Source organism: Pseudonocardia sp. DxW, assembly GCF_058448985.1.
Genome location: NZ_JBZFLK010000004.1, coordinates 1 through 57,671, shown reverse-complemented (window position 1 = coordinate 57,671; position 57,671 = coordinate 1). Strand labels below are relative to the sequence as shown.

Below are 57,671 nucleotides of genomic sequence, written 5' to 3'. Positions count from 1 at the left end.
CTACGAGACGCGGTTCGCCGTCGTCCGGTACGGCAACGTGCTGGGCTCGCGCGGCTCGGTCGTCCCGCTGTTCAAGCGGCTCGCCGCCGAGGGCGCCTCGCTGCCGATCACCGACAAGCGGATGACCCGGTTCTGGATCACGCTGCCGGACGCCGTGAAGTTCGTCATCGACTCCTTCGACCGGATGCAGGGCGGCGAGCTCTACGTGCCGCGGATCCCGTCGATGCGGATGACCGACCTGGCCGAGGCCATCGCGCCCGGCGCGGCGACCCACGAGATCGGGATCCGGCCCGGCGAGAAGCTGCACGAGGAGATGATCGCCGCCGACGACTCGCGGCGGACGCTGCGGCTCGACGACCGCTACGTCGTCGAGCCCTACATCGCCGGCTGGGGCTACACCTCCCCGGCCGACGGCGAGCCGGTGCCGGACGGGCAGGCGTACCGCAGCGACACCAACGACCTGTGGCTGTCCCCGCAGCAGCTGCGCGAGATGGTCGAGGCGCTCGACTAGATGCTTCCCTACGGACGCCAGTCGATCTCGGCCGAGGACGTCGAGGCGGTCACCGCCGTCCTCGGCACCGACTGGCTGACCACCGGTCCCGCGGTCACCCGGTTCGAGGACGACCTGTCCGCGCACGTCGGCGGCAACCCGGCGGTCGCGGTCACCTCCGGCACCGCGGCACTGCACGTCGCCTACGCCGCGGCCGGTGTCGGGCCGGGCCAGGACGTCGTCGTGGCGCCGCTGACGTTCGTCGCGACGGCGAGCGCCGCAGCGCTGCTCGGCGCGAACGTGGTGTTCGCCGACGTCAGCCCGGACACCGGCAATCTCGACCCGGACGCCGCGAAGGCCGCGCTCACCCCGAACACCACCGTCGTGTCCGGTGTGGACTACGCCGGGCACCCGATCGACGCGGAGCCGCTGCGCGAGATCGCGCACGGCGCCGGGGCGCTGCTGCTGGAGGACGCCGCGCACTCGATCGGCGGCACCTGGCACGGCCGGCCGGTCGGTGACCTCGCCGACCTGACGACGCTGAGCTTCTTCCCGACCAAGAACCTCACCACCGCCGAGGGCGGCGCCGTCGTGTCGCCGCGGGACGATCTCGTCGCGGCGGCCCGCTCGTTCCGCAACCACGGCCTGGTGCGGGACAGGGCCGCCCAGCGGTTCCCGGACGAGGGGCCGTGGCACCAGGAGGTGCACGCGTTCGGGCTGAACTACCGGCTGCCCGACCTGCTCGCCGCGCTCGGCTCGTCGCAGCTGACCCGGCTGGCCGCGTTCACCGCCCGGCGCGCCGAGATCCACGCCCGGTACGACGCGGCCCTGGCCGACGTCGCCGAGGTGCGCACCCCGTCCCGGCGCGACGGCGCCGACCCGGCCTGGCACCTCTACCCGCTGCGGGTGCTCGACGGTCGCCGCCGCGAGCTGTTCGACCACCTGCGCGGCAACGGCATCGGCGTGCAGGTCAACTACGTCCCGGCGTACTGGCACCCGGTCTTCGCCGATCTCGGCTATCGCCGCGGCCTCTGCCCGAACGCCGAGGAGTACTACGCGCAGCAGATCTCGCTGCCGCTGTTCCCGGACCTGGCCGACGCCGACGTCGACCGGGTCGCCCAGCTGGTGCGGGAGTTCTTCGGGCACCGGGAATGAGCACGGTGAACGCGAGCAGGGAGGTCCTGGGCCGCGGTTCGCTCTACACCCTCGGGACGGTCGCGCCGATCCTGGCGAACGTCCTGGTCACCCCGGTCGTGACCCGGGTGCTCGGCCGCGGCGAGTACGGCGTCGTCGCGATCGGGCTGATCCTGGTGCAGGTCGGCGCGATGGTCGTCGGGTTCGGGCTGGCCGCGTCGATCACCCGGCACGGGATCCTGGAACGCTCCGGGGTCGCCGGGGCCCGCGCGCTGGTGCTGCAGGGCACCGCGCTGTCCACCGTGCTCGTCGTCGCCGCGATGCTGACCGGGCCGCTGTGGGGGCCCGCGGTGCTGTCCGTGCCGTGGCAGCCCGGGCTGACCTGGGCGGCGCTGGCCGCCGCCGGGTTCGTCGCCGTGCTGAACGCCCAGTCGCTGCTGCGCGTGCAGGACCGGCCGGTGCCGTTCGTGGTGATGTCGGCCGTCGCCACGCTGGGCGGGCCGCTCACCGGGCTCGCACTGGTCAGCTGGCACGCCAGCGACGCCGACGACTACCTGTTCGGCCTGCTGCTCGGCTACCTCGCCGCCGGGCTCGCCGGGATCGCGCTGGCCGTGCACGGCGGCCGCCCGCGCAGCGAGCGCGGCGACCTGGTCAAGGCGCTGCGCGTCGGGCTGCCCGCGGTGCCGCACCTGGTCGCGCTGCTGCTCGTGCAGAACGCGCTGGTGCTGATCGTGACCCGGTACTTCGGCCCGGAGGACGGCGGCCGGATGCAGATCGCGCTGCTGCTCGGCGCGGCCCCGGCGCTGATCGTGTCCGCGCTGAACAACGCCTGGGCGCCGGTCGTCTACCGGACCGCGCCCGAGGAGCGCGGCGCCGCCCTGGAACGGACCGCCCGGGACGTCGCCGCGGTGACCGTCGCGCTGTCCGCCGGCGTCGCTCTGCTCGCGCCGTTCCTGCTGCGCTTCCTCGCGCCCGCCGAGTTCGATCCGGTCGAGCTGGTCCCGGTCGCCGGGGTGACCGCGGTCGGCGCCGTCGTCAGCGTCGCGTACCTGGCGAACGTGCATCTGGTGTTCGCGTCCGGACGCAGCGGCGGGCTGGCCTTCGCCAGCCCGCTCAGCCTGGTCGCCGGGCTGGTCGTGGCCGTGCTGCTGGCCGGCACCGGCTCGCTGACCGCGGTCGCGGTCGGGTTCCCGGTGACGTACCTGGCGCTGGCCGTGGGGACGTCGCTGCTGCGCCGCCGGGTGTCGGAGACCCGCTGGCGGGAGGCGGTGCTGCTCGGGCCGATCGTCGCCGGGTTCGTGCTCTGCGGCGGGGCGGCGCTGCTCCCGGCGCAGGGGGCCGGCTGGCTGGCCGTCCGGTTCGGGCTGGCGGTGCTGCTCGGGATCGCGCTGCTGTGGCTGGTCCGGCGGATCTGGCGGCGCTGACCGGCGGCGGTCCGCGGGACCGCGCGTCGGGGCGCGGACGGGCACCCGGTGGGCGCGGGTGCCGGCGCGGTGGCCCCGGCTCGGCTCAGGAGCGCGGGACGGCCTCCGCCGGGTCCTCGGTCGTCACCGGCGTGGGGAGTCCCTTCGGCAGCGGCCGCGGCAGCGCCGCGAGCGGGTTGCGCAGCCACAGCATCGGGCTGAAGCTGCCCGCCGACATCGCCTGCGTGCTCTGCTCGGAGCGCTTCGTCAGGCCCAGCACCATCGCGGCCTTGGCCAGCGGCGACGCCGCGTAGTACTGGATCCCGGGGCCGATGTTCGGGGTGCGGCCCCAGCCCAGCGCGGCGCGCAGCGCGTCCGGCTCCAGCAGCGCGTCGGTACCCAGCTCGCGGCGGGCCAGCGCGGTCGCCGCGGCGTCCGCCTCGGCGGCCCCGGTGTCCGGCCGCTGCCCGTTCGCCGGGTCGGCGGTGTGGAACTCCGGCCAGGTGGCGCGCAGCTCGTCGACCGCGGACGCCGACTGCGCGCCGAACGTCAGCGGATCGCCCCAGACGGCGGCCGGGGTGCCGACGGCGGCGGCGTAGAGCACCGCGGTGGACAGCCGGTTCGACGACACCCGGCTCGCGTTGCCGATCAGGTGCATGATCCGCAGCAGGAACCGCGGGTCGTCCCGGCGGCCGGCGGTGACCAGGCGGTGCCCGGCGTCGGCCCACGCCGAGGTGATCTCCGGATCGGTGAGGTCCTCGTGGTGCATGCACACCGTGGACGGCCCGTCGACCTTCGCGACCTGGCGGGCCAGGTCGGCGTGCGCGCCGGTGACCCGGACCAGCCGGGTGCCGTGGAACGGGACGAACACCGGCCCCAGCCGGTCCGAGCGCGACCAGCCCTGGGCCTGCAGCAGCCGTTCCAGGTACAGCACCGGGGCGCCGACCGGGGTGGTCGTGCGGGTCTCGTCGGCGGGGGACCAGCCGCGGCAACCGTGCGACCAGACCAGCAGCCTGCGCTGCCGCGGGTCCGCACCCACGTGCGGGAAGTCGGCGAAGTGCGCGGCGACCGGGCTGGTCGCCGTCCAGCCGTGCTGCAGCAGCCCGGCGATGTGCCGGGGCCGGGACAGCCCCGCGTACGCGGCCAGCACCGCCGAGTGGCCGTAGTAGTGGTTCTGGATGTCCAAGGCCGTGCTCCGGATCGCTGCAGGTCGTCGTGTGGTCGGGGCCGGGCGATCCTAACGAGGGGCGGTTGCGGCGAGCGCGGCTGCCGGGGGCCGTGCCCCGCGACCGGGGCGGGCCCGGTCAGGCGACCGCGGTGTGCGGCGGGTCGAACTCGCCCGCCTCGACGCCGAGCCGGTAGGCGGTCCACTCGGCCGGGGTGAAGTGCAGCCGGTCGGGGCCGCCGGTGTGCAGCACGGCGCCGCCGTCGGCGGTGGGCTCGGCGGTGAGCGGGGTGGCGCCGGAGCCGGTGAGGAACGCGGTCCACTCGGCTCGGGTGACGGAGAGGACGGGGCCGGTGCGGTCCTTGGTGTCGCGGATCTCGACCCGGGGGCCGTGGAAGCGGACCTCGACGCAGACCCCCTGGTCATTGCTGAAACTGCTGACGAACCACTCGCCCGCCTGCCCAGCCATCTGCCTACAGCTCCTCGGCGTAGTCCTCCACCATGCGGACCGACTCCTCGGCGGACAGCGTCAACCGGAGTGCATCGGACCAGGCGAACACTACATCGCGGACCTGGTCGGGCTGCTCGAGAACCCGGCGCACGGTGATGGCCTCCTGCCACACGAGGGTGGGTAGCCGGGGGCTGGAGAAGTCGATCAGATGGAACGTCGACGCTCCGATCAGGCTGCACCCGGGGGACGTGAACGGCAGAACCCGGATCTGGATGGTCTTCGGATGGGCACGGAGCATCCCGGCCAGGTGTGCGAGCTGGGCGCGGAACACCTCGCGGCCGCCGACCTGCTGCAGGAGCGCGGCCTGGCCGAGAACCACCGTGAGCTGCAGCGGTTCCGCACCGGTGAGCCGTTCCTGCCGTCGACGCCGCACCTCCACCCGCTGATCGACATCCACCGGCCGCAGATGGATGGACGCCTCCATCAACGCCCTGGTGTAGTCGGGCGTCTGCAGCAGCCCGGGGATGATGCTCTCGTAACTGCGGATGCTCTGCGCTCCGTACTCCAGGCCGTGATACCTGTGCATCTCCTCGCCGTACAGCGCCGAATAAGCCGTCCACCACCCGCGCCCGCGGGACCGTTCCCGCAGCTCGAACAGCTCGGCCCGCTCGGCGTCGTCGTACTCCAGCAGGTCGAGCAGCAGGTCCAGCTTCTCCTCGGTCAGCGAGCGGCGCTCGTTCTCCACCGCCGACCAGTAGTTCCGGGTGAAGCCCAGCCGCGCGGTGATCGTCGCGACGTCGACCCCCAGCTCGATCCGGCGCTCCCGCAACCGCAACGACAGTTCCCAGCTCGCCACTGTCGGCGACGACGGAGCCACGCCTCTCACCTGCCTTCCCTCGGGTGTCCGCCAGCCTAGTCACCCCGGGCAACTGCTGTTACCGTAACTGAATTCGTGTCCGTGGATTCACCAGGGGGTGGGTCACATGCATGGGCGGTTCCTGCGGAGGCTGCGGCGCTCCACGACCGGGCGGCGCCCGTTCTGCCGGGGTGTCTGCCTCGGGTGCCGCTCCCGCCGCTGGGTCGATCCGCGCACCTTCCGCTGCCCCGGCTGCGCCGCGTGGACCCGGGGCGACGCCGACGCCGGGTGACACCGGATCGCAGAGGCCACCCGGGGCCGGCCGGCACCGCCCGTTACGGTCGGGCCGTGCCTGCGCCGACCGTCGACGTGATGCTCCCGTTCTTCGGGGACCCGTACCTGCTGCGCCGGTCGGTCCGCAGCGTGCAACGGCAGGACCGCGCCGACTGGCGGCTCACCGTCGTCGACGACGGCTATCCCGACGACTCGATCGCGCCCTGGTTCGCCGGGCTCGACGACGACCGGATCCGCTACCGGCGCAACCCGCAGCGGCTCGGCGCGCAGGGCAACAACCGGTACTGCATCGAGCACGTCGAGCTCGAGTACTTCGTGATGATGGGCGCCGACGACCTGATGCTGCCGCACTACCTGGACACCGTGCTCGCGCTGCACGACCGGTGGCCCGGCGCCGCCGTCGTTCAGCCGGGGGTGTCGGTGATGGACGACCGGGACCAGGCCGTCCGGCCGCTCGCCGACCGGGTGAAGTCGCTGCTGGCGCCGTCCGGGTCGGGGCCGCGGGAGGTCGCGGGCGAGGATCTCGCGGTCAGCCTGCTGCGCGGGAACTGGCTCTACAACCCGTCGCTGTGCTGGCGGACGGCGGCGGTCCGATCGGTCGCGATGCCGGAGTCCGCGGACGTGTTCGACCTGGCGCTGCCGCTGCAGGTGGTCGCCGAGGGCGGCTCGATGGTCGTCGACGACCACGTGTGCTTCCGCTACCGGCGGCACCGCACCAGCGACTCCGGCTCCGGCGCCGCCGCCGGGAACCGGTTCGCCGAGGAGCGGCGCTTCTTCGCGGCCGAGGCCGAGCGGATGACCGCGCGCGGCTGGCACCGGGCCGCGCGGGCCGCGCGGGTGCACGTGTCGTCCCGGCTGAACGCCGCCGTGCAGGTGCCGGGGGCGGTGCTGCGGCGCGATCCCGGGGCGCTGCGGGCGCTGGGATCGCACCTGCTCACCCGCTGAGACCCAGCAGCCGCTGCGCCCAGCGGGAGTAGGTCTGGTCGAACCGGCGGTCGGTGACGGCGTCGGCCTCGGCGACCCGGCGTTCGATGGCGGTCCGCACCTGGTCCGCGACATCCCGGTCCGCGTAGACCTGCTGGTAGTAGGCCGGTCGGGCCCGCAGAACGGCGACCAGCTCCCGATCACCGACCGCGGTCGGGAGGTCGGTGTTCCACGACGTGGTCTGCAGCTCCGGGGTCGGCCCGGTCGCGACGAGGACCGTCGGCTCGTCGGCGAGGAGCACATCGGTGGGGCTCGCGCCGTGCCCGATCCGCTCGTCGTTGAGGCCGATGTAGTCGGTCGCCCGCCAGCCGGAGAAGTACGGGATCGCGCCGGCGTCGGTCATGGCGACCGTCGGCCGGTCGGCCGGGACGTCGGCGTCCGCGAGCCCCAGACCGATGGCGATGTGGACCCGGCGGAGGTCCTCGCCGTAGTTCACCATCGTCGGTCCGTCCGGCTGCAGGAAGCCCGCCACGCTGGTCCAGCCGACGGCAACGGCGGCGCCCACCGCCGCCAGCCGCCGCCGTCCGACCGCGTCGATGGTCCGGGCGGCGGCCAGACAGAGCACCGGGAACCCGTGCCACGCGAACCGGGACAGGTAGTCCATCGCCGGAGCCGTGAGCGCCGGGATGGCGTAGAGCGCGACGCAGCTCGCGAGGGCCACCGCGACGACCGGGGCGGTCGACCGCCGGAAGAGCCCGGCGACGGCGAGCAGGAGCAACGGCAGCAGCAGCGCCAGGGTGGTGCGGATCCAGCGGCCGTCGGTCGCGGCCTCCACCCCGACCTTCACGTAGAAGGTGTTCGGCAGCGGATGCCCGAAGTACGACCAGCGCCATGCCGTGTAGGCGCCACCGATCGCGGCCGCCACGATCAGCGCGGTCCAGGTGCGGCGGTCCCACCGCCGCAGCCACGCCCACACGGCCAGCGGCGGTGCGACGGCGAGGATGCCGTCGGGGCGCAGCATCCCGGCGACCAGGAACAGTGCCGGGAGCTCCCATGATCGGACGGTGGCGTCCCGGTCCCGCAGCAGGCGGGCCGCGACGACGACCGCACGCAGGACCACCAGTGCGAACGGGGCCGTCTCCAGGCCACCGTCCACGTGTACCCAGGTCGGCAGGAAGAGCACGAACGCGCCGACCGCCAGGGTCGCGCCGGTGCGGGTGCGCGGTTCGGTCGCGAGGATCCAGACGATCGCCGCCGCGCACGTCGCGGCGGTCAGCTTCGAGACCACCGGCAGCGGGACGCCCAGCCACACCCAGGGGACGTGCCAGAGCATCCAGAGGAAGTTGGTGTAACCCTCGACCGGGTCGGCGCCGGGATTCCAGGTCGGCCCGAACCCGTTCGCGAGGTTCGCCGTGTACCGGTAGGTGATGTAGGCGTCGTCGACCGTCACCGACCAGCACGCCCAGACACCGACCGCGAGCGCGGCGAGTGCGGCGAGGAACAGTGCCGGCCGCGCCCGGACCGGGCGTGCGGGGGCGCTGCGCTCGGCGGGCGGGCGGGGGACGCGGAGCATGCGTGCAGTCTGCCCCGGTCGCGTTGCGGCGGTGTCAACCGGCGCCGGTCCGCGGAGCCGCCGGCCGGTCCGCCGGGCCCGTCGGACCGATCAGGGGGTCAGGGCACCGGCGGGACCCCGGCCCGGACCAGCACCGCGTACGGTCCGACGTCGCGCCGCTCCCAGGCCGGATCGTCGAACAGCTGCGGGGCGAACGTCGCGGGCGGCGCCCCGGCGTCCGGGTCGGGGAACCGGTCCTCCGACGTCGGCAGCTGCAGCCCGCCGTCGGGTGCCCGGTCGAACACGAACACCGACGGCACCCGGAACCTGCTCGCGTCGAGCGCGGCGAGCAGCTGCCGGGGCCCGGCGGCGGTCGCCCAGCGCCGCAGCTCGTCGGTGCGCGCCGGGAAGTCGGCGAGTGGGTTCGCGTACTGGGCGACCGAGGTCTGGAAGGCGAAGTACGGGGTGTAGGTGAGGAGCTTCTGGTTGGCGCTCGCCAGCACCACCTCCCGCGGCGCGCGGCCGGTCAGCCCGTCGACCGTGCTGCGCAGCTCACCGAGCCAGGCGTCGGCGTCGGCCGGGTCGCGGCTGCCGTCGGGTCGGGTGCCGTCGGGGCGGTGGTCCTGCCCGGTGCCCGCCCACGCGTAGGTCTCCGGGACGGACTGCACCTGGGCGACGACGGCGACCGCCGCCAGCACGGTGACCACCGCGACGGCGGGGCGGGTCCGGTGAGCGGCGCCGCGCAGCCGCCGCAGCCCGTCGGCCGCCGCCCACACCGCGCCGCAGGCGAGCGCCGCGGTGATGATCGGCTCGATCCGGAACGCCAGCAGCGTCGTCCCGGCGGCCAGCAGCAGCGTCGACAGCAGGTACCAGGCATAGCCGCAGGCCGCGGTCACGCCCAGCGCGCGGGCGACCGGGGACCGGCCGGCGCGGGCCACGATCCACACCGTCCCCACCAGGCACAGCGCGCCGAGCGCGGTCGGTTCGAGCATCGGCAGCGGCCAGCGCGATCCGGTCTCGGCGAGGAAGTGCTGGCCGGCGCTGTAGGTGGGTTCGCCCGCCGACGCGGCCAGGTAGGGCAGCCAGTGCACGAGCGTGAGCGGCAGCGCGGCGGCGAGCACGACGCCGACGGTCGCCGCGAGCGGCACCGCCCGGGCCGACCGGGTGAGCAGGGCGTCGGCGGCGAGGACGGTCAGCACGAACCCGGCGAACACCAGGATCTGGGTGTGCGTGACCGCGGCGATCCCGAGGACGACGCCCACCAGCAGAGCGGTGCGCAGCCACGCCGCACCCGGGCGCCGGTGGACCAGGCGCAGCCCGAGCACCGCCAGCGGCGGCACGAGCGCGGCGGTCAGCCAGGAGTACGGGGTGTACGCGGCGAGAGTCGCCAGCCCGGCGAGCGTGGTCGCGACCGCGGCCCCCAGCGCCCGGCGGCGGGTGGTGACCAGCGACCACAGCGCGTAGGTGAGCACTGCGGTGACGGCCAGCGTCGCGATCGAGAACGCCTTGTGGAACGACCACGCCTCCACGCCGAGCAGCGCCGCGGTGCGTCCGCCGATCCAGAACCAGGCGGCCGGGTAGTACGGCGGGAGATCGGCGTAGGCGAAGTCCGCGAGCCGGGCGGAGTCGGCGAAGCGGGTCAGGAACTGCACCCGGAACTGCTGGTCGCCGGACACCCCGAACAGGTAGTGCGGGGTGTTCGCCAGGAACAGCGCGAGCGGCCAGGCGGGCAGTGCGGCCAGCCCCACCCAGCTCAGCGGGACGGCGTACCGGGTGCTCAGCGCGGCGGCGGCGAGCAGCGCGGCGATCGCGGCGCCGCCGGACGCGGTGATCGCCAGTGCCACGTTCGAGCCGGCCGGGATCGGCAGGGCGTCGGCCAGCAGCACGATCCCGGCGGCCACGGCGACCGCGACCACCGGGCCGAGGAGCAGATCGGCGAGCGCGGCGAGCCGCCGGGGCGGGCCGGACGCGCTGCCGGGCGGGTTGCTGGACGCGCTGCCGGGCCGGTTGCCGGGCGCGCTGCCGGGCGGATCACCGCCCGGTCGCGCCGCCGAGCGGCGCCACGGTGCCGGTTCCGGACCGCCGTGCCGCCCGGGAGCACCCGCCCCGCCCCGCCCGTCGCCCGGCACCTCGGTCAGGCCGGCTTCTTCACCGCGACGACCAGGAACGCCTTCGAGATCGCCCACAGCGCGGGGAACCGGCGCAGCGCGCGCACCCCGGCCGAGTAGAGCGCGGAGCCGCCGCCCTCGGCGAGGCTGACGTCGCCGGGCACGGTGAACCGGGCGTCCAGCTCGGGACGCTGCGCCAGCAGCCTGCGCATCCGCAGGTAGCCGGGGGCGTAGCTGGCGTCGGTGTAGTCGCTGCCCCGGCCGGACAGCCGCAGGTAGCGGTTCGCCAGCGGCAGCGGCAGCCACGCCAGGAACGGCAGCGAGTAGTGCGCCTCGATCGGCCACCACCGGTTCGGCACCAGGATGTAGGCGACGCCGCCGGGCCGCAGGCAGGCCGAGATGCGCTCCAGCGCGTCCGGCTGGTCGTCGAGGTGCTCGAGGACGTTGTCGAGCACCGCCACGTCGAACGCGCCGGCGTCCGGGCCGTGCCCGAACTCGCCGATGCCCTGCACCCGGAAGGTGAAGTTGTCGGCGCCGCCCTCCTCCGCCAGCGTGTTCGCCCGGGCGGCGAGCGCGCCGTTCGGCTCGATGCCGACGACCTCGCGGCACAGGCCGGCCAGCTCCAGCGCCGTGTAGCCGTAGCCGCAGCCGATGTCGGCGACCCGGCACTGCGCGAACGGGCGGTCCAGGAACGGCTCCGTGGTGATGGCGATCTGCTTGGCGAAGCCGGTGGCGAGCCTGCGGCGTTCCACCATGCGCAGGGAACGCTCGTACTCGGGGAGGTCGGTCTGGGGGTTCGGATCCACGGCGGGGATGTTCTCCGTTCGGCCGGTCGGGGCACCCACGGTACGAGGGTCAGGGTTGCGGCTCCGCGACGCCCTGCGGGTCGCCGCAGGCGGTCAGCCGCCACAGCGTGTTCGCACCGTCGGTGGCGACGAACTCGAACCCGTCGACCGGCTCGATGTCGTGCAGCCCGGGGTACCAGCGCGCACCGCCGTGCCACGGCCAGAACGTGATCGGCCCGCTGATCAGCCAGCCGACCCGGGTCGCCGCCGCGGCCGCGCACACCTCCGGATCGGACGCGGCGTCCCGCAGCCGGGTGGCGACCACCGTCTGGTCGGGGGTCCAGCTGCCGATCAGGTGCGGGAACAGGACCTCGCGCCCGGTCAGCGGGTAGAGCAGCGAGTTCCCGGTGAACGGGTCGGCCGCCACCACCGCCCCCTCCGGCACGATCGTCCCGACCCGCTCCAGGAACTCGCGCTGGCCCGGTTCGAGCAGCGTGTCCCCGGGTTGCTGGTACGGGCCGGCCAGCACCGAGGCGTGCGTCGGGACGTACAGCCCGCCGGTGACGGCCAGCACCAGCGCGGTGACGCCGGCGGTGAGCAGGGCCGGGACCCCGCGGCGGGCCGGTGCCGGACGGGCGAACCGCTGCAGCAGCGACCGCAGCAGCCCGGCGAGCGTGACGACGCCGAGCACCGCCAGCACGACGCCGGTGACCGGCACCATCGCGGCCAGCCGGAACGAGTCGTTGTACCAGGCGCCGGTCAGGCCGGCGGTGAGCGCGTCCTCCCGGGACGCCGCGAGCACGTACAGCGCTCCCGCCGCCGCGTGCGCCGGGACCAGCCAGGACGTCGCGAACCGGCGGAGCGACACGACCGCGCCGACGAGCACCAGCGCCGCGAGCACCCACAGCGCGGGACGGACGTTCGTCGAGTGCAGCAGCACCTGCAGCACCGCCTCGGGCGTGCTGGTGAACGCCGGCCAGTCGAAGCTGCGCACCCCGGCGAGCAGCGGCGAGGCCACCATCAGCCAGACCACCAGCGCGACCCCGCCGCCGGTCACCGCCAGCCCGGCCAGCGGCTGCCAGAACCGGCGGGTGAACAGCCGCCGCCGGGTCAGCGCGAGCAGCGCCCACACCAGCGGGAACAGCACGAGCACGGCCAGGCTGAACACCGCGTTCGGGTGCGCGAAGCCGAGCGCCAGTACCCCCGCGGCACCGAGCGCGGCGGCGCCGCCGGGGCGCAGCACCGGATCCCGGGCCAGGCCCAGCAGCGCCGTCGCCACGGCCAGCACGGCCGGCAGCAGCGCGACCCCGAGCAGGTTCGGCCACAGCACGCCGAACGCCATCAGCGCCCACGGGAACGCGGTGAACCCGGTCGCGAGCACCGGGGCGGCGAAGGCGGCGCCCGCCGAGCGGCCGACGACGTGCCGGGTGAGCAGCAGCGCCGACAGCGGGAACACCACCGCGGCCACCGCCCACGCGGTCAGGTTCGCGGCGATCGGGACGCCCGAGCCGGAGCTCATCGCGACCAGCGCCACCAGGCCGTGCCAGGCGGCCGGGTAGAACGCCTCGGAGCTGGTCGGGCTGGTCAGCGTGCCCAGGGTCAGCGACGAGGCGTCCCCGGTCCCCAGGACGTGCGCGATCGCCGAGTAGTGGAAGACGGCGTCGTAGGTGGACGACAGCTGGTCCACCGGGCCGAACCCGAGCACCACGGTCAGCCAGGCGACGGCGGCCGCGACCGCGGTGCCGGCCAGGGCCGCGACGCCGGCGTGCCTGCCGTCCGGACCCTCGCGCTGCGCGGAGGTGCGCCAGACCTGCGGCATGGCGGTGGTCAGCGGCTCGGGGGTGCGGGCGAACCGGCCGCGCGGGGTCTGCAGGCGCACCAGCGCGGCCCGCGCGCGGCGGGCCGGTTCCCAGGTCCGCAGCGCCGGGCCCCAGCCGTGGTGCAGCGCGCTCCCGGCCGGGCGCCGGGCGAGGAACCCGTGGAAGACGACCACCAGCGCGGCCACCAGCAGTGCCGCACCGAGCGGGACCCACGGCCCCCACGGGATCCCGAGGAGCGTGCCGAGCACCGCCGACGTCGCGATCAGCGACACCGACACCAGCGGCGCCGCCCCCCACGCGGTGATCCCGCGCAGCCCGGACAGCCTGGTCACCAGCAGGCCCGGCACCAGCACCCAGAACACCACGGCGAGCGCGGCAGGCAGTGCGGACAGCCAGGTGGGCGTGGCCATCAGGGGGTCGCTGCTCCTCTCCCGGCGGCGGCCGCCGGCCGGCCCGGCGCTCCGGAGCGGTGCGTGACGGGCGCCGGAACCCTACCGGCGGACGCCCGGGGCCGCCGCGGGAGCACCCGTCCGGATGATCATGACCCGACGACCCGGCCGGCGTCGCAGGCGGTGATCCGCCAGAGCGCGTTGTCACCGTCCTCGGCCAGCAGCTCGAAGCCGTCGGCCTCGTGCAGGTCGTCCAGACCGGGCCAGTTCGACGCCAGCGGGTCCGGCTCCCAGAACGTCGGCGGCGCGGTGATCACGTACCCGACGCCGGTCTCGGCGACCGCGGCGCACACCGCCGGATCGGTGGACGCCTCCCGCAGCCGGTCGGCGATCAGCAGCTGGTCCTCCGACCACACCCCGGTCAGGTGCGGGAACAGCACCTGCCGGTCGGTCAGCGGCCACAGCATCGCGGTGCCGGCCCACGGGTTCTGCGCGACCACCGCGTCGGCCGGCAGCAGCTCGCCCGCGTAGCGGAGGAACTGAGCCTGTTCCGGGCCGACCAGCACCTGCTCCGGGGTCTGGTAGATGCCGGCGAGCTGGTCGATGTGCGAGCGCTGGTAGAGCCCGCCCGAGGTGACGACGACGGCGAGCACCCCGACCGCCACCAGCACCGCGGCCCGCGGTCGCGGCCACGCCTGCACCGACGGGGCGGCGCGGGTGAGGGCGTCCCGCGCGACGCAGGCCACCCGGCGGGCCAGCGAGCACAGCGCGACCAGGCCGAGCGCGGCCAGCGGCGCCGCGGTGACCGGGACCAGCGCGGCGATCCGGGGCGCGTCGTTGTACCAGACCCCGGTCCACACCGACGACCACGTGCTCGCCCCGATGATGTAGAGCGTGCACACCAGCACGTGCGAGGGCACCAGCCAGGCCGTGCGCGAGCGGCGCAGCGCGACGATCGACCCGGCCACCGTGAGCAGCGCGATCGACCAGGCCGGGTCGTTGCCGTCCGGGCTGTGCAGCAGTGCGTTCCGCACGGCGCCGAGGAAGCCGACCTGCGGCTCCCAGTAGTAGCCGCGGATGCCGTCCAGGATCGGCGAGACGAACATGAACCAGGCCAGCCCGGCACCCACCGCGGCGACCACCGGCACCGTCGCCAGCGTCCGCAGGTTCGCCCGCAGGCCCGACCGCAGGCTGCGCCGGACCGCGCCGGCCAGTCCCCACAGCACCGGCGGGACGGCCACCACGACCAGGCCGAACAGCGCGTTCGGGTGGGCGAAGCCGAGGGCCGGCACGGCCGCGGCGACCGGGAACCAGCGGGCGACCCGGCCCGGCGGGTAGGGGCCGCGGCGCGCCGGGCTGGCCGGGGCGGGGCCCAGCCCGGGGCGGGCCGCGATCGCCACCGTCGCCAGCGCCGCCGGGATCAGCGCGACACCCAGCAGGTTCGGCCAGAGCGCGCCGTAGGTGACCAGCGTCCAGGGGAACGCGATGAAGCCGAGCGAGAGCACCGGCGCGGCGAGCGCGGCGCCCGCGGAGCGGCCGACCAGGGTGCGGACCAGCAGCAGCACCGACAGCGGCCAGATCAGCAGCGTCGTCACCAGTGCGACCACGTTCGACGCGACGACGATCTCGCCCGGGCCGGGGGCCAGCGGCACCACCAGGGACACCACGTCGTGCCAGGCCGACGGGTAGAAGCCGGGGGAGTTCACCAGCCCGCCGACGGTCAGCGACGACGCGTCGGCGGTGTTCAGGATCCGGGCGACCGCGTTGTAGTGGAAGTTCGAGTCGAACGTCTGGGACAGCGCGTCCGGCCGGTCCATCCCGCGGATCGCGGCCCGGAAGCCCAGCACCCAGGCGATCAGCATGCCGCCGAACGCGGCCGGCCCGGTCCACCGCCGGTCCGGCCCGCCGGTGCGCAACGTCTCCCAGGCGCTCGCCGTCCGTTCCCGGACGCGGGCCGGTGTCGGCAGCAGCGGGCGCCGGGCCACCAGCCGCCGCGTCCCGACCACGACGAGCGCGAACAGCGCGGCCGTCGCGACCGGTACCATCCCGCTCCACGGGACGCCCAGCAGGCTCGCGGCCACCGCGGATCCGGCGATCAGCCCGACCGACAGCAGCGGCGCCGCACCCCACGCGGCGATCCCGCGCAGGCCGGCGGCCACGCCGACGGCCAGCCCGGGCAGGGTCACCCAGGCCGCGGCGAGCAGCACCAGGGGAACCGCGGACAACCAGCTCACAGCGGCCCGATTCCTCCCCGTCCTCCGATGGCCAAGGGGCCGATAATCAGCGGGAATGCCGGATACGTCCGCTTCTGCGGCCCGTCTGAGAGGGTACCGAAGCCGCTCGGTGCCCTCGATCACGGCTGCCCTACCCTCGTGGCTCGTGAGCTTCAGTCGCGACCTCGCAGGACACGACCTCGCCGGCTACGACCTGATCGTCGTCGGGTCCGGGTTCTTCGGCCTGACCGTGGCCGAGCGGGTGGCGCAGGGCCTCGGGAAACGGGTGCTGGTGCTGGAGCGCCGCAACCACATCGGCGGCAACGCCTACTCGGAGCCGGAGCCGGAGACCGGGATCGAGATCCACCGCTACGGGGCGCACCTGTTCCACACGTCCAACGAGCGGGTCTGGGAGTACGTGAACCGCTTCACGTCCTTCACGAACTACCAGCACCGGGTGTTCGCCCGGGTCGGCGAGCAGGTATACGCCTTCCCGATGAACCTGGCGCTGATCAACCAGTTCTTCGGGAAGGCGCACAGCCCGGACCAGGCCCGGGAGCTGATCGCCGAGCAGTCCGCCGAGGTGGAGACGGGCACCGCCGCGAACCTCGAGGAGAAGGCGATCTCGCTGGTCGGACGCCCGCTCTACGAGGCGTTCGTCAAGGGCTACACGGCCAAGCAGTGGCAGACCGACCCGCAGAACCTGGACGCGTCGATCATCACCCGGCTGCCGGTCCGCTACACCTACGACAACCGCTACTTCAACGACACCCACGAGGGCCTGCCGGTCGACGGCTACACCGCGTGGCTGGAGCGGATGGCCGACCACGCGAACATCGACGTCGTGCTGGAGACCGACTTCTTCGAGGTCCGCGACCGGCTCCCGGCGGACGTCCCGGTCGTCTACACCGGGCCGCTGGACCGCTACTTCGACAACGTCGAGGGCGAGCTCGGCTGGCGCACCCTGGACTTCGAGATGTCGGTCGAGCCGACCGGCGACTTCCAGGGCACCTCGGTGATCAACTACAACGACGCCGACGTCCCCTTCACCCGGATCCTCGAGTTCCGGCACATGCACCCGGAGCGGAACTACCCGAAGGACAGGACGGTGATCGTGCGCGAGTACTCGCGCGCCGCCGAGGCCGGGGACGAGCCGTACTACCCGGTGAACACCCCGGACAACCGGGCCAAGCTGGAGCGCTACCGGGAGCTCGCCCGCAAGGAGACCGCCAACCGCAACGTGCTGTTCGGCGGGCGGCTGGGCACCTACAAGTACCTCGACATGCACATGGCCATCGGGTCGGCGCTGACGATGTACGAGAACCGGCTCGTCCCGCACCTGACCGAGGGCAGGCCGCTCTCCGGGACCGACGCCGAGGACTGAGCCGTACCGGCCGGGTGCGCCGGACCGTCTCCCCGGTTCGGCTGCCCGGTGCCTCAGCTGCTCCGCGACCGCCGCCGGGCCGGACCGAGACCCAGTCCGACCGCCGCACCCGCGACGACGGTCCTGCCGCCCACCTCGCGGCGCACCGCGACCGTGCCGACGGCCACCGGCGGCAGCACGGTGAGGACGAACCGCACCACCGACGGCACGTCGAACCCGGCGTCGGCCAGCAGCTTCCCGGCCAGCGGCAGCAGGAACCAGATCGCGCCGGTCGCGGCGGCCACCGCGGCCCCCCGGGCCCACCGCTCGGCCGGGGTCGCCGAGAGCACCCGCCGGGTGCGGCGCAGTGCGAGGGTCTCGTCGCCCGGGGGTGCGGCGACACCCGTCGTCACCGGTGGCGGCTGCCGGAGCGGCTCAGCGGCACCGCGCCGGGCCCGGTCCTCGGTCCACAGCTCCCCGGCCCGTACCCCGGCCCCGGCCGCCGCGGCGGCCCACCACGGCAGCCCGCCCTCACCCCGCGCCCGGCGCCCAGCCCAGCTCCGCGGACACCGCGCGGGCCGCGGCGGCCGTCGTCCGGCCCAGCTCACCGAGCCGGTCACCGATCCGACCGCTCGGGCCGATCACGTTGATCGCCGCGACCACCCGGCCGCGGAAGTCCCGGACCGGGGCCGACACCCCGGACACCCCCGGCTCGAACTCCTCGCGCACCTCGGCCCAGCCACGTTCGGCGGCCTCCCGGATCGCCTGCCACAGCTGCGGCACCGTCCGGGCGGTCGCGTCCGGATGGCCGGGCACCAGATCGTCGACCGCGCCGAACCGCACGTACAGCTCGTCCGGGGTGGCGTCGGCGAGTAGCACCCGCCCGGCGGAGGTGCACGCCAGCGGCGCGCGGTGCCCCTCCCAGCCGGACGTGCGGTACGAGTGCCCGGACACGGTGCGCACGGTGAGCAGCGCGTCGTCGCGCAGCACGCACAGGTGCACGGTCTCCTCGGTCGCCACCGCGAGCCGGTGCAGCACCGGCTCCGCGACGCCGGTCAGCCGGCCGTCGGTGCCCCGGGCGACCAGGGAGAACAGCCGCCAGCCGAGCCGGTAGACCAGGCTGTCGGCGTCCCGCTCGACCAGCCCGGCGTCGGCGAGCGCGCGCAGCGTCCGCGACACCTGGCTCTTCTCCCGGCCGGTCAGCCGGGCGACCTGCGCGACGCCCAGGCCGCCGGTGCGGTGCGCCTGCGGCGAGGCCAGCGCCTCCAGCAGGTCGATGTCGCGGGCCAGCCCGTGCCCGCTGTGCGGCGCCTGCGTCACCCCTCCGACAGTAGCCGGGACGTGCGGGGTTGCCCGCAGCGCAACGACGGTTGCGATGTCCGGACCGACCTGGTCGGCCGACGCGATCCGGCCTAGCGTCGGCGCCGACCGGCCCGGGGTGCGAACCCCCCGATCGCGCCCCGGGCCGGCACCTGCCGCCGTCCCCGACCGGGAACCCATGAAGATCACCGACATCACCCTGGACCGCCTGCGGCTGCCGCTGGACCCGCCGCTGCACGCCGCGTGGGACCCGGTCCCGCGGCGCGTCTTCGACGCCACGATCGTGCGCGTGCACACCGACGCCGGTCTCGTCGGCATCGGCTCCGGCGACACGATGGACGGCTTCGACGCCTTCCGCGACCTGTTCGTCGGCACCGATCCGCTGGCGATCGCCCGGCACGTCCGCGCCATCGAGACCTGCACCTTCCACGGCGGCAACTACTGGCCGCTGGAGGTCGCGCTCTGGGACCTCGCCGGGCAGGCCGCCGGGCTCCCGGTCGCGACCCTGTTCGGCGGCACCCACGACCGGGTGCCCGCCTACGCGTCGTTCTGCGTGCCGCGGCCGGCCTCCGAGCGGGTCGAGGTCGCGCACCGGGTCGCCGAGGAGGGCTTCCGCGCGGCGAAGATCCGGATCGACCGGGACCGGATCGACGAGGGCGTCGCCACCGTCGCGGCGGTCCGGACCGCGCTCGGCGACGACTTCACGATCATGGTCGATCTCAACCAGTCCTGGCGGATGGCCGGCGACATCGCGCCCGCGACCGACCTGGCCGGCACCCGCAGGCTGGTCCGCCAGCTCGCCGATCTCGACGTCTTCTGGGTCGAGGAGCCGCTGCCCTACGCCGACGCCGACGGCTTCCGCACGCTGCGCGCCGAGAACCCCGGCCTGCGGATCGCGGCGGGGGAGATGGCGCACTCGGTGCCGGAGATCGTGGACTGGATCCACCGCGACGTCCTCGACGTCTACCAGATGGACGTCGTCCTCTCGGTCGGCATGAGCCGGGCCCGCACCCTCGCCGAGCTGGCGATGCTGCGGCACCGCGCCTTCACCCCGCACAGCTGGACCAACGGCATCGGGGTGCTGGCGAACCTGCACGTCGCGGCCGGCGTCGGCGGCGGGCCGTGGTTCGAGTTCCCGTACGACCCGCCGGACTGGACGCCCGCCCGCCGCGACTTCCCGCTGGTGTCCGGCCCGGTCGTCGGCGGCGACGGCACGATCGCCGTGCCGTCCGCGCCCGGCCTGGGCGTCGTGCTCGACGAGGACGCGGTGCAGCGGTGGCGGATCACATGAGCACCCGGTTCTCGATCGCGCCGTCCTGCGCGCTGGAGTTCGGTCCCGGCGCGGTCTCCCGGCTGTCCGCCCTGGTCGACGGGCTGGGCGCGGACTCGGCGTTCGTCGTCACCGACGCCGGCCTGCGCGGCACCGGCATCGTCGACCGGGTGCTCGGCGGGCTCGCCGCGGACGGCCTGCGCACCGGGGTGTTCGACGGCATCGGTCCGAACCCGTCCACCACGGTCGTCGACGCCGGCGCGGTCGCGCTGCGCGGGTTCGGGCCGTGCGTGGTGATCGGCCTCGGCGGCGGATCGGTGCTCGACGCGGCCAAGGGCATCGCGCTGCTCGCCACCCACCCCGACGCGGACGCCACCGACCCGCTCTGGGACTCGCCCGTCGACGGGCTGCCGCTGGTCGCCGTCCCGACGACCGCGGGCACCGGGGCCGAGACGAACGGGTTCGGCGTCGTCGAGGACACCTGCGCCCGGCGCAAGATCTACCTCGGCCACCCGTCGGTCCGGCCGCGGGTCGCGGTGCTCGATCCGGAGCTGACGCTCGGCCTGCCCGCCGCGATCACCGCCGCCACCGGGTTCGACGCGCTCGTGCACGGCGTCGAGTCGCTCGCCTCGCGCGGCGCGAACCCGGTCTCCGACGCGGCCGCGGCGCAGGCCGTCGCACTGGTCGGGCGGTGGCTGCCGGTCGCCGTCGACGACGGCACCGACCTCGACGCCCGCTCGCAGCTGCTGCTCGGCGCGCACCTGGCCGGGCAGGCACTGACCGTGTCCGGGCTGGGACTGGTGCACGGCATCGCGCACGCCGTCACCGCGCACCTCGGCACCCCGCACGGGATCGCCCTGGCCGCGGTGAACGAGCAGGTCATGCGCTACAGCGCCGACGCGGCCGCCGCACCGTACGAGCGGGTGCGCCGGGCGCTGGACGGCGCGACGCCCCCCGCCGGCCCGGCTCCCGCGATCGACACCGTCACCGCGCTGGCCGAGGGCATCGGCGTCCGCCGCACGCTGCGCGAGCTGGGCGCCGCCCGCGACCTGCTGCCGGTACTGGCCGCCGCCGCCGTCGCCGATCCGGTCACCGCCAACGCCCCCCGCCCCCCGAGCGAGGCCGACGTCCGGGACATCCTCGACGCCGCCTGGTGAGAGGTGCAGCGGTGCCCCCGCGCCCGCCGGGACAGCGCCGGTGTACCCCTCGCCGGACTAGGGTGCCGGGGTGCGGTGGTGCTGGGCGGTGCTGGTGGGGCTGGTGCTGGTTGCGGGCTGCTCGACGGGTGCGGGCGGGGCGCCGGTGAACCCGGCGCCGGCGAGCGCTGGGCCGGTGAACGCGGGCCCGGCGATCGCGTCCGTCGACACGACCGGGGCGCCGCTCCCGGCCGCGGTGACCGACACCGCCCGGGTGCTCGACGCCGCGCTGTCCTCCGGCGATCCCACCCCGGTCCGCGACCGGTACAGCCCGGCGCCGGGCGCGGCGTCCTGGACGGTCGTCGCCGACCGGCTCAGCGACCCGGCGAACCAGGCGAAGCTCGCGTCCGCGCTGCGCAACCCGCCCGAGCCGCGGCCGGAGATAGCCTACCTGTTCAGCGACGGCGACCACGGGTTCGGGCTGACCGCCGACGGCCGGCTGGCGTTCGTCGGCGTCGGGCAGCGCGCACCGGGCGCCGCGACCGGGACGCCGGCACCCAGCGGGCAGCCGTACTGGGCCGGGCGGTCCTACGGCCACGGGCGCTCGCTGGACGCCGACCCGTCCGGCACCGGCCTGCTGACCTTCCGCACCTACGAGACCTGCCCGTCGCAGCGGCCCGGGGTGCCCTGCGAGCCCGACGGCCCGCAGCAGGTCGGCCGGGTCGAGCTGCGGATCTACGACGTCGGCGGCGGGCCGTGGGTGGCCGAGGTCGTGACCAGCAACGACGAGCCGGAGTTCCCGGTCGGCGACCTGCTGCCGGTCGAGGAGCCCGCACCGGGCGTCGTGCTGCTCGGCAGCGGCGACCGGACGCTGGTGTTCTGCAAGGACGGCGTCACGCACGACGGTTGCGGCGCCTGAGTCAGCGGGGCAGCCAACCCGCCACGGCACCGACGAAACGGTCCAGGTCCGACGGGTCTGCCAGCCGGGCCAGCACGATCCGGTCGTCGACCTCGACATAGTGGTGCACCAGTACGTTCCGGAAACCGACGGCCCGGGCGACGGCATCGGCCAGCTCGGCCGGCAGGACCCCGTGGCTGCCGAGGAGCCGGATCGCGTCCGCGTTGGTGGACGGCGGCCCCCAGCCCTCGGCGGAGCACACGTGCTGTGCCACGTCCACGCATCCCTCGATGGCGGTCACGAAGAGGTACTTGATGCCCCGTATCCACAGCGGATCGGCCCGTCGCTCCGGGCCCGCACCGGACTCGCCCCGGAGCACGGACAGATCGTCGCTGATCGACCGCAGCAGGCGGGCGACCCGTGCCTCATCGACCATCCCGGCTCCTCATCGCGTCCAGGAACTCCCGGTGCGCACGGGTGATCCGGGGAAGCTCGTCGAGATAGATCTTGCGGGTGGTCGCCACCCATCGCACGCGGGCGGGCGGATCGTCGTCGAACAGCAGCTCGCCGTGCAGCGCGACCCGCCCGGCGAGCTCCAGCGGCGCGTCGTGCAGCACCAGCAGATCGACCCCGGCGGGCAGGTCCACCTCGAAGGACGCCGGCGGATCGGCGGGCCACCACGCCGCCAGGTCGAGATCGGAGCCGGGCCGGGGCGACCCGCCGGCGGCCCGGCTGCCGTGCACGAACGCGAACCGCGCGCCGGCCGACCGCAACACCGCGACGGCGGCGTCCCGGAGCTCCTGCTCGGTGCCGGACACCCGGCCAGTCTTCACCATGCCGGGGAGCGCCCGCAGCACGGCGGGCGGCGCCCGGCCGACCCGGCGAAACGGACGTACCACTCCGGTTGCACGGCGCGCCCGACCGCCTCCCGGCGCGCCCGCGACCCGCGGCTACGCTCGGGCGACCCGACCGGGCCGAGCGACGCGGCCGCCCGGGTACGGGAACGACCGGAACCAGCCGACCCCCGAGGCAGTTTCTGCGATGACCACCGCCCCCACGGATCGACGAGGCCACCAGGTGTCCGAGACCGCGCAGTCCCCGACGACCGGCGAGACGCTGCTGCAGCGGGTGATCATGCCCCGCCCGGCGGACCCGTTCGCGGTGCGCGCGCTGTACCTCGACGAGCGTCCCGGCACCACGCTGGCCCCGGTCGAGCCGCTGCGGGGCGAGCAGGACCGCCCGCTGTCGCTGACCGTCTCCACCGCGGGGGGGCGCCGGACCCGGGTGCACGACCGCACCGCCGCGACCGTCCCGCCGGGGACCGAGGTGTCCTTCGGCGCCTACTTCAACGCCTTCGCCGCCGGCTACTGGCGGGCCTGGTCCACGCTGACCGCGATCGAGCTGCGGCTCGACCTGGAGGGCACCGGCCGGGTCGACGTGTACCGCACCAAGGCCGACGGCTCGCAGATCTTCGTCGCCGGCGAGCTCGTGCAGGGCCGCCGGCAGGTGACCCTGGAGCTGGACCTGCGACCGTTCGAGGACGGCGGCTGGTACTGGTTCGACCTGTCCACCGACGAAGCCGCCGAGCAGGGCCTGCACCTGCACGGCGGCGGCTGGCACGCGCCGCACGACGCGCCCGGGCGGGCCGCCGTCGTCGTCGGGATGCCGACCTTCAACCGGCCGGCCGACTGCGTCGCCACGCTCACCGCGCTCGGCTCCGATCCGCAGGTGCTCGACACGGTGATCGCGGTGATCCTGCCCGACCAGGGCACCCGCAGGGTCCGCGACGAGGCCGGCTACGAGCAGGCCGCCGCGCTGCTCGGGGACCGGCTGCGGATCATCGACCAGCCCAACCTCGGCGGGTCCGGCGGCTACGCCCGGATCATGTACGAGGTGCTGCACGGCACCGGGCCGCACGCCGGCGGCATCGACTGCGAGCAGATCCTCTACATGGACGACGACATCCTGCTGGAGCCCGACTCGGTGCTCCGCGCGGTCGCGTTCTCCCGGTTCGCCCGCTCCCCGATGCTGGTCGGCGGGCAGATGCTGTCGCTGCAGGCGCGCTCCCAGCTGTCCACGATGGGCGAGGTCGTCGATCGCAACCAGTTCATGTGGCGGCCGGCGCCGGAGACCGAGTCGCACCACGACCTGGCCGCCCGCACGCTGCGCCAGTCGCCGTGGCTGCACCGCCGGGTCGACGTCGACTACAACGCCTGGTGGATGTGCCTGATCCCGCGCCGGGTCGCCGAGGACCTCGGGCTGCCGCTGCCGCTGTTCATCAAGTGGGACGACGCCGAGTACGGCCTGCGCGCCCGGGCCGCCGGTTACCGCACGGCGACCGTGCCCGGCATCGCGATCTGGCACATGTCGTTCATCGAGAAGGACGACTCGTCGGACTGGCAGGCGTACTTCCACTACCGCAACCGGCTGGTCGCCGCCGCGCTGCGCGGCCCGGAGGACCCGCGGGCGCTCCTGAAGGAGACCTTCAAGCGCACCCTGCGGCACCTGATGCTGATGGAGTACTCGGCGGTGGCGCTGCAGATCAAGGCGTTCACCGACTTCCTGGCCGGGCCGGAGGCACTGTTCCCGAAGCTGCCGGTGGTGCTCGACGAGATCCGCGAGCTGCGGTCCCGCTACGACGACGGCCGCCCGCTGAACTCCGCCACCGACGTCCCGCTCGCCGATCTCGACGCGCTGGGCGCCCAGCTGTTCCCGGAGCCGCCGGTCGGTCGGGTGAAGGCGGCGCTCGGCCTGGCCCGCGGCGTGCTGCGCAACCTGCGCACCCCGGACCCGGCGCTGCGCGAGCGCCCGCAGCGCAACGTCCCGTGGGCGAACGCCCAGTGGTTCGTGCTGGCCGGGCTGGACTCGGCGACGGTGTCCACACCGGACGGCCGCGGGGTGACGTTCCGGCGGCGTGATCCGCTGCTGTTCAAGCAGATGGTCACCGAGTCGCTGCGGCTGCACCGCGCGGTCGCGGCCGACTGGGGGGCGCTGCGCGGCCGTTACCGGGCCGCGGAGCCGACGCTGACCGGCCGGGACGGCTGGAAGCACATCTTCGAGTGAATCCCGGGGCCGGACGCCGGGCGCGGCTCCTGCTGCTGCTGGGCATCCTCACCTGCCTGCTCGGCGGTGCCGCCGCGCTCGCCCCGGTGCAGGCGGACACCCCGGCCGTCAGCTGGCCGTCGGTCGACGCCGACCCGATGGCGCCGTCCACGGTGCTGCCGCTCTCGCCGTACCGGCCGCTGCAGCTCACGGTGACGATGTCGTGCGCCTCGGCGAGCGCCGTCGGCGAGGGGGACGTGCTGCGCACGATGCCCGCCGCCGTCGACGACCCGATCACCGCACCGGGGCTGTCGGTGACCGTCTCCGACGGCACGCTGGTGATCCGGTCCGGGCCCGAGGAGCTGTATCGCGGCCCGGTCGGCGAGGGCTGCATGTGGATGCTGTACTCGGGTCCCGACGGCACCGATCTGACCCGGGACGGCCGGGTCGTCGCAGACCGGCCCGATCTGGCCCCGCCGCAGATCGCCGAGCTGTCCACCGCGCTGACCGGATCCGACCTGGACGGTCTCCGGGTGCGGGTGGACACCGACGCCCGCTACGAGTCGTCGCCGACCCCGCTCAAGATCGGCTTGCTGGTCGCGCACCTGATCGCGCTGGGAGCCACCCTGGCGGTCGCCGTCCGCACCTGGACCGGGACCCGGCGGATCCTCGCGGTGCGCCCGCGGCCCGGGATCGCCGACGCCGTCGTGGTCGTGGTGACACTGGCCTGGGCGGTGCTCGGACCGGTCAACATCGACGACTCCTGGTACGCGCTGATGGCCCGCCAGGGCGCCGAGACCGGCGCGATCGGCAACGCGATCTACCAGTTCAACGTCACCGAGGCGCCGTTCACCACCGGCCAGTACCTGATGCAGTTCTGGGGGAGCCTCGCCGGCTGGGGGCTGCTGCCGATGCGGGCCGTGCCGGCGCTGCTCGGCCTCGGCACCTGGGTGCTGCTGCGGCTGACGATGGTGGTGCTCGCCGACCGGATCGGCGCGCGGGCCGGGGTGGTCGCGGCGCTCGCCATCGCCCACCTGGCCTGGTTCCTGCCCTACGGGATCACGCTGCGCCCGGAGCCGGTCGGGACGTTCGCCGCGGCCGGGGTGCTGCTGCTGGTCGCCGCCGCGCTGCGCACCGGCGCGGTCGGCCTGCTCGCCCCCGCGACGGCCGTCGCCGTGCTGGGCGTGACCGCCGCGCCCGCCGCGGTGGCGGCCGCGGTGCCGCTGCTGCTCGCGCTGTCGCTGGTGTGGTGGCATCTCGTGCACGCCGGGTGGATCACCCGGTTCGCGACGGTCGCGGTCGCGTTCGCCGCGGCGAGCGTCGTCGTGCCACTCGGGCTGGCCGACGCCACCCTCGCCGACGTGCGGGAATCCGTCGCCGTGCACCGCTGGTACTACCTGCAGTACCCGTGGTGGCGGGAGATCGTGCACTACGCCAACCTGCTCGGCCCGGACGACCAGGGCGCCTGGGGCAGGCGGCTGCCGGTCCTGCTGACGGTGGTCGTCGTCGTGCTGGGGGTGGTCCGGCTCGCCACCCGGCGCGGCACCGGTGGTCCGCTCGGGCGGGCGTTCGGGTTCGCGCTCGCCGCGACCGCGCTCGCCCTGGTGGCCGTCGCCCTCAGCCCGACCAAGTGGGTCAACCACTTCGGGGCCGTCGCCGCCCCCGCCACCCTGCTGCTCGCGATCGCACTGGCCCGCGGCCCGCTGCCACGGGGCGCCCCGGGCCGGCTGATCGCGGTCGGGACGACGGCGCTCGGCCTGGTCGCCGCCGTCATCTACGCCGGTCCGAACCTGTGGCGGCCGTTCGGGGACTGGGGGCAGCCGTTCGGCAACCACTCGGTGGTCGACGCGCCCGTCCACCAGCAGGTGCTCGCGCCGCACCTCGGCCCGTTCTACCTGCACAGCCCGTTGCTGTGGCTGCTGGTCGCGGTGGCCGCGCTGGGCTGGGCGCACCGGCGACGGCGCTCCGGACGGCCGTCCGGTCCCGGGCCGGACGGCGTGCTGCTGCGCACCGCCACCGCCGGTGGGGTGGTGCTGATGCTGCTCGTGTTCACGCTCGCACCGGTGCAGCAGGCCCCCGGCGCGTCGGTCGCGTCGATGAACCTCGCGTCGCTGGGCGGCGAGCCGTGCGGACTTGCGGAGGCCGTCACCGTGCAGGTGCCCGACGACGGACCGCCCCCGCAGACCGGGCCCGCCGAGCTCACCGGCGCGCTGGCCGAGGGCCCGCCACCGGGCCGCCCCCCGCTGCCCGGACCGGTGTGGCACGCCGTCGGCGCCGGCACACTGCGCACCGGATGGTTCGACGTCCGGCCGGGTGCCGCAGCGTTGCTCGTCCCGGTGACCGGTGAGTTCTCCGACGGCACGTCGGTGACCGTCGAGCTCGCCGACGGCACGGACGGCACGGACGGCACGGACGGCGCGATCGTCCCGATCCGGCCGCAGCTGCCCGGCTCGGGCACCGACGAGTGGCACGACCTGGAGGTCGACCTGTCCGGCATGTCCGGGGTGTCCCGGGCCCGGCTGGTCGTCGAGAACCCCCCGGGGGCCCTGATCGGTGTCGGCGCCCCGCTGCCGTCCCGGGATCGTCCGGTGTCCGACGTCGTCCGCGGTGACCCGGTGTTCGCCGACCAGGTCTCGGCGCTGCTGTGGCCGTGCGAGGACCAGATCGTCGTGCGGCACGGGATCGCGCAGACCCCGCAGTGGCGGCTGCGGGTCGGTGACGGCCTGGAGGGCGCCACCGAGGACAACGCCTTCTTCGTCCCCAACGGCGGCGTGCTCGCCGGGATCGGGCGGACCGCGACCTTCGACGAGCTGCCGACCCGGCTGGACCCGCCGCCCGGGCGGGCCGCGTTCGGCTGGGGGCACGTCGAGCGGGTGGTGTACGACCACCCGACCGACGGCTACGACCTGAGTGTCGGCACCGAGTGGCGATGGGGCTGGGAGCGGTTGCCGAGCCTGGCGAACAAGGAGTACACGGGGCGAGACTTCCTGGGCTGAGGGAGCGGGTTGCACGGCCCGGCTCCCGGTGGATACCTGCCGATGTGCGGGCCGCGCTCGCCGCCGGCTCGGCGGCGGGTCCGGCTACGTCCGTGTGACGACCCACCCCCGGGCGGAAGTCCGGGTCCCGGCCCGAGGTGCCGGGGCGGCGTGCCGGGTGAGGTGGACCCGTGCTCACCACCAGGACCTGGCGCCGGATCACCATCTGGCTGCACGTGCTCACATCCGTCGGCTGGATGGCGCTCGCCGCGTCGCTGGCCGTGCTGCTCGCGCTCGCCGCGGCCGATCCGGTGGCCCGCGCACCGGCGCTGGTCGCCGCGCACCACCTCGACGGGGTGCTGCTCGCCCCGCTCGCCACCGGCTCGGCTCTGACCGGGATCGTGCTTGGCGCCGCGACCCCCTACGGGGTCTTCCACCACTGGTGGACCACGGTGAAGTTCGCGATCACCCTGACCCAGCTCTACCTGGGGATCGTCGTGCTGTCGGCGTCCCTCGACGCCGCGCATGACGATCCGGCGGCCGTGCCACCGGCCGGCCTGCTCACGGCGACCCTGCTCATGGTGACCGCGATCGGGTTCCAGGCCTGGGTCTCGATCGACAAGCCGTGGGGCCGCACGCCATGGTCGGCGGGCCGGCCGAAGCCGGTGACGGGGCCGCGGTGGATGTTCGTGGTGGGATGCACGGCGGTCGTCACCGACCTGGTCGTCGGGCTCGTGATCGGGAACCCGGCGCCGGTGCTGTCGGTGCTCGCGCTGGTCGCTGTGCTCACCGGGCGGATGTGGACCGGGCGGATGCGGAACGGCCGCCGGGCTCCCGTCGGCAGGGCCTGACCACGACCGTGCTGCGGGACCCCGGGCACCGGGACACGCGGGCCGCTCCTCCGGGACCCGGTGGCGCGGGCCGCCCGCTCCGGTGGGCGCCGGTCGGCTCAGGCCTCGCCGTACAACCGCGCCCAGGTCTCGCGCGCGGTGAGCCGCGGCTCGGCGGCCTTCCAGGCCCGGGCCGCGTCCGGGCCCTCGCTGTACAGTCGCCGCACGGTACGCACCCCGCGGGTGGCCAGCTCGCGGAGCCGCTCGCGGTCCCGGGTCCGGATCCGGACGCCGGTCTCGGCCATGTCGGTCACGATCGCCCGCTCGAACAGCGCCACGTGCCACCAGTGCGCCTCGCCGGCCGGCACCATCCCACTGCGGAACGGCACCCGCCCGGACGCCTGCAGCACGGCCCGCTTGAGCCACGTCCTGATCATCTTGGACGGCTTGCCGCCGGCCAGGTGCACCACGGACTCCCGCGGGTCCAGCCCGGCGTCGGCGATCGGCACGGCCGTCGTCTCCGGGTAGGCGGCGCGGATCCGGCGGATCGTCGCGGCGGCGCCCGCGGAGCCGTCGTCGAGGATCTGCGGGCCCTCCAGGAAGTCGTCCACCGCGGTCAGCAGGGTCGCGGCCAGCCCGTACTGCATCGCGACCAGGTACTGGGCGAGCAGCTCGACGACGGTGGCGGTGACCGTGCGCCGGTCGAAGCCGGTCCGCAGGGCAGCGGTGATCAGGCCGTTGCGCTGGTTGAAGTAGCGGTGCCACTCGTCCCAGTCCTTCCAGCCGAAGTCGGCGTGCCACACGCCGGCGCCGGGCAGGGAGACCGTGGGGAAGCCGTGCTCGCGGGCGCGGTAGCCGAACTCGACGTCGTCCCACTGGAAGAACAGCGGCAGCGGGTAGCCGATCGCGCGCACCACCGGCGCCGGGATCAGGCAGGACCACCAGCCGCTGTACTCGGTGTCGACCCGGCGCTCCTGCACGACCGGCAGCAGCCGCTCGTCGCGGCCGAGCAGGAAGCCCTCCTCCAGCGCGCCCGGGACCGGCCTGCCGACGCGCAGCTTCTCCGGCTCGGCGTACTCGGCGGTGATGTGCACGTGCGCCGGGTGCAGCAGGTTCAGCATCTGCCCGCCGACGATCGTCGGGGTGGCGGTGCAGGCGGCGAAACCGGTCAGCCGTACGACGATCTCCGGGTCGAGCAGCACGTCGTCGTCCATCAGGAGGACGTCGTGGTCGTCGGCCGGGTCCCCGGCGGTGGCCTCGTAGAGGCCGCGGCTGAACCCGCCCGCGCCACCCAGGTTCGGCTGCCGCTGGTGCACGAGCTGCTCGCCGAACGCCTGCGCGATCCCGGCGAACCGGTCCCGCGAGTCCAGCGGGTCACTGCCCTGGTCGACCACCCGGACCCGGGCGACGCGGGCCAGCGCGACCGGGTCGTCGAGCAGCGCCTGCAGGGTGTTGAGGCAGTCCTCGACCCGGTTGTACGTGCAGATCGTGATCGACGTCGGCCGCGGCGGGCGGGGGACCTGCACGGTCCACTCCACATCGGACACAGCCAGCTCGCCGGTGTCGGTGCCGAACTCCAGCCAGAGCCCGCCGCCGTCGATGAACCGGTCGATCGCGCCGGTCAGCTCGACCGGGCCGGTGCCCTCGACGTCGGCGTAGGCGACGGCGCGGCCGACCTTGTTGGTGTCCGAGGCCATCAGCCACACCCGGCCGCGGCCGGTCGCGTGCAGCGAGACCAGAACCTCCGGCACCGACGTCCAGCGGTGCCAGTAGGTGGCGTGCAGCCTGCCCCAGTAGGTGTTGGTGGTGACGAGGGTGGCCGGGGCGAGCTCGATCCGGTCGCGTTCGCGGCGGGCCGCGCCGCGCAGCACCTCGGCGTAGAGGTCCTCGGGGACCAGCGGGGTCGGGCCGGTGAACGGCCCCCGTTGCACCACGAGCCTGCCGGGCTGCGGATCACCGCCCGCTGGTGCGGCGGGAGCGGGGTCTCCGTCGCGGGTGGGGCGCGCGGTGTCCAGCATGTCTCGGGGGTGCCTCTCGGTCAGGTGGGCCGGGTGAAGAGTCTGCCGTCCGCTCAACCGGGCAGCGGCGGCGGGTCGCCCGGCGCGGCGCCGATCTCGCCGACCTGCTGCCATCCCCACATGGTGCGCTCCCCGCGCTCCACCGGCGCGGGGACGGACGCCGGGGCGTAGGGCTCGTAGATCCGGAACTGGCCCCAGTCGAAGTCCCACTCGCCCGGCAGGTACGTCGGCAGCACCCGCTCGGCCCCGACCAGCGACGTCCAGCCGCGCGGACCGCCGCCGGAGGCGGCACCCCACTCGTCGCCCACCGAGCGCTGCTGGGTGTCGGCGAGCAGCCGGTAGGCGGGCACGTCGGCGACGCCGCCGTTCACCTCGAACCGGCGCAGGCAGGGGTGCACGAACGCGGTCGGCCAGTCCAGGTAACCGGGACGGCCGGCGACGACGTCGGTCAGCGGCGTCAGCTGTGGGACCCGGGGCTGGGCGACGGCCAGCCAGGCGCTCGGCCCGAGCCCCTGGTCGGACGCGACGACCCGGACCCGGTCGGCGCCGGCGGCGGCGGTGCCGGACAGGTCGAGCCGGATGTCGCGCCAGGCGGACCCGCCGGCCGCGGTGCCGGCGTTGTCGGCGACCGACGTGACGGTGCCCGCGTTGCCGGACGGCGTGATCGGCTCCACCGGGCGGTCGCCCGCGGCGAACTCGAGGGTCAGCGAGTTCGGGCCCCCGACGGTCCCGGCGACGCCGAGCACCAGCGGGGCGTCCCCCCGCCGGGCCGCGGCCGGCAGCGTGTACCAGCCGGACCGGTACTCGCCGGTGTGCTCCGGATCCGGGGACCAGCTGCCGGTGACCGGCCCGCCCTGCGGCCCGGTGCCGGTGATCCCGGCCCGGGCCTGGCCGGTGCCGTCGTTGTCGCGCAGCGATCCCGGCCCGGTGGGCGGCAGCCCGTCGCGGACGAAGCCCTGCTCCAGCGGCGGCTCGTCGAGCGGTCCGGGCGGGGCCGGCGGCAGCACGCCGGCGGCCGGATCGGTCTCGACGAGCAGGCGTCCGGCGAGGCCGCACTGCGAGCCCGTCGGGTCGGTGATGATGTCGGCGCCGAGCGAGTACGAGCCGGCCTGCTTCTCCATGCCCTTCGCCAGCGACGCGACCTGGAACAGCACCATGAACGCGCAGATCAGCGCGACCGGCGCGGAGCCGAGCCGCACGGCGCGGGCCTGTCCGCCGCGCCGCCGCAGCCGCCGCCCGCCGGCCTGCGGGGGCGGCACCGGCCGCGGCACGCCGGGCGTGCGCAGGTGCTCGATCATGCCGACGACCAGCGAGATGCCGGCCAGGCCGAGCAGCAGGCCGGTCGCCGAGAACCCGCCGACCGACGGCGGCTTGTCGAACCACGGCACGCCCCAGTTGGAGACGTACCACCAGGTGTTCGGGCCGGTGAAGGCGAGCGCGGTGACCGCCAGCACGGCGGCGAGGAACAGCGACTGGTTGCGCCGGGAGCGCAGCACCCCGGTGCTGGTGGCGAGCGCGGCCAGCGCGGCGACGCCCGCGGCGAGCGCGGCGAACGCGCCGAAGTGGTGGGTCCACTTCGTCGGGGTGAGCGCGAGCACCGCGAACGACAGCACGGTGCTGCCGAGCAGCCGCCGGGAGAAGCCGAGCGCGGCCCCGGGGATCCGGCCGCGGCGCAGCAGCACGGCGCCGGCGACCGCGGTGCACAGCCACAGCAGCAGCACCGGGAACCGGCGCTGCAGCGCGCCGTCCCGGGACTCGGCGAACAGCAGGTCGTACCGGGACAGCTCCTGGTACCAGGACAGGTTCGGCCCGAGCTCGGTACGGACCCGGGTGGCCTCGGAGATCGTCGCCCAGGTCTGGTCGCCGAACACGGCCAGCAGCACGATCAGCCCGGCGGCCAGCAGCGGCGCCAGCGTCGGCACCCAGCCTGCGGTCGCGGCGCGCTCGGTGAACAGCCGCAGCAGCGGCCGGGCGCCGGCCAGGAACGGCGCCATCGCGATCAGCCCGGTCGGGGTCGCCGCGACCGCGAACGCCGCCGCGATCAGTGCCCCGGCGACCGGGAGCAGCCGGCGGGTCGCCAGCGCCCGCTCCAGCATCACGAACGACACCAGCGCCGCGATCACCACGACGCTCTCCGGGCGCAGCCCGTTGTCGAACGGCAGCCAGAAGCACAGGAACACCCCGGCCGCGGCCCAGCCGGCGGACCGGCTGCGGCGGACCCGGGTGCCGAGGCGGGGGAGCAGCGCCCGGCTGATCAGGAACCAGGACGCGATGCCCATCGCGAGTGCGGGCAGGCGCAGCCACAGCACCGCCTCGGAGATCCCGCTCCACAGCGAGTACAGCTGGTAGAACCAGCCGAACGGCGCCTCGGGCGAGTTGAACCAGCGGTAGTAGTTGCCGATGTAGCCGGCCGCGTCGTTGCCGCGGGAGATCGCGAGGATGTACCCGTCGTCGGAGGTCATCGAGCCGATCACGGCCCACACCGCGAGCACGCCGACGACGACGGCGTCCCGGACCGAGTCCCGCCCGCGCAGCGCCCCGGCGAGCCGGCGGCCGTGCACGATCCGGCGGCCGTCCCGGTCGTCGATCCGGTGCAGGAACCACAGGCAGCCGGCCAGCGCGAGCGCGGCGAGCACCCCGGCCACCGTCTTCAGGCCGGTGGCGGAGGTGTCGTAGCGGTTGTCGGTGTCGAACGTCACCGACGTCCCGGCCATCGGGTCCAGCGCACCGTCCAGATCGGAGTACACGCCGACGACCTGCGGGCGGACGTCGCCGCCCGTGTCGATCACGGTGCTGACGCCGAGGGTCGCGGTGGTCGCGGCTCCGGTCGAGTCCAGCTCGAACGCACAGCCGGGGCCCGGCGGGGGGAGCGGTTCGGTGGCGGCCCGCTGGCCGCGGTTGTCGACGGTGAGGACGCCGTCGGCGACGCTGATCTGCAGGCCGACGGCCGCCCCGTGCGGCGCCTGCGGCGGGACCGTGGCGAGGACCGTCGCCGGGCCGGGGGTGCGGTCGTCGAGGCTGCGGATCGCGTCACAGGTGATGGCGACCTGCAGCATCTCCGGCCGGTAGGCCACCAGGGGTGCGTCGATCGCCGCGGTGCCGGTCTCCGCGGTCGGCCAGGTGACGGTCGCGGTGCTCTGCACGACCGGCAGGAACGGGATGAGCAGCGCGAACACCGCGGAGAGCAGCCCGAGTGCCGCGGCGAGGACGCGGTCGGTGCCACGCGATCCGCGATCACCGGGCCGGGGCCCGACCCGCTGATCGGGTTCGCTCTCGACGCTCACCACGCGGCCGAGGCTAGACGGGCGCTGAAGATCGACTGTGACACCCCCGTGATGACCGCTTGCGGATGTCGCCCCGCCGGGGTCTCAAGTCGGCCCATGGTGACGCTGTGTCACCGGATGCGACATTCGGGCCCTCTTCAGGTGTCACCGGTGACGGTGGTGGCGATCTTTCGTTGGCCCCTCACGTGAGCATCCGCACTTCGCAGCGCCGGCCGGTGGACATCCCGGCCCAGGGCGTCCCCGGCCCCGGTGACACCCGCGCCGACCGGGTCGAACCGGCCGTCACCGGGGGGCGTGCCGAGGTGCGGGCGCTCACCGGGCTGCGGATCGTCGCGGCGCTGTGGGTGGTGGCGTTCCACTTCCACTTCACCCCGCTGGCCGGGGTGGGGATGGTGAACGACTGGCTCGGTCCGCTGGTCACGCAGGGTGCGCTCGGGGTCGATCTGTTCTTCGTCCTGAGCGGTTTCGTGATCGCCTGGACCTACCTCGAGCAGCTCGGTCCGCGACTGCGGATGGCCGACGCGGGCGGTTTCGTGTGGGCGCGGGCGGCGCGGATGTGGCCGGCCTACGCGATCGTGCTGCACCTGTTCGGGATCTGGCTGGTGGCCCGCGCGCTGCTCGGCGGCACCGACGAGATCGCCTACCAGGCCGTCCAGCCGGAGCTGAGTGTCGGCGCCTGGCTGGAGCAGGTGTTCCTGGTCCAGATGTGGACCCAGCCCTATCTGGACGGTGCGTCCTGGGTCGGGCCGACCTGGTCGATCAGCGCGGAGTGGCTGGCCTACCTGCTGTTCCCGCTGCTCGCGGTGGTCTTCTTCCGGCTGCGGAACCTGCCGTTCGCGGTGCTCGCGGCCGGCTCCCTGCTGTGCGTCGCCCCGCTCGCGGCGGCGTTCGTGGTCGTCGGGTCGCCCTACTACCCGTACAGCTGGCTGGTCCGGATCCTCGGCGGGTTCTCCGCCGGTGTCCTGGCGATGCTGGCCGTGCGCAGGCTGCGCGAGCGGCCGGCCGGGACGACCGCCGCAACCGGGGCAGCCACGGCAACCGCGGCAACCGCGGCAACCGCGTCGTCGGTGGCGACGTTCACCTTCGCCGCGATCCCGTTCGTCCTGCTCGCCGGCGGTGTCGCCGGGCACGGGCTGCACGGGCTGACGGTGCTGCTGTTCCCGGTGCTGGTCGGTGCGCTCGCGCTCGCCGACCGCGGGCCGGTGCACCGGTTGCTGTCCCGCGGCCCCGTCGTGCACGGGGGCCGCATCTCGTACGCGCTCTACCTCGTCCACATCCCGATGTTCGAGGTCTACTGGTTCCTGAGCGACTCAGGTGTCGTCCCCACCGGCGGGGCCACCGGCCACCTGATCGCGCTCACCGTCTTCGTGGGGACACTGCCCGTGGCACACCTGCTCTACACGCTCGTCGAACGCCCCGCCCGCCGGTGGATGCGTGCGCTGCCCGGTCGCCGGGGAGCTGCCGCCCCGCAGCCCGGCCCAGGTGGCCCCGCGCCGGTGGACGGCGGTCCCGCCCTGGTGGGCGGCGGTCCCGCCCTGGTGGGCGTCGGTGGCACAGCCCGGCAGGGCGAGACCGGCACAGCCCGGCAGGGCGAGACCGGTGCCGTTCTGCGGGTGGACAGCGACGCGGCCCGTCGCGACCCGGAGACGACGGTGTTCCCGGTCGTGACCGGTCCGGCCCGGCGCCGGGTCACCACCGACGACGCGCGGATCGACCCCGAGACCGCCCTGATCCCGGTGGTCCGGGCGGCCGGGCGGCCGGCGCCCGCGGAGCGCCCGGTGCCGGTCCAGCACAGTGCACCGGTCGAGCACGCTGCGCCGGTCGGACGCGCTGTGCCGGTCGAGCGTGCTGTGCCGGTCGGGCACGGTGCGCTGGCAGAGAACGCTGTGCCGGCTGGGCGTGCGGTGCCGACGGAGGACGCTGTGCCGGCGGGATCGGCTCCGGGCCGCCCGCCCGCGGAGCCCGCCGACGCCGCGGTCCCGGCGCAGGCCGACCACCGGGTCGCGGCGCAGGCCGACCACCGGACCCCCGAGCAGCAGGCCGACCGGACCCCGGAGCGGCAGGCCGACCGGACCCCGGAGCAGCAGGCCGACCGGACCCCGGCACAGCAGGACGACCTGGCCCCGGAGCAGCAGGCCGACCGGGCTCCGTCCCCCTCCGGCGGCGTCGTCCCGGCGGGAACGGCCCGCTGGGTGCTGGACCGGCTCGCGGCCGCCCGCGCGGTGGGCGGCGACGGACTGGGCGGCGGCGTCGCAGCCGATCTGGTCGCGCTCACCCGCCCCCGCGACGACGTCCGCGGCCCGGAGCTGTTCAGCCCGGTCGTCGACGGACCGGGGCCGCCCGCGGGCACCGACCGGGTGCAGCGGCTGCGGTCGCTGCAGCGCGCGGCCCGCGAGCTGTCCGAGGAGCCGCGCGGTGGCGTGGTGCCGGCGCCGCGCGCGATCAGGTCCGCCTCGGCACTGCCCGGGACCCGCAGCGGGGCGGAGAACTGCGGCCGCGGGTCGCACCGCCGGGACGTGGCGCACGGCAGCGCCGCCACCCCGATCGTGGCCGCCTCGGGGGAGGCCGCCCGCCGCCGCCGCAAGCGGCCCTCGCACGGGATCTGATCCGGCGCCCGTCCGGCACGTCCCGGTGGGCGGGTGCCGGACGGGTGGCCGGGGCCGTGCGGGGGAGAATGAGCCCGCCCGATCCCGCCGACTCCTGTGGACCGATGACTCCGACCAGCCCCTCCCGCGCCGACCTGCCGGATCCCGCACCCGCCCCGCCGGACACCGCGGCCCTGCACTGGTACCTGCGCCTGGTCCGCCGTCACCTCGGTCGCGGGCCGTATCTCGACGTCGCCGGGGCCGGCGGGCTGCTGCTCGCCGGTCTCGCCCGGCTCGGCCCGGCGTCCGGCCTGGCCGGGTCCGATGCGGAGGCGGACGCGATGCGGTCCGGTGCCCCCGGCTGCCCGGTGCACCGCCGGCTCGACGACCTGCCCGGCGCGATCGCCGCGCTGACCGCCGTCGAGGTGCTGGACCGGCTCCCGGACGACGCGCTGGCCGGTGACACCGGGCCCGGCGGCTGGTTCCGGGTGCTGGAACCGGGCGGGCACGCGCTCGTCGTCGCCGCCGACGCCGAGGGCCGCGGCCGCGAGCTGGCCGGTGCGCGCTGGGTCCCGCCGCGCCATCCGCGGGGGCACGTCCGGATCCGGGAGATCCTCACCGCCACCGGGTTCGACGTCGTCCGTGAGGGTTCGGACGGGCTGACCCGCCCGCCCTACGGCGGCGTCCCGGCGCTGCTCGACCCGCGCCTGACCGCGACCAGGGCGCAGCGCTCGTCGGGCCGGTTGAGCATGGCCGTCGGCAGCGGCGAGCGGGCGGTGTTCGTGCTTCGCAAGCCCGGCTGACGGCGAAGGGGGCAAGATAGTTGTCATGAGCGACGTTCTTCCCCTCGGCCCCGACGAGCTGCTCTCCACCACCCGTTCGGTCCGCAAGCGCCTCGATCTCACCCGCGACGTCCCGCTGGACGTCGTCCGGGACGCCCTCGAGGTCGCCCTGCAGGCGCCCAGCGGCTCCAACCAGCAGGGCTGGCACTGGCTGGTCGTGACCGACCCGGACAAGCGCAAGGCGATCGGCGAGTACTACCGCGAGTCCTACACCGCGTACCGGAACGGCCCGACGTACCCCACCAACCGGTCGACCGGCGACACCGAGCGGGACGTCGTCCAGAGCCGGGTCGCCGACAGCGCGACCTACCTCGCGGAGCGGATGGGGGAGGCCCCGGTCCTGGTGATCGGCGCGCTGCAGGCGTCGGCCGAGCTGCCGGCGTCGAACCAGGCGGGTCTGTGGGGGTCGCTGCTGCCGGCCGCGTGGAGCCTGCAGCTGGCGCTGCGGGCGCGCGGGCTGGGCAGCGCGTGGACCACCCTGCACCTGAAGTACGAGAAGGAGATCTCGCAGCTCCTGGGCGTCCCCGACGACGTCCGCCAGGGCGTCCTGCTGCCCGTCGCGTACTACACCGGGGACACCTTCAAGCCCGCGAAGCGGGCGCCGCTCGACACCGTCCTGCACGTCGACGGCTGGTGAGCCGGGTCAGATCGGCAGCTTCCGGAAGATCGGCCGCGGCACGTGCCGCAGCGCGCTCATCACGAACCGCATCGGCGCCGGTGCCCACACCAGCTCCTTGCGGTTGCGCACCGCGTCGGTGATCACGTCCGCGACCGCCTGCGGCGTGGTCGCCAGCGGGGCCGGGTCGAGGCCGTCGGTCATCTTCGAGTGCACGAACCCGGGACGCACGATCGTGACGGTCACGCCGTGCTCGCGCAGCGCCTCGGTCAGTCCGGTGTAGAACGCGTCCATCCCGGCCTTCGTCGAGCCGTAGACGAAGTTCGAGCGGCGGGCGCGTTCCCCGGCGACCGAGGAGATCGCGACGATCGAGCCGTGCCCCTGCTCGCGGAACCGCTCGGCCAGCGCGACCCCGGTGGAGACGGTCGCGGTGTAGTTGACCTGGGCGAGCTCGACGGCGTGCTCGACGTCGGTCCAGGCCCGCTCGTTGTCGCCGAGCAGGCCGAACGCGACGATCGCGACGTCGATGTCACCGCCGGCGAACGCCTTGCGCACCACCTCGGCGTGCGTGTCGAGCTGCGCGGCGTCGAACTCGAGGGTCTCCACCCCGCAGCCCAGCGCCTCCAGCTCGGTCCGGGCGGCGTCCCGCCGGGGCCCGGGCCGGGCGGCCAGCACCACCCGCATCGGGCGGTCCGACGCGAACGCGCGGACGGTGGCCAGGCCGATCTCGGAGGTGCCACCGAGCAGCAGAATGCTCTGCGGATTGCCCACGGCGTCGATCATGGTTCGGAGAACTCCAGGGGTCAGAGGGTGAGCTTGAGGCGGCGGGACATGTCGGAGGCGAAGACGCCCGACGGGTCGGCGGCGTCGCGGATGGTCTTCCACTCGTCGAACCGCGGGTAGCCGGCTGCGAACGCCTCCGGCGAGGTCCGCGACTCCTTCGCCAGGTACAGCCGGCCGCCGGCGGCGAGCACCAGCTCGTCGAGCTCGGTGCAGAACCGGGACAGGCCGTCGGTGATCGGGAAGTCGACGGTGATCGTCCAGCCCTCGGTCGGGAACGACAGCGGTGCGTCGTTCCCGGCGCCGAACCGCTTGAACACGTTCAGCGCCGAGTCGAACGGCGACTGCGAGATCCGCTCGACGATCCGGCGCAGCGCCGTCTCCTCGCCGCGCGGCACCACGAACTGGTACTGCAGGAACCCCTTGGACCCGTAGATCCGGTTCCAGCCGCCGAACACGTCGAGCACCTGGTAGAACGCGGTGATGTTCTGCACCGAGCCGCGCTGGCGGCGGGGTGCCTTGCGGAACCACAGCTCGCTGAACGCGCGCACCGACAGCTTGTTGATCAGGCCGTTGGGGAAGGCGTCCGGGAAGCTGAGCAGCTGCGGCGCGTCGAACTTCAGCGGGTCCGAGCGCAGCTTCGCGGGCAGCTGGTCGACGGTCGCGAGCGAGCCGCGGGTGAGCACGCTGCGGCCCAGCCGGGCGCCGGTCGTGGTGGTGTCGAACCAGGCGGCGGAGTAGCCGTAGGTGTCGTCGGAGCCGTCGGTGAGCAGCTCCAGCAGGCCGTCCAGGTCGTCGGTCCGGTCGGTGTCGACGACGAAGTACGCCGACTCGGTGCGGTGCAGCCGGATCCGCGCCCGGACGATCACCCCGGTCAGGCCCATCCCGCCGACGGTGGCCCAGAACAGCTCCGAGTCCGGGGTCAGCTCGTGCACCGAACCGTCGGCGAGGACGATCTGCAGCCACTCGACGTGGTTGCCGAAGCTGCCCTTGGTGTGGTGGTTCTTGCCGTGCACGTCGGCGCCGATCGCGCCGCCGATGGTGACCTGGCGGGTGCCGGGCAGCACCGGGACCCACAGCCCGTGCGGCAGCGCGGCGCGCATCAGCTGGTCCAGCGAGACGCCCGCATCGACGTCGGCGACGCCGGTGTCCGGGTCGATCGAGTGGATCCGGTCCAGGCCGGGCATGTCCAGGACGACGCCGCCGGCGTTCTGCGCCGGGTCGCCGTAGGACCGGCCCAGGCCGCGGGCGATCACGCCCCGCTCGCCCGCGGTGCGCACCGCCGTGGCGACGTCCTCGGCGTCGCGCGGGGTGACCAGCTGCGCGAGCGTGGGTGCGGTCCGTCCCCAGCCGTGCAGGGCGGTGGTCCGGCGGGTGGGTGTCCCGGACCGGAGGCTGCCGGGAACGGTCGTGTCCGTCACCGGGCCCAGGGTAGACACCCGTCCCGGGCGGGCTCGTCGCGGTGCAACCGCCGTGCTGTCACCGCGCGTACCCGGCACCGCGGTGACCGGTCGCGGGGTGGGAGGCGCCACACTGGGCAGGTGCTGGACGAGCGGCAGGCCCCGCGTGCCCTGGGCGCGCTGCCGCCGCGGCGCACCCGGGCCACCGCGGCGGGCTGGTACCTGCTGCTCGGCATCGGCTACCTGCTGGTCTCGCTGTGGCTGCAGCGGCGCGCGCTGGCCGACCCGGGCGGGGTGCTGATCGGGCACGTCACCGCCGACGCCGACATGTTCGCCTGGTGGCTGAACTGGCTCCCGTTCGCGACGGCGCACGGCGAGAACCCGCTGCTCACCGACTGGATGCACTGGCCGTACGGGCTGAACGCGCTGTGGAACACCGCGGTCCCGCTGCTCGGCGTGCTGCTCGCCCCGGTCACCGTGGCGGCCGGCTCGGTGGCCGCGTTCAACGTCGGCGTCGTGCTCGGGCCGGTCGTGTCCGGGCTGCTGCTGGTCGCCGCGCTCGGCCCGTTCGTGCGGTCCGCGGGCCCGCGCGGCTGGGCGGCCCGCGGCGTCGCCGGGGCGCTGTACGCGTTCTCCCCGTTCCATCTCGCGCACGCCGTCGCCGGGCACCTGAACCTCACCTGGTCGGTGCTGCCGCCGCTGCTGCTCCTGCTCGCCCACCACCTGTTCGGCCGCGGCCCGGTCGCCCGGCCGTGGCTGGTCGGCGGGCTGGCCGGACTGGCGTTCGCCGGCCAGCTCGTGCTGTACACCCAGACCCTGGCGATCGGCGTCATCCTGCTGGTGCTGACGGCACTGCTGCTGGCGCTGCGGTACCCGCGGCGGGTCCGGGCCCGGCTGCCCGGCCTGGTCCGGGCCGGGGTGGCCTGCGTCGGGGTGTTCGCCGCGGTCGGCGCCTACCCGCTGTACCTGGTGCTGGCCGGGCCGAACCGGCCGCGCGCGGCGATCCGCAACGTGCACGCGACCGGGGCGGATCTGGCGAACGTGCTGGTCCCGACCCGGATGACGGCGTTCCGGCTGACCCCGGACGTGACCGGCGAGCAGCTGCGCGGGCACATCGGGGAGCAGGGCGGCTACGTCGGGCTGGCGATGCTGGCGCTGGTGGTCGTCGCGGTGGTGGTGGTCCGCTCGACGGCGCTGCGGGTGCTGGCGGCGGTCGCCGCGCTGTCCTGGCTGTGCTCGCTCGGCACCGCGGTGGTGCTGTTCGGCCGGGAGACCGGGATCCCGCTGCTCTGGCTGGGTCTCGCCCGAGTGCCGCTGCTCAGCGACATCGAGCCGGTGCGGATCCAGGTCGTCACCGCGCTGTGCGTGGCCGCGGTGGTCGCCATCTGGATCGACCGGATGCCGCTCGCCCCGCCGGGCACCCGGGTCGGCGCGCTGGCGCTCACCGGGTTCGCGCTGCTCAGCTGGCTGCCCGCGGACGCCCAGGAGGTCCGGCCGGCCCCGGTCCCGGAGTTCTTCGCCGCCGGGGCGGGCGGGCTCGGCCCGGCCGACGTCGTCGAGATCTACCCGCGGATCACCGCCGCCTGGGACGACGGCGCGCAGGGCCTGCGCTGGCAGGCGGCGTCCGGGCCGGACTTCCGGATCCGCGGCGGCTACTTCATCGCCTCCGACCCGGAGGACGACGTCGTCGTGCAGAGCCGCTGGAACCGCTACCAGATCGGCGCGCAGTGGGTCGCCGACGGCAAGAACGACCCCAGTGACGGCTACGCCGCCGAGGCGGACGCCGAGCTGCGCCGGCTGGGGATCACCGCGGTGGTGATGGTGCCGGGCCGGGCGGTCGACGGCGGCGACGAGGACCGCGTCGTCGAGTGGACCCGCCGGGTGACCGGCGATCCGGGCCGGTTCGACGGCGGGGCGTGGGTGTTCCGGCTCCCCGCCGCCGCCCCGGTCGGCTGAGCACCGGTGGCCGTTTACCCTGGACACGTGGACGGTCCGCGGGTTCCCGGCGAGCGGCGCGAGATCAGGATCTCCGACGCCGACCGCGAGCGTGCCGCCGAACGGCTCAACCGGGCCATGGCGGAGGGCCGCATCTCGGTGGACGAGCTGCAGGAGCGGCTGAGCACCGTCTACGCGGCCCGGTTCGGCGCGGACCTGCTGCCGGTGCTGTCCGATCTGCCCGGTGATCCGCTGAACCTGAGCGCCGACGTCCTCGCCACCCCGGTCGGCCCGCCCACGGTGCTGCGCGGCGGGGTCGGCCCGCTCAAGCGGCGCGGGCGCTGGAACGTCCCGCCCCGGCTGCGGGTGCAGAGCTCGTTCGGCTCGGTGCTGCTGGACTTCTGCGAGGCCGAGCTGCCCTCGCCGGTGGTCGAGGTGGAGCTGGAGCTCGGCGCCGGTTCGGCCCGGCTGCTGGTGCCCGAGCACGCCACCGCCGACGTCGACGGCCTGGTCTCGTCGTTCGGCTCGATCCGCTCGAAGGTGGCGTCCCGGCCGGTGCACGGGCGTCCGCACTTCCGGGTCTACGGCCGCACCTCCGCCGGCTCGGTGACCGTCCGCACCCGCTACACGTTCGCCGGCCGGCACTTCTGACCTGCGGGTCCCGGCGCGGTCCCGACCCCCCTCGGGGCCGCTCCGGGTGGCTCAGCGGAAGCGGCGGCCCTCGTCGCGCCGGTAGGCCCAGCCCGCGACCAGCGCCGCCAGCACCGTCCAGCCGGCGAAGGCGAGCACCGTCAGGAGCCCCGGGGTGGGCCCGCCGAGGCTGAGGATCAGCAGGTCACGGGCACCGCGGGTGGGCAGCAGCGACGACACGACCTGCATCCAGTCCGGGAACAGCGCGGGCGGCAGCAGCAGCCCGCCGCCGAACGCCATCGGGAAGAACACCAGCTGCACCACCGGCAGCGCGACCTTCGTCGGCAGCGAGTAGCCGATCGCGAGGCCGCCGAGCAGGAACGGCAGCCCGCCGAGCGCCAGCATCGCGACCGCGCCGAGCATCCGGCCCGGTGGCACCGTCGCCGCGGTGAACAGCGCGCCCACCACGAGCACCGGCAGCACCGAGAGCAGCGCGAAGAAGCCGCCGCACGCCAGCCGGGCCACGATCCGGGCCGCCGCCGGCGCCGGGAGCGTCCGCAGGTAGGGGTCCCACGGCTTCTCCCGGTCGTCGGCGACACCGACGCCGAAGGTGAACAGGAACCCGGTCAGCACCCCGAACAGGGCCAGCTGCGCGACCGCCGCGGTGGCCGCGGCCGGATCCTGCGAGTAGTCGAACGGCAGCACGAAGAACAGCAGCGTCAGCGCCGGGAACAGCGCCGAGGACAGCACCGCGATCGGGATCCGGAGCTGTTCGAGCACCAGGTAGCGGACGTGCGCGGCGACCAGTGCGGCGGCCGGGCGGGGCGCGGTGCGGGTGCTCATCGGGTGCCTCCGGTGAGTGACAGGAAGGCGTCCTCCAGGGACGCCCGCTGCACGCCGAGATCGGAGAACGCGACGTCGTGGCGGACCAGGGTGCGGACCAGCTCGTCGGCGTCCGCGGTGTGCAGGGTCCAGCGGTCCCCGTCCCGTTCGGCGTGCTCGACGCCCGGCAGCTCGGGCAGCAGCGGCGCGTGCAGCGTGACCCGGCTGCGCCGGACCGCCCCGCGCACGGCGCCGACGTCGCCGTCGGCCCGGATCCGGCCGGCGGCGAGCACCACCACCCGCTCGGCGAGGTTCTCGATCTCGTCCAGGTAGTGGGTGGTGAGCAGGACGGTCCCGCCGCCGGCGTGGAAGTCGCGGACGGCGTCCCACAGCGCCCGGCGCCCCTCGACGTCCAGCCCGGTGGTCGGCTCGTCGAGCAGCACCAGCCGGGGCCGCCCGCAGAAGGCCAGCGCGACGGCGAGCCGCCGCTTCTGGCCACCGGACAGTCCGCCGGTCTGCCGGCGTTCCAGGCCGCCCAGGCCGAACCGCTCCAGCAGCTCGCCGGCCGGGACCGGATCCGGGAAGTGCCCGGAGACGAAGCGCAGCACTTCGCCGACCCGCAGCGTCTCGGGCAGTCCGGTCTGCTGGGGCGTGGTGCCCAGCGCGACCCGGCTGGCCGCGTCCCGCGGGTCGCCGCCGAACAGCCGGACCGTGCCGGAGTCGGCCCGGCGGAGACCGGCGACCAGGTTGACCAGGGTCGACTTGCCCGCGCCGTTCGGTCCGAGCAGCCCGGTGAGGCTGCCGGGCTCGAGGGTGAGGTCGACCTCGTCGAGCGCGACGGTGTCGCCGTAGCGACGGCTGACCCCGGCGAGCTCCACCGGTGCCGTCATCGTCCGACCTCGGTGCCGGACTGCGGCGCGAGCAGTGCCCGCAGCGCGGTCGTGTAGTCCTCGAACGCCCGGCGACCGCTTCTCGTCAGTTCGACGAAGGTGACCGGGGTGCGGCGCTGGTGCGTCTTCGTGATCGCGACGTAGCCGGCGTCCTCCAGCTTCCGCAGGTGGGTCGACAGGTTCCCGGCGGTCATCTCCAGGAGCTCCTGGAGCCGGGGGAACGTCATCCGGTCGCCGTCCGGCAGCGTCGCGAGGGTGGCGGTGACGCGCAGCCGGGCCTGGGCGTGGATGACCGGATCGAGCTCGGTCACCGCGCCCTCCGGTGCAGGAGTCCGGCGACGATCAGCGCGCCGCCGCCGCCGAGACCCATCACCAGGGAGTTCCACGGGTCGGGGGCGAACGCGGTGACGACGGCGACCGCCTGCACGGTCAGGCCCGTCCAGTAGTCGACGGCGCTGTGCACGAAGGCGCCGGTCGCCATGTAGAGCACGCCGACGACGAACACGAAGAGCACCGGGAACGGGTTCGCGCCGCTCGGAGTGACGGCCGGTGCGAACGCCGCGGCGATCGCACCGGTACCGATCATCGCGACCATCCAGCCGACGCCGTACATGGCGCCGAACCGGCTGGAGGTGCCCTGCACGCCGCGGCCCATCCGGATCCCGATCACCGCGCTCAGCACGATCGCGATGCCGACCGTGATACCGGTGACCGCCCAGGCGTCCACGGCGGGTCCGAGACCGGCGCGGTCGGCGAACCAGGCGAGCCCGATCAGCAGCCAGGCCACGCCCCAGAACAGGAAGTACGGGGCGAAGTCCGGCGTCCGGCGGGCCTGCTCGCGTTCGATGATCGCCAGGGCGTCGGCCGGCGAGGCCGGTGGCTCGTCGCCGACGTCGGTGCTCGGCCGGTCCTGCATCGTCTCCTCCAGCGCGGAGTAGTTTGTCTTCGTGCCTAGTTTGTAGCGCAAAGTGCTTGGCGGTGCCCAGGGGGCGGCTGTCCGCTCCGGCCGAACCGGACCCGTTTCCCGGGTCGGCCGAACCCGATGTCCGAGCCGGCGTGCGTGCCGCGCGGGACGGTGTCCGCGCAGGTCGTGACCGGTGTGGTGGCCCGGCACGGCGGGTCGCCGACCGGCCGGGCGTTGCGCGCCGCTACCCTCGATGCGTGACCGCCACCGAGCCCTCGCGGGCCGAGAGCCCGGCACCCGACGCGGTGCCCGCCCCGCGCCGCGGACTGGTCAGCCAGCTCGGGAGCTTCGTCGTCGTCGGTGTGCTCGCCGCGATGGTCGACTTCGGGATCTACCACCTGCTGCTGAACCTCGGTCTGTGGGTCCCGGTGTCCAAGGGGATCAGCTTCATCCTCGGCACGACGACCGCGTACCTGCTCAACAAGCGGTTCACCTTCACCGGCGCCAACACCGGCGGCAAGGGCCGCTTCGCCGGCTTCGTCGCCCTCTACGGCACGACGTTCGCGGTGAACGTCGGGATGAACTCGCTCGTCCTGTACCTGCTCCCGCCGCTGGACCACGACACCTCGCTGGCCTGGCTGGTCGCCCAGGGCACCGCCACCGCGATCAACTTCGTGATGCTCCGCTACGTCATCTTCAAGAACTGACGCCGCACACCCCTTCCCTGCGCCGCACACCCGCTGCAACAGGTGTGCGGCGGAGTAAACCGGTGTGAGGTCACGGGCCGACGAGGGGCCTCAGGCGGGCGGCCATGCCGTTCGGGCCGGGATCGTCGATCTCCGGAACGTCCACCGGACGACGGTGAGACCCTCCGCCCGGATCCGGTCCTCCCGGCGCTTCTCCTGCCACAGCACCTCGGTCGGGTCTGCGCCGGGGCGTAGCGAGCGGCCGTACTTCGTGCGACCGTCGAACTCACCGACGACCCCCCGGTCCGGCCACGCGAAATCGGTACGGAGCCGGGTGCCCGGGACCGGCCACTGCAGGGCCGGTGCCGGGAGTCCGGCGACGTGCATGCGGAACCGGCTGAGTGTCTCCCCGGGGCTCTCGCTGCGTCCGTCGGCGAACGCGACCGCGCGCCGAGCCGCCCGGGACCCGGACCAGTTCGCCGAGGCCCCCAGCGCCCGGATGATCTCGCCGGTCGTCGCCGCTGCGGGATCCGGCCGCCGGGCCCGCTCGGCGACGACCCGGCGGTGCAGCGCCCCGTCGAGCGTGACCAGTGCCTGCGGCGCCGCAACGGTGCGGGCCAGATCGACGACCGTCCTGGCCGGTGAGGTCACCCGCAACCCGCCGGCGAGTTCCAGAACGTCGCCCTCGGGGAGCCGGCCGCCGTGGATCTGCAGGTCGCCGCGGATCCGTGCGCCGTTCGACCGGTCGCGCACCACGTGCAGCCGTCGCAGCGGGATCCGCCAGACCGGTAGCTCCAGCAGCACCGCCGCCGTCACGAAGCCGAAGACCGCCCCGGACACCAGCCCGGGCCCTGCGGCCCGGGCCCGTAGCCGATGGTCGTCCTCGGCCCGCGGCAAGTCACCCCCGGCGAGCCGGTACACGCCACGGCGCACCGCGACGAGCACACCGGAGCGCAGCATCCGGTCGATCTCGGCCCCGTCGAACCCGTCGGCGACCAGCGCCGCCCGGCGGACCAGTCCGTCCGCTCCCACCCGCAACGACGCATCCACCACCCCACCCCACACCCAGGAAGCGCCCCCGCACCCCCAACCCCCCAACCTGTGGACAACCACCCCTCCCTGTGGACAGAGGTGCACACCCCCTGACCGTGCGACACACCTGCTGCAGCAGGTGTGCGGCGCGGTGTCCGGGTGTGCGGCCGGTCAGGGAGCGCGGTGGAAGCGCTCGTTGCGGCCCTGGTTCAGGAGGCGGAGCCAGTCCCGGAAGGCGCGTGGGTCGCGCTTGGTCACCAGGAAGTACCAGGCGAACCGGGGCAGCTCCAGCAGGCCGATCCGGCGCATCCCGGGCTGGCTCATCAGGTAGCCGCGGTTGCGGTAGGTGTAGTAGCGCTTCACCGCGTCGCCCGGGTCCTGCGCGTGCAACCGCCCGCCGAGCATCGGCTTGAACTCGTCCGAGCCGTAGGGGTGCAGGTAGGCGGCGTGCAGGGCGGTGCCGAACGGGAGACCGGAGCGCACCATCCGGCGGTGCATCTCGACCTCGTCGCCCCGGACGAACAGCCGCAGGTCCGGCACCCCGATCACCTCGAGCGTCGAGGCGCGGAACAGGGCACCATTGAAGAACGAGGCGATGCCGGGCAGCAGGTCGTCGTCGCCGAGCGCGGAACGGCTGCGGTGCCAGGTGACGCCGCGCCGCAGCGGGAACGCCAGCCGGTCCGGGTCGGCCTTGTCGGCGACCACCGGCGAGACCGCGGCGAGATCGTGCCGCTGCGCGACGTCGAGCAGGGTGGCGAGGGTGGAGGCGTCGGCGGCGTGGCCGTCGTCGTCGGCGAGGAAGACCCAGTCCGCTCCCATCGCCAGCGCGTGCAGCATGCCCAGCGCGAACCCGCCGGCGCCGCCCAGGTTCGTCCACGACGGCAGCCAGGTGGTCGGCAGCGGGCAGGCGTCGACGGCGTCGCGGGCAGGCTGGTCGGGCCCGTTGTCGACGACGATCAGGTGCGCCAGCGGGTGGGACTGCTTCGCCATCGCGTTCAGCGAGTCGACCAGCATCCCGGCCCGGTGCCGGGTGACGATCACGCCGACGACGGAGCCGGGCGCGAGCGGCGAGGTCACGAGTGGGTCCGCCCCTTGTAGGCGTCCAGCACGTCCTGCAGCGGGCCGTACTCCTTGATCGTCCCGTGCTCCATCCACAGCGCGGTGTCGCACAGGTCGGCCAGGAACTCGTCGGAGTGCGAGGCGAACACCAGGATCCCGGAGCGGTCGACGAGCTCGTGCAGCCGGCCGCGGGCCTTGTCGAGGAACTCGGCGTCGACGGCGCCGATGCCCTCGTCGAGCAGCAGGATGTCGGGGTCGATCGAGGTGACGACGCCGAGCGCGAGCCGCACCCGCATGCCCGTCGAGTAGGCGCGCAGCGGCATCTCGAGGTAGTCGCCGAGCTCGGTGAACTCGGCGATGTCGTCGATCCGCTCCTCCATCTGCTTGCGCGTCATGCCCAGGAACAGGCCGCGGATGAGGATGTTGTCGTAGCCGGAGATCTCCGGGTCCATGCCGACGGCGAGATCGAAGACCGGCGCGACCTTGCCGCGCACCGCCGACCGGCCCCGGGTCGGCTCGTAGATGCCCGCCATCAGGCGCAGCAGGGTGGACTTCCCGGCGCCGTTGTGGCCGACCAGCGCGACCCGGTCGCCCTTGGAGAGGGTGACGGTGATGTCCCGCAGCGCCTCGATGATCGGGACCTTCGACTCGGTGCCGATCCGGCCGCCGGCCCGGCCGAGGACGGCCTTCTTCAGCGACCGGGTCTTCGCGTCGAAGATCGGGAAGTCGACGGCGGCGCGGTCGATGCGGATGGACGGTTCCGGCACGGTGTTCACACCCAGTACGCGACGCGGGAGCGGTAGTTGCGCAGGCAGACTAGCGCTGCGGTCCAGCCGACGATCGTGATGACGCCGGTGACCAGCCAGTACCGGCCGACGATCTCCTGCCCGAGCAGCGGCTGGCGGACGATCTCCACGAAGTGAAAGACCGGGTTGAACTCGACCAGGCTGGCCCGCTCGCGGGCGGCCTCGTTGTCCCGGAGGATGTCGACCGACCAGACGATCGGGGTCAGGTAGAAGACCAGCTGGGTCACGCTGGCGATGATCGGCGGGATGTCCCGGAACCGGGTCGCCAGGATCCCGGCCAGGATCGCGACCCAGGCGCCGTTGATCGCGAGCAGCACGAACGCGGGCACCGCGAGCAGCGACGACAGGCCCAGCGGATGCGGGAAGATGATCATCAGCACGACCCAGACGACCAGGTTGTGCAGGAAGAACAGCGTCTGCCGCCAGACCAGCCGGTAGATGTGCAGGCTCAGCGGCGCCGGCAGGAACTTGATCAGGCCCTCGTTGGAGATGAAGACCTCGCTGCCCTCGAGGATGCAGCCGGACACGAAGTTCCAGATCAGCAGCCCGACGGCGACGTGCGGCAGGAACGTCGCGATCGGGATGTCGAACAGCGCCGAGTAGAGGATGCCCAGCCCGAGCGCAATGACGCCCATGCTGATCGAGATCCACAGCGGGCCGAGCACCGAGCGGCGGTAGCGCTGCTTGATGTCCTGCCAGCCGAGGTAGCCCCACAGCGGGCGCTGACGCCAGCCGGCCGCGAGATCCGCGAACGCCCGGCGCCAGCTGCGCGGGCTCGACACCTCGGACGGGTCGACGAGATCGCCCGGCTCGTTGTCGGTCACGGTCACGGCCACCCGACGAGGGTACTCAGAGCGCTCCGCGGGGCCCGGCCGGGGAGGCCCCTGCCGGGCACCGCGAAGTGCAGCTCAGAAGTGCAGCTCAGAGGTACTGGCCGGTGCCCCGGCCCAGACCCTCGGGGACTCCGGCCTGATCCGGCCCGCCACCGACGCCCGGCGGCAGGCCACGGCGCATCTGCTCCAGCTGTGCGCGGGCGGCCATCTGCTGGGCGAACAGCGCCGTCTGGATGCCGTGGAACAGCCCCTCCAGCCAGCCGACCAGCTGCGCCTGCGCGATCCGCAGCTCGCCCTCGGACGGCGTCTCGTCCGCGGTGAACGGCAGGCTCAGCCGCTGCAGCTCCTCGCGCAGCTCCGGGGCGAGCCCCTCCTCGAGCTCCTTCACGGAGTTCTCGTGGATCTCCTTCAGCCTGCTGCGGGACGCCTCGTCCAGCGGTGCCGCTTTCACCTCCTCCAGCAGCTGCTTGATCATCGTGCCGATCCGCATGACCTTTGCGGGCTGCTCGACCATGCTCGCCGGACTCTGCTGCTCGGCCTCGTCGTCGCCGGAGGGGATCTTCGCCATGCCCACCGGACGGCCGTCGGCGCCGACCACCACGACCCGCTCGTCGGGGGTCTCCTGCTCGTCGCTCATGGGGGCCATTCTGGCCCTGCCGGGCGGCACCGCGCAGCGGGGATCATGCCGATCAGGCGTCCGGGTTCAGCAGCAGCAGCTTCCCGGTGACACCGCCCTCGGCCAGCCTGCGGTGCGCGTCGGCGGCGTCGGCCATCGAGAACCGCTCGAAGACGACCGGACGGACCTCCCCCGCCCCGAACAGCGGCCACACCTGCTCGCGCACCTGCTCGACGATCTCGGCCTTCGAGTTCGGGCCGGTCACCGGGCGTCCGCGCAGGCCCATCGCCGAGATGTGGCCGCGCTTGGCCAGCAGCGCACCGATGTTCAGCTCGGCCTTCACCCCGCCCTGCATGCCGATGATCATCAGACGGCCGTCGCGGGCCAGCGCGGACAGGTTGTTCGCCAGGCCCTTGGCGCCCATGTTGTCCAGGATGACGTCGGCGCCGTGCCCGTCGGTGGCCTTCTTCAGTTCCTCGGCGACGTCGTCGTGGTAGTCGATGACGATGTCCGCACCCAGGTCGCGGCAGAACTGGATCCGGTCCGGGGTGCCCGCGGTGGCGGCGACCCGGGCGCCGAACGCCTTCGCCACCTGGATCGCGTGCGTCCCGATGCCGGACGAGCCGCCCTGCACCAGGAACGTCTCGCCGGCGGCCAGCCGGCCCTCCATGAACACGTTCGACCGGACGGTGCAGGCCACCTCGGGCAGCCCGCCGGCGTCCTCGACCGAGACGCCGTCCGGGATCGGCAGCAGCTGCACCGCGGGCACGGCGACCTTCTGCGCGTAGCCGCCGCCGGCCAGCAGCGCGCACACCTCGTCGCCGACGGCCCAGCCGGTGACGCCCTCGCCGAGCGCGGCGATCCGGCCCGAACACTCCAGGCCGACGATGTCGGATGCGCCCGGCGGGACCGGGTAGTTGCCCTGCACCTGCAGCAGGTCGGCCCGGTTCACCGCGGACGCGACGACGTCGAGCACGACCTCGCCGGGCCCCGGCTCCGGATCCGCGACCTCGGTCCAGGTCATCTGCTCGGGGCCGCCGTACTCCGCCAGGGTGATCGCCTTCATGGGGCCGACGGTATTCCGTCGCGGCAGCGGGTGCGATCCGGCAGTGTCACCCGTCGTGGACCGGCTGCCCGCCCCGATCGACCCGGTGCCCGACCCGTGGCCGCCACGCGGGCTGGTACTGCGGACCCCACGGCTCGAACTGCGTCCCGACGACGACGGGTCGGTGCGCGAGCTGATCACGATGCTGCACGCGACGGGGGTCCATCCGGCGTCGGAGATGCCGTTCGCTGTGCCGTGGACCGACGCCGATCCGCGCTACCTCGGCCGCGGGGTCGCGCAGTACTTCTGGTCCGAGCGAGCCCGGACCGGTCCGGAGTCGTGGGCGCTGCACCTGGTGGTGCGCCGCGCCGGCCGGGTGATCGGTCTGCAGAGCCTGACCGCCGACCGGTTCGGCCTGCTGCGCGGCGTGCACACCGGCTCCTACCTGGGCATCCGGTACCAGGGCGCGGGATACGGCACCGAGATGCGGGCCGCCGTGCTGGCGTTCGCGTTCGACCACCTCGGCGCGACGACGGCCCGCTCCGACTACGTCGAGGGCAACGGCGCCTCGGCCACGGTGTCGCACCGGCTGGGCTACCGCGCCGACGGGACCTCGCTGAACGCGGCCCGCGGGGTGCGGGAGGTGCAGCACCGGCTGCTGCTGACGCCCGCGGAGTTCGTCCGGCCGGGGTGGGAGCCGGTGGTGGAGGGGTACACCGGTGAGCTGGCCGGGTTCCTCGGTGCGGAGCCGCCGCGCGGGGGGTGATCGGGTCGGAGCGGGCCGGAGCGGGCCGGGTCGCACCCCGTGTCCGACCTCGCACCCCGTGTCCGGGACGTCGCACCCCGTGTCCGGGACGCCGCACCCCGGCTGCGGCGCGGCACCGGCTGTACACGGTGCGCCGCCGCGCGCGGGGTGCGAGACGATCGAGCGGACCCGGCCGCGCCCGGTCTACCCGAGGTCGCGGGCGGAGAACGTGTCGCAGGCCCGCGGGTCGCCGGTGTCCAGCCCGGTCGTGAACCACCGCTCGCGCTGCTCGGACGTCCCGTGCGAGAACTGCGACTCGTCGACCCGGCCGGAGCCGAGGTTCTCCTGGATGAAGTCGTCGCCGATCCGGGACGCGGTGTCCAGCGCCGCGTCGATGTCGGCCTGGGTCAGCTCGGTGATCAGCGGCCGTCCGGACTCGCCGGGCACCGTCGTCGCGTGGTGCGCCCAGACCCCCGCGTAGCAGTCGGCCTGCAGCTCGAGCCGGACCTTGCCCGACTCCGGGCCGGTCTCGCGGCCCGCCCGCTGCAGGTCGCCGGTCAGGTTCTGGATGTGGTGCCCGTACTCGTGGGCCATCACGTACGCCTGCGAGAACGGGCCGCCCTGGGCGCCGAACCGGGTCTGCAGGTCCCGGAAGAACGTCAGGTCGATATAGATCTCCGAGTCCGCCGGGCAGTAGAACGGCCCGCTGTCCGACGACGCCGCCCCGCAGCCACCGGTGCTGACGCCACCGGAGAAGAAGTTCGTCCGGGGACGCTCGAACCCGGAGCTGAACTGGGTCGCCCAGTAGTCGTCCAGCGAGTTCGCGACGGCGACCATCCGGCAGTCCGTCGAGTCGTTCGCGGACGCCCCGTTCGCGCAGTTCTGCTCCAACGACGACGTCGACGCGGTCTGCCCCGAGCCGACCTGGTCCAGGCCCGGGTAGCCGCCGCCGGCCGCCATCCCGCCCAGGTCGACGCCCGCGAAGTTCGACAGCAGCAGATAGATGATCACGCCGACGATGCCGAGCCCGCCGCCGGCCCCGGCGACCCGCCCGCCGACGCCGCCACCGATGCCCCCGCCGATCCCGCCGCCCCGGCCGCCGGATCCACGCAGGTCGTCCACCCCGGACGTGTCCAGCCGGGCGTTCTCGTCGAACCGCACGTCGACCTCCCCTGACGAGTCGGGAAGATCCCACCACACGCCGTGCAACGGCACACGAGCGCTCGGCGCGTCGGGGTGGATCCGCGCGTCCAGGGGGACCGGTAGCCTTCCCCGCGGAAGCGTGGCAGAGCGGCCGAATGCACTCGCCTTGAAAGCGAGCGTCCGAAAGGACCGGGGGTTCGAATCCCCCCGCTTCCGCCACAGGTCAGGCCCATGATCGACGATCACGATCGGTCCTCCTGCCCCTCGCTGACAGCAACTGGTGACAGCAACGCGCCGGTAACAGCGGTACTCAGCTGGGTCAGAGCGGCGGCCTTCTCATCGAGGTTGCCGTGGGCGTAGACGGTCATGGTGACCTTGACGTCGCTGTGCCCGACGATCTCCCGGACGACGTGCGGCGGAACCCCGAGGGCGAGTAGCAGCGACACCGCTGTGTGCCGCAGATCGTGGAACCGCGTACGCCCGAGGCCGGCCGCCGTCCGGATCACGTGCCACTGCGCGGCCAGCGTGCGTGGTGAGACGTGCCCGCCCAGCGGTGCGGTGAACACGAGACCGGCCTCGGTCCAGCGGTCCCCGGCGATCTCTCCCGGTCGGCGTCCTGGCGCTGTATGTTTCCGCACGGTGTGCCGGGAAGTCTGGTCGGCGATTCATGATCCGTGCCCGGTCATGTCCGGGTGACCCGACAGGGTGGTCTCGTGCGCGTTCTCGTCACCAGCTTCGGTACCCGTGGCGACATCCAGCCCTATGCCGCGTTCGGGGCTGCGCTGCGCCGTCGTGGCCATGATGTGTCGTTGGCGGTGCCGGATGGCTTCCGCGACCTCGTCGAGGCAGCGGGCGTCGATCTTCGCCCGGCGGGCTCGCGCATGCTCGCGATGTTGCAGGAGGTCATGCGCGAGCTGAGCGGAGCCCGCGACGCCCTGCGCAGCCTGCCCCTCATGCGGGAGGCGATGCGCGAGCACGTCGACGAGCAGTGGGCAGCTGCGCAGACCGACAGGCCGGACATCATCGTGTATCACCCCAAATGCCTCGCAGGCCCGCACATGGCCGAAGCGTTGGGTGTCCCCGGGGTGCTGTCCATCCCGCTTCCCTTCTACACCCCGACCGGGGACTTCTCGATCCCGTTCCTCGGTGGCGCGTCGCTCGGGGCTCGCGCCAATCGCGCCTCCTTCGCATTCACCCGAGCGGCGACGGTGATGTACGGCGGCATGATCAATGACTTCCGTCGCCGGATCGGGCTGGGGAGGATCGGCAGGTTCACCGACCCGCTGCGAGGTCCGGACGGCTCACCGGTGCACGTCCTGTACCCCTACAGCAGGCATCTCCTGCCGGTACCGGGCGACTTCCCGGCCTCGGCGCACGTCACCGGCTACTGGTTCCTCCCGCGTGACCCTTCCTGGCGGCCGGATACCGGGCTGACCGACTTCCTCTCCGCCGGAGTCGCACCGGTATACGTCGGATTCGGTTCGATGGGATTCGGCAAGCGTGCCGATGAGCGGCACGATGCTGTTCTCCGGGCGCTTCGGGTGAACCGGCTGCGAGCGGTGATCGCCACCGGCTGGGGTGGTCTTCGCGCGGGGGCGGCGGAGTCCGACGATGTGTTCGTGGTCGACTCCGTACCCCACGACTGGCTGTTCGACCGCGTGTCCGCGGTCGTCCACCACGGTGGTGCCGGTTCGACCGCGGCCGGGCTGCGTGCCGGGAAACCGACGCTGGTCTGCCCGTTCCTCGGTGACCAACCGTTCTGGGGGGCACGTGTTCACGCGGTCGGTGCCGGCCCGGCGCCCCTGCCGAGAAGGAAGGTGGTCGACGGACTCGCCGGTCGGCTCGGCGAGCTCGTCCGGAGTGACGACTACCAGGTCAACGCGTCCCGGCTCGGTCGCATGATCCGCGCTGAGGACGGCCTCGCGAACGGCGTGGACGTGGTGGAACGAGTCTGCTCGGTCAGCGATGGCCACAGGGAGACCGAAGGCTGACCTGGCGGTCGCCAGACTAGTGTCTCGCGGAGCGCTGCTTCAGCGTCAGCCGCTTCTTCGCCGGCCGCGACGACCGGCGTGGCCCTGCTGGTCGGCGCCCGGCCGCGTGGACGGTTCCGGGTCGTGCTGTACACGGCCTGCCTCACTGCCACGCAATGTGGGAGTGCTCGGTGTGGCCGCACGCGACAGCGCGTCGTCCGCGGTCGCCGGCGAGGCTGCGCTGCGAACGTAGAGCAGCTGGTCGCCGGGTTCCACGGTGTCCACGGTCGTCGCATCCACCCGGTGGAGTCGGTCGTTCCGGATGACGCCGAGCACGATGTCGGGCAGGTGTCGCGGCGACCCGCCGACCTCGGCGGGTTCGACGGGTCGCTGTGAGATGGCGAAGCCCACGTCGGGCGTCAGCAGGTCCTCGACCACCTCGACGACGGCCGGGGTCCGGGTCGCGACGCCCAGCAGCCGGCCCGCCGTCTCCTCCGAGACGATCACCGAGCTGGCCCCTGCCTGGCGGAGCAGGTGCACGTTCTCCGCCTCCCGGACCGCCGCGACGATCGAGATCGACCGGGACAGCTCGCGGGCGGTCAGCGTGACCAGCACCGCGGTGTCGTCCCGGTCCAGGGCCACGACCAGCGTCGTCGCCAGCTGCACCCCGGCGATCCGCAGCACCGCCGACCGGGTCGCGTTGCCCGACACGGTCACCAGGCCCAGCCCGGACGCGACGTCGAGCCGGGACCGGTCGGTGTCCACCACCACGATCTTCTCCGGCTCGACGCCGTCGCCCAGCAGCGTCTCGACCGCGGCCCGGCCCTTGGTGCCGTATCCGACGACGACGGTGTGCTCGCGCACGCGGGACCTCCAGCGCTGGATCCGGAACGCCTGCCGGGACCGCTCGGTGAGCAGCTCGACGGTCGTCCCGACGAGGACGATCAGGAACAGCACCCGCAGCGGGGTGATCACCGCGATGTTCACGGCCCGGGCGCCCGGAGTGACCGGGAGAACATCGCCGTAACCGGTCGTCGACAGCGACACCGTCGCGTAGTAGAGCGTATTGATCAACGTGACCTCGTCGTCGACGCTGTCGACGTAGCCGTCGCGACCGGCGTAGACGATCAGCGTCATGGCCACGACGGTGAGCACGGCGATCACCAACCTGACCAGCAGGGAACGTGCCGGGCCCGGTCGCAGGTCCGGCATCTGCAGCGAACCCCCGGTCTCCTGACCGAGGGCAGACCTGCGCGATCGACGTCGGAGCACGGTGACGATCACCGATCCTGGTCACGGACGTCGGACGGGCCCTGACCGGCGCCGTCGGATCGGTAAGCTCGACCGGCCGATGACGAGGCGAGCAGCGAGTGCCGCCGTAGCCGAGCCGGGGACCCGCACCCTCGTGTGTCGTGCCCACTGGTCGGATCGCATATCGGAGTGGTCGGCTGCAGTCAGGCGGCATCGCCGATGAGCTGGTGCATCTCCATGGTCACGTCAGCGACGACGTCCGGCGCGGTGTGTGTCAACAGGTGGCCGGCATCGGCGACGACGGTGGTGCTGGCATGCAACGTTCTCCGCGCGGGCTCGACGAGACGCCGAGGTGCGTAGAACCGATCCTTCCCACCTGCGAGGATTCGACACGGTGTGCTCCTCCATGCGGTCAGCACGCCGTTCGGGAGCGGAGCAGGAGCCAGGCTGCTGCGAGCGTGCTTCGGAACCATGGTCATCCACTCCACCAGCCGATCACGGTCGAGGAGCGTCGCGCCACCGGACATCGTCTCGATCAGCCGTGCAGCCCGCCCCGGGGTCGGCCGCATCAGCCACGGCAGCGTCGCCGCGAGCGTCATCAGGTCAACGCGGGCACCGATGAGCCCGGCCGGGACGACCAGTACAAGACCCCCGATGTGCGGACCGGGTTCGGCACACAGGGCGATCGCAGCACCGAGGGACTCACCTATGACCAGCAGCGGTCGACCCGCACGCCCGACTTCGGTGAACACCTGTGCGAGCCATTGCCGGTGCTGGGCGACGAGGTCGTCGTTCGGGCGCACGCCCAAACTCAGCCCCGGCTGGCCCGGCAGGTCCACAACGGTCACCTGGAACGAGGTCCCGAGCGCCGAGATCAACGGCAGCGACGTCGCCGCTCCGCAGTTCGTTCCCGGTAGCAGGACGACCGGCGCACCGGAGCCCACGCTGGTCAGGTGGGTCGGTCCCAAGGACGTCTCGACCACGCGGCGCTGCGCGGAGGGCAAGGCGCCCGTGAGCTCCCGCCGACACCACTCCTGCACCAACCGGCGACCGGATTCCGAGCGGTAGATCTCCACCACGACCCTTTCGGCGACAGCATGAACTGTTCGCCGACCAGACTTCCCGGCACACCGAGGTGGAGCGTATTCCCCGTAGTTGCGCCCCTCCCACGCCCCCGATCGTCACGATTGCGCAAAGATCGGGACTCGACCACGATCACCGCCCGTTGCAGGTGGCGCGACGCGGGCACCAGGGGTCTGTCCGATCTCCGGCTCTGGCACAGATGCGGTGGTGTCACGGCGCGTCACGTTCGGGTGGCGTGCTCGGTACTGTGATCATCTCGCTGGTGCAGTCTTGATCTT

Annotated in this window: 49 protein-coding genes and 1 tRNA gene (1 of these 50 running past the window's edge); 20 read left to right on the top strand and 30 right to left on the bottom strand. The window is 74.1% G+C overall.

What is annotated here, in order from left to right:
• The 3 genes in view from pseB to ACVJO7_RS07480 are tightly spaced (at most 5 nt apart) and all read left to right on the top strand, a layout consistent with a single transcriptional unit that may run on beyond the window.
• Positions 1-511 carry the 3' portion of a UDP-N-acetylglucosamine 4,6-dehydratase (inverting) gene (gene pseB / locus ACVJO7_RS07490; RefSeq protein WP_491672259.1) on the top strand. 473 nt of this gene lie to the left of the window's left edge, so 511 of the gene's 984 nt are visible here — the last part of the coding sequence; its start codon lies off the left edge, out of view; its stop codon occupies positions 509-511.
• Positions 512-1,645, top strand: a complete 1,134-nt coding sequence (locus tag ACVJO7_RS07485) for a DegT/DnrJ/EryC1/StrS family aminotransferase (RefSeq protein WP_491672258.1) — start codon at positions 512-514, stop codon at positions 1,643-1,645.
• A gap of 5 nt (positions 1,646-1,650) precedes the next feature.
• Positions 1,651-3,048, top strand: coding sequence for a lipopolysaccharide biosynthesis protein (locus tag ACVJO7_RS07480; protein WP_344024223.1), 1,398 nt, complete (start codon positions 1,651-1,653; stop codon positions 3,046-3,048).
• 85 nt (positions 3,049-3,133) lie between these two features.
• On the opposite strand, the gene ACVJO7_RS07475 is transcribed toward ACVJO7_RS07480, so the two are convergent.
• The 3 genes from ACVJO7_RS07475 to ACVJO7_RS07465 all read right to left on the bottom strand — a co-directional run bounded on the left by ACVJO7_RS07475 (position 3,134) and on the right by ACVJO7_RS07465 (position 5,520).
• Positions 3,134-4,213, bottom strand: coding sequence for a hypothetical protein (locus tag ACVJO7_RS07475; RefSeq protein WP_491672257.1), 1,080 nt, complete (start codon positions 4,211-4,213; stop codon positions 3,134-3,136).
• Positions 4,214-4,331: 118 nt separating this feature from the next.
• Positions 4,332-4,661: a DUF397 domain-containing protein gene (locus tag ACVJO7_RS07470; RefSeq protein WP_491672256.1), complete on the bottom strand. Its 330-nt coding sequence runs from the start codon at positions 4,659-4,661 to the stop codon at positions 4,332-4,334.
• 4 nt (positions 4,662-4,665) lie between these two features.
• A complete protein-coding gene (locus ACVJO7_RS07465) occupies positions 4,666-5,520 on the bottom strand; it encodes a Scr1 family TA system antitoxin-like transcriptional regulator (protein WP_491672255.1) in 855 nt (284 codons plus the stop codon).
• A 327-nt stretch (positions 5,521-5,847) separates the two neighbouring features.
• Here ACVJO7_RS07465 and ACVJO7_RS07460 point away from each other — a divergent pair, with 327 nt between their 5' ends.
• Positions 5,848-6,738: a glycosyltransferase family 2 protein gene (locus ACVJO7_RS07460; RefSeq protein ID WP_491672254.1), complete on the top strand. Its 891-nt coding sequence runs from the start codon at positions 5,848-5,850 to the stop codon at positions 6,736-6,738.
• Here the strand turns inward: ACVJO7_RS07460 and ACVJO7_RS07455 are convergent.
• The 5 genes from ACVJO7_RS07455 to ACVJO7_RS07435 form a co-directional block, all read right to left on the bottom strand.
• Positions 6,728-8,290, bottom strand: a complete 1,563-nt coding sequence (locus ACVJO7_RS07455) for a DUF8728 domain-containing protein (protein WP_491672253.1) — start codon at positions 8,288-8,290, stop codon at positions 6,728-6,730. The two genes, ACVJO7_RS07460 and ACVJO7_RS07455, sit on opposite strands and share 11 nt — an antisense overlap.
• Positions 8,291-8,388: 98 nt before the next feature.
• Entirely contained in the window at positions 8,389-10,455 is a 2,067-nt protein-coding gene (locus ACVJO7_RS07450) for an arabinofuranosyltransferase (RefSeq protein WP_491672252.1), read from the bottom strand.
• The gene (locus ACVJO7_RS07445; protein WP_344024237.1) at positions 10,404-11,183 is read right to left on the bottom strand and encodes a class I SAM-dependent methyltransferase; all 780 of its coding nucleotides are present in this window, start codon (positions 11,181-11,183) and stop codon (positions 10,404-10,406) included. Before ACVJO7_RS07445 ends, ACVJO7_RS07450 begins: the two co-directional genes overlap by 52 nt.
• Positions 11,184-11,232: 49 nt before the next feature.
• A complete protein-coding gene (locus tag ACVJO7_RS07440; protein ID WP_491672251.1) occupies positions 11,233-13,392 on the bottom strand; it encodes a DUF6541 family protein in 2,160 nt (719 codons plus the stop codon).
• A gap of 128 nt (positions 13,393-13,520) precedes the next feature.
• On the bottom strand, positions 13,521-15,605 hold the full coding sequence (locus ACVJO7_RS07435; protein ID WP_491672250.1) for a DUF6541 family protein: 2,085 nt from the start codon (positions 15,603-15,605) through the stop codon (positions 13,521-13,523).
• Between the two features lie 145 nt (positions 15,606-15,750).
• On the opposite strand from ACVJO7_RS07435, the gene glf reads away from it, so the two are divergent.
• Positions 15,751-16,968 carry a UDP-galactopyranose mutase gene (glf, locus tag ACVJO7_RS07430; RefSeq protein WP_491672249.1) on the top strand — a complete coding sequence of 406 codons (1,218 nt, stop codon included), beginning with the start codon at positions 15,751-15,753 and terminating at the stop codon, positions 16,966-16,968.
• Between the two features lie 53 nt (positions 16,969-17,021).
• Here glf and ACVJO7_RS07425 read toward each other — a convergent pair whose 3' ends face one another.
• Both ACVJO7_RS07425 and ACVJO7_RS07420 read right to left on the bottom strand, forming a co-directional pair.
• Positions 17,022-17,360 carry a hypothetical protein gene (locus tag ACVJO7_RS07425; RefSeq protein ID WP_491672248.1) on the bottom strand — a complete coding sequence of 113 codons (339 nt, stop codon included), beginning with the start codon at positions 17,358-17,360 and terminating at the stop codon, positions 17,022-17,024.
• Between the two features lie 118 nt (positions 17,361-17,478).
• Positions 17,479-18,267: an IclR family transcriptional regulator gene (locus ACVJO7_RS07420; protein WP_491672247.1), complete on the bottom strand. Its 789-nt coding sequence runs from the start codon at positions 18,265-18,267 to the stop codon at positions 17,479-17,481.
• 178 nt (positions 18,268-18,445) lie between these two features.
• Between ACVJO7_RS07420 and ACVJO7_RS07415 the strand changes: the two genes are divergently transcribed.
• The 3 genes from ACVJO7_RS07415 (at position 18,446) to ACVJO7_RS07405 (ending at position 21,592) form a co-directional block, all read left to right on the top strand.
• Complete coding sequence (locus tag ACVJO7_RS07415; protein ID WP_491672246.1) at positions 18,446-19,558, top strand: mandelate racemase/muconate lactonizing enzyme family protein; 1,113 nt, start codon at positions 18,446-18,448, stop codon at positions 19,556-19,558.
• Positions 19,555-20,694, top strand: coding sequence for an iron-containing alcohol dehydrogenase family protein (locus ACVJO7_RS07410; protein WP_491672245.1), 1,140 nt, complete (start codon positions 19,555-19,557; stop codon positions 20,692-20,694). The genes ACVJO7_RS07415 and ACVJO7_RS07410 overlap by 4 nt, the downstream gene beginning before the upstream one ends.
• Before the next feature lie 70 nt (positions 20,695-20,764).
• Positions 20,765-21,592, top strand: coding sequence for a hypothetical protein (locus ACVJO7_RS07405; protein ID WP_491672244.1), 828 nt, complete (start codon positions 20,765-20,767; stop codon positions 21,590-21,592).
• A 1-nt stretch (position 21,593) separates the two neighbouring features.
• Here the strand turns inward: ACVJO7_RS07405 and hepT are convergent, their stop codons facing one another.
• Together hepT and ACVJO7_RS07395 are read right to left on the bottom strand one after the other, a co-directional pair.
• A complete protein-coding gene (gene hepT, locus ACVJO7_RS07400; protein ID WP_491672243.1) occupies positions 21,594-22,007 on the bottom strand; it encodes a type VII toxin-antitoxin system HepT family RNase toxin in 414 nt (137 codons plus the stop codon).
• Positions 21,997-22,389 carry a nucleotidyltransferase domain-containing protein gene (locus tag ACVJO7_RS07395; protein ID WP_491672242.1) on the bottom strand — a complete coding sequence of 131 codons (393 nt, stop codon included), beginning with the start codon at positions 22,387-22,389 and terminating at the stop codon, positions 21,997-21,999. The genes hepT and ACVJO7_RS07395 overlap by 11 nt, the downstream gene beginning before the upstream one ends.
• A gap of 259 nt (positions 22,390-22,648) precedes the next feature.
• Here ACVJO7_RS07395 and ACVJO7_RS07390 point away from each other — a divergent pair, with 259 nt between their 5' ends.
• From ACVJO7_RS07390 to ACVJO7_RS07380, 3 genes are all read left to right on the top strand, one after another.
• Positions 22,649-24,634, top strand: coding sequence for a glycosyltransferase (locus ACVJO7_RS07390; protein WP_491672241.1), 1,986 nt, complete (start codon positions 22,649-22,651; stop codon positions 24,632-24,634).
• The gene (locus ACVJO7_RS07385) at positions 24,631-27,609 is read left to right on the top strand and encodes an arabinosyltransferase domain-containing protein (RefSeq protein WP_491672240.1); all 2,979 of its coding nucleotides are present in this window, start codon (positions 24,631-24,633) and stop codon (positions 27,607-27,609) included. Before ACVJO7_RS07390 ends, ACVJO7_RS07385 begins: the two co-directional genes overlap by 4 nt.
• A 170-nt stretch (positions 27,610-27,779) precedes the next feature.
• Positions 27,780-28,439: a hypothetical protein gene (locus ACVJO7_RS07380; RefSeq protein ID WP_491672239.1), complete on the top strand. Its 660-nt coding sequence runs from the start codon at positions 27,780-27,782 to the stop codon at positions 28,437-28,439.
• Between the two features lie 98 nt (positions 28,440-28,537).
• On the opposite strand, the gene ACVJO7_RS07375 is transcribed toward ACVJO7_RS07380, so the two are convergent.
• Positions 28,538-30,436: a glycosyltransferase gene (locus ACVJO7_RS07375; RefSeq protein WP_491672238.1), complete on the bottom strand. Its 1,899-nt coding sequence runs from the start codon at positions 30,434-30,436 to the stop codon at positions 28,538-28,540.
• Positions 30,437-30,489: 53 nt separating this feature from the next.
• Positions 30,490-33,720 (bottom strand): arabinosyltransferase domain-containing protein, encoded by a 3,231-nt coding sequence (locus tag ACVJO7_RS07370; protein WP_491672237.1) that lies wholly within the window; start codon positions 33,718-33,720, stop codon positions 30,490-30,492.
• Between the two features lie 185 nt (positions 33,721-33,905).
• On the opposite strand from ACVJO7_RS07370, the gene ACVJO7_RS07365 reads away from it, so the two are divergent.
• From ACVJO7_RS07365 to ACVJO7_RS07355, 3 genes are all read left to right on the top strand, one after another.
• Positions 33,906-36,326, top strand: coding sequence for an acyltransferase family protein (locus ACVJO7_RS07365; protein ID WP_491672236.1), 2,421 nt, complete (start codon positions 33,906-33,908; stop codon positions 36,324-36,326).
• A gap of 104 nt (positions 36,327-36,430) precedes the next feature.
• Entirely contained in the window at positions 36,431-37,108 is a 678-nt protein-coding gene (locus ACVJO7_RS07360; protein ID WP_491672235.1) for a hypothetical protein, read from the top strand.
• A 25-nt stretch (positions 37,109-37,133) separates the two neighbouring features.
• Positions 37,134-37,784, top strand: a complete 651-nt coding sequence (locus ACVJO7_RS07355) for a nitroreductase family protein (RefSeq protein ID WP_491672234.1) — start codon at positions 37,134-37,136, stop codon at positions 37,782-37,784.
• Positions 37,785-37,790: 6 nt separating this feature from the next.
• Here ACVJO7_RS07355 and dprE2 read toward each other — a convergent pair whose 3' ends face one another.
• Entirely contained in the window at positions 37,791-38,546 is a 756-nt protein-coding gene (gene dprE2 / locus ACVJO7_RS07350; protein ID WP_491672233.1) for a decaprenylphospho-beta-D-erythro-pentofuranosid-2-ulose 2-reductase, read from the bottom strand.
• Between the two features lie 20 nt (positions 38,547-38,566).
• The gene (dprE1, locus tag ACVJO7_RS07345) at positions 38,567-39,964 is read right to left on the bottom strand and encodes a decaprenylphosphoryl-beta-D-ribose oxidase (protein ID WP_491672232.1); all 1,398 of its coding nucleotides are present in this window, start codon (positions 39,962-39,964) and stop codon (positions 38,567-38,569) included.
• A gap of 120 nt (positions 39,965-40,084) precedes the next feature.
• Between dprE1 and ACVJO7_RS07340 the strand changes: the two genes are divergently transcribed.
• A complete protein-coding gene (locus tag ACVJO7_RS07340) occupies positions 40,085-41,899 on the top strand; it encodes a hypothetical protein (protein WP_491672231.1) in 1,815 nt (604 codons plus the stop codon).
• A gap of 27 nt (positions 41,900-41,926) precedes the next feature.
• The gene (locus ACVJO7_RS07335) at positions 41,927-42,529 is read left to right on the top strand and encodes a DUF1707 domain-containing protein (protein WP_344024281.1); all 603 of its coding nucleotides are present in this window, start codon (positions 41,927-41,929) and stop codon (positions 42,527-42,529) included.
• 51 nt (positions 42,530-42,580) lie between these two features.
• Here ACVJO7_RS07335 and ACVJO7_RS07330 read toward each other — a convergent pair whose 3' ends face one another.
• Genes ACVJO7_RS07330 through ACVJO7_RS07315 form a run of 4 tightly spaced genes read right to left on the bottom strand, consistent with a single transcriptional unit; the run spans position 42,581 to position 45,187 of the window.
• Positions 42,581-43,351 carry an ABC transporter permease gene (locus ACVJO7_RS07330; RefSeq protein WP_344024283.1) on the bottom strand — a complete coding sequence of 257 codons (771 nt, stop codon included), beginning with the start codon at positions 43,349-43,351 and terminating at the stop codon, positions 42,581-42,583.
• Positions 43,348-44,220 carry an ABC transporter ATP-binding protein gene (locus ACVJO7_RS07325; RefSeq protein WP_344024285.1) on the bottom strand — a complete coding sequence of 291 codons (873 nt, stop codon included), beginning with the start codon at positions 44,218-44,220 and terminating at the stop codon, positions 43,348-43,350. Before ACVJO7_RS07325 ends, ACVJO7_RS07330 begins: the two co-directional genes overlap by 4 nt.
• Complete coding sequence (locus ACVJO7_RS07320) at positions 44,217-44,531, bottom strand: transcriptional regulator (RefSeq protein ID WP_344024287.1); 315 nt, start codon at positions 44,529-44,531, stop codon at positions 44,217-44,219. Before ACVJO7_RS07320 ends, ACVJO7_RS07325 begins: the two co-directional genes overlap by 4 nt.
• On the bottom strand, positions 44,528-45,187 hold the full coding sequence (locus ACVJO7_RS07315) for a hypothetical protein (protein ID WP_491672230.1): 660 nt from the start codon (positions 45,185-45,187) through the stop codon (positions 44,528-44,530). The genes ACVJO7_RS07320 and ACVJO7_RS07315 overlap by 4 nt, the downstream gene beginning before the upstream one ends.
• 194 nt (positions 45,188-45,381) lie before the next feature.
• Here ACVJO7_RS07315 and ACVJO7_RS07310 point away from each other — a divergent pair, with 194 nt between their 5' ends.
• Positions 45,382-45,831 (top strand): GtrA family protein, encoded by a 450-nt coding sequence (locus ACVJO7_RS07310; protein WP_491672229.1) that lies wholly within the window; start codon positions 45,382-45,384, stop codon positions 45,829-45,831.
• A 90-nt stretch (positions 45,832-45,921) separates the two neighbouring features.
• Here the strand turns inward: ACVJO7_RS07310 and ACVJO7_RS07305 are convergent, their stop codons facing one another.
• The 6 genes from ACVJO7_RS07305 to ACVJO7_RS07280 all read right to left on the bottom strand — a co-directional run bounded on the left by ACVJO7_RS07305 (position 45,922) and on the right by ACVJO7_RS07280 (position 51,222).
• Entirely contained in the window at positions 45,922-46,842 is a 921-nt protein-coding gene (locus tag ACVJO7_RS07305; RefSeq protein ID WP_491672228.1) for a type IV toxin-antitoxin system AbiEi family antitoxin domain-containing protein, read from the bottom strand.
• Positions 46,843-47,013: 171 nt separating this feature from the next.
• A complete protein-coding gene (gene glfT1, locus ACVJO7_RS07300; protein WP_344024297.1) occupies positions 47,014-47,919 on the bottom strand; it encodes a galactofuranosyltransferase GlfT1 in 906 nt (301 codons plus the stop codon).
• Entirely contained in the window at positions 47,916-48,668 is a 753-nt protein-coding gene (wzt, locus tag ACVJO7_RS07295; RefSeq protein ID WP_344024377.1) for a galactan export ABC transporter ATP-binding subunit Wzt/RfbE, read from the bottom strand. Before wzt ends, glfT1 begins: the two co-directional genes overlap by 4 nt.
• Before the next feature lie 5 nt (positions 48,669-48,673).
• Positions 48,674-49,543 (bottom strand): galactan export ABC transporter permease subunit Wzm/RfbD, encoded by an 870-nt coding sequence (wzm, locus tag ACVJO7_RS07290; RefSeq protein WP_425563633.1) that lies wholly within the window; start codon positions 49,541-49,543, stop codon positions 48,674-48,676.
• A gap of 85 nt (positions 49,544-49,628) precedes the next feature.
• Complete coding sequence (locus ACVJO7_RS07285; RefSeq protein ID WP_358480865.1) at positions 49,629-50,186, bottom strand: bacterial proteasome activator family protein; 558 nt, start codon at positions 50,184-50,186, stop codon at positions 49,629-49,631.
• Positions 50,187-50,229: 43 nt separating this feature from the next.
• Complete coding sequence (locus ACVJO7_RS07280; protein ID WP_491672227.1) at positions 50,230-51,222, bottom strand: NAD(P)H-quinone oxidoreductase; 993 nt, start codon at positions 51,220-51,222, stop codon at positions 50,230-50,232.
• 43 nt (positions 51,223-51,265) lie between these two features.
• On the opposite strand from ACVJO7_RS07280, the gene ACVJO7_RS07275 reads away from it, so the two are divergent.
• On the top strand, positions 51,266-51,967 hold the full coding sequence (locus ACVJO7_RS07275) for a GNAT family N-acetyltransferase (RefSeq protein ID WP_491672226.1): 702 nt from the start codon (positions 51,266-51,268) through the stop codon (positions 51,965-51,967).
• Positions 51,968-52,150: 183 nt separating this feature from the next.
• Here the strand turns inward: ACVJO7_RS07275 and ypfJ are convergent, their stop codons facing one another.
• Positions 52,151-53,107, bottom strand: a complete 957-nt coding sequence (gene ypfJ, locus ACVJO7_RS07270) for a KPN_02809 family neutral zinc metallopeptidase (protein WP_491672225.1) — start codon at positions 53,105-53,107, stop codon at positions 52,151-52,153.
• A gap of 115 nt (positions 53,108-53,222) precedes the next feature.
• Here ypfJ and ACVJO7_RS07265 point away from each other — a divergent pair.
• Positions 53,223-53,308, top strand: a tRNA-Ser gene (locus tag ACVJO7_RS07265).
• Positions 53,309-53,331: 23 nt separating this feature from the next.
• Here the strand turns inward: ACVJO7_RS07265 and ACVJO7_RS07260 are convergent.
• On the bottom strand, positions 53,332-53,655 hold the full coding sequence (locus tag ACVJO7_RS07260) for a tyrosine-type recombinase/integrase (RefSeq protein WP_491672224.1): 324 nt from the start codon (positions 53,653-53,655) through the stop codon (positions 53,332-53,334).
• A gap of 147 nt (positions 53,656-53,802) precedes the next feature.
• On the opposite strand from ACVJO7_RS07260, the gene ACVJO7_RS07255 reads away from it, so the two are divergent.
• Positions 53,803-55,080: a glycosyltransferase gene (locus ACVJO7_RS07255; RefSeq protein WP_491672223.1), complete on the top strand. Its 1,278-nt coding sequence runs from the start codon at positions 53,803-53,805 to the stop codon at positions 55,078-55,080.
• A gap of 45 nt (positions 55,081-55,125) precedes the next feature.
• Here the strand turns inward: ACVJO7_RS07255 and ACVJO7_RS07250 are convergent, their stop codons facing one another.
• A complete protein-coding gene (locus ACVJO7_RS07250; RefSeq protein WP_491672222.1) occupies positions 55,126-56,271 on the bottom strand; it encodes a potassium channel family protein in 1,146 nt (381 codons plus the stop codon).
• 242 nt (positions 56,272-56,513) lie between these two features.
• Positions 56,514-57,386 (bottom strand): alpha/beta fold hydrolase, encoded by an 873-nt coding sequence (locus tag ACVJO7_RS07245; protein WP_491672221.1) that lies wholly within the window; start codon positions 57,384-57,386, stop codon positions 56,514-56,516.
• Positions 57,387-57,671: the final 285 nt, after the last annotated feature.

Bases quoted from the DNA above. Each gene is read 5' to 3' on its own strand.
- ACVJO7_RS07485 (WP_491672258.1), top strand. From the start codon at position 512: ATGCTTCCCTACGGACGCCAGTCGATCTCGGCCGAGGACGTCGAGGCG.
- ACVJO7_RS07470 (WP_491672256.1), bottom strand. From the start codon at position 4,661: ATGGCTGGGCAGGCGGGCGAGTGGTTCGTCAGCAGTTTCAGCAATGAC.
- ACVJO7_RS07455 (WP_491672253.1), bottom strand. From the start codon at position 8,290: ATGCTCCGCGTCCCCCGCCCGCCCGCCGAGCGCAGCGCCCCCGCACGC.
- ACVJO7_RS07440 (WP_491672251.1), bottom strand. From the start codon at position 13,392: ATGGCCACGCCCACCTGGCTGTCCGCACTGCCTGCCGCGCTCGCCGTG.
- ACVJO7_RS07415 (WP_491672246.1), top strand. From the start codon at position 18,446: ATGAAGATCACCGACATCACCCTGGACCGCCTGCGGCTGCCGCTGGAC.
- ACVJO7_RS07410 (WP_491672245.1), top strand. From the start codon at position 19,555: ATGAGCACCCGGTTCTCGATCGCGCCGTCCTGCGCGCTGGAGTTCGGT.
- hepT (WP_491672243.1), bottom strand. From the start codon at position 22,007: ATGGTCGATGAGGCACGGGTCGCCCGCCTGCTGCGGTCGATCAGCGAC.
- ACVJO7_RS07375 (WP_491672238.1), bottom strand. From the start codon at position 30,436: ATGCTGGACACCGCGCGCCCCACCCGCGACGGAGACCCCGCTCCCGCC.
- ACVJO7_RS07360 (WP_491672235.1), top strand. From the start codon at position 36,431: ATGACTCCGACCAGCCCCTCCCGCGCCGACCTGCCGGATCCCGCACCC.
- ACVJO7_RS07355 (WP_491672234.1), top strand. From the start codon at position 37,134: ATGAGCGACGTTCTTCCCCTCGGCCCCGACGAGCTGCTCTCCACCACC.
- dprE2 (WP_491672233.1), bottom strand. From the start codon at position 38,546: ATGATCGACGCCGTGGGCAATCCGCAGAGCATTCTGCTGCTCGGTGGC.
- ACVJO7_RS07330 (WP_344024283.1), bottom strand. From the start codon at position 43,351: ATGAGCACCCGCACCGCGCCCCGCCCGGCCGCCGCACTGGTCGCCGCG.
- ACVJO7_RS07325 (WP_344024285.1), bottom strand. From the start codon at position 44,220: ATGACGGCACCGGTGGAGCTCGCCGGGGTCAGCCGTCGCTACGGCGAC.
- ACVJO7_RS07285 (WP_358480865.1), bottom strand. From the start codon at position 50,186: ATGGCCCCCATGAGCGACGAGCAGGAGACCCCCGACGAGCGGGTCGTG.
- ACVJO7_RS07280 (WP_491672227.1), bottom strand. From the start codon at position 51,222: ATGAAGGCGATCACCCTGGCGGAGTACGGCGGCCCCGAGCAGATGACC.
- ACVJO7_RS07250 (WP_491672222.1), bottom strand. From the start codon at position 56,271: ATGCCGGACCTGCGACCGGGCCCGGCACGTTCCCTGCTGGTCAGGTTG.